A 43756-nucleotide genomic window follows, 5' to 3' on the forward strand; every position below is an offset into this window, starting at 1 on the left:
TCTATAAATAATTATACAATTGAAATGAATTCTTACATTGTGCCTAAACAAAAAGTAAATAATTATAATTTAAAAACTAAATCTATGAGTCTCCTTAGAATCCTATTTGCGATCATTTTGCCTCCACTAGGTGTATTTTTAACCGTTGGCATTCGCGGAGCATTTTGGCTCAATATTTTATTGACACTTTTAGGCTTTGTCCCAGGGATAATTCATGCTGTATGGATTATTGCTAAAAACGATAAATAGAAATTATGGTCACCACCATTATTATTTACCCCATCCTGATGTGTTTGTTCACATTTATAACCCTCATCAAGATTGAGCATTGGGTGGTTAGATTATTTTACTTTCCTAAAATTTAGGTTTAGCTTTGAGCCTTTTAAGGTAGTTCTTCGTGCACTTCTACTTCAGTTGTGATTCTATAGTGCAATGAATGGTATGGTAACACTGGCTATTGTCTTTCATTGTATAAATCTAATTCCATACACTGTATTTTTCAAAAAAGAGGGCATCAGAACCGTTGCCACTGACTCCTCCATTTGTTTTAGCTTTATGACAAATAATCCAGACTACGAAAAACTGCTGAACAAAATAGAGACGTATCGACCTGATGTATTAATTCCTTTGGAAAATGATACAATAGCAAGATAATTTATAGGGAGTACATCGCTATTCCAGACTAGAATAGAAAGATGTGCAAATCCATCATTTCGCAAAAGAGGATATTCCTTCAATTGAGGCTTATCTCCGCATAGATAAACAGCATCGGATCAAAATTTTTACATTACTTCCCAAACCCCTTCAGTCCCAATGAATCCAAAACATCGACCAACTGAGCTGCAAAATAACTTTTAGCTACAAATCGTGTAAAAAAAATAAAAATTCTGCTATTGTTTTTGAGGATTTGAACGATTTAGCGTGATGTAAGAATGCATTATTATTTAGAAAAATAAGTAGTTTATTAAAATTAAGAAGAGGCTGGGGTCCCCGCAGTACTTTTTGTAGTCCATATAAATTTTTAAGATTGCAATTGGATCACTTTTTCATAGCGAAGAGTTTAGCCTCGCCAAAATGCAAGTGTTAACTGAAATGGAGTTCGATTATTTTCCTATTTACGCCAAACTGTACCTAAATACAAAAGCTAAAACCCAGCAAGAAGGGTATGAATATAAGACTGTGAAAGAAAAAATGGCTGATGATAAAATTGAATAGGCTATTAAGACTACTGAAGTTTATATTCCAAATTAAATTCATACTAGCTTTGCCGTATAAATTTCAGAAAACTATATTTGTATCATGGAACATTTTATTGTCTCTGCTAGAAAATACAGACCCGAAACTTTTGAAGATGTTGTAGGTCAGAAAGCAATCACCAACACACTTCTTAACGCAATCAATAACGATCATTTGGCTCAAGCCCTATTGTTTACTGGCCCAAGGGGTGTGGGAAAGACCTCTTGTGCTCGTATTTTGGCCAAAAAAATTAATCAAGAAGCCACAGACAACGAAACTACGGACTTCGCTTTCAATATTTTTGAATTGGATGCCGCTTCCAATAATTCTGTAGACGACATCAGAAATCTAACCGACCAAGTTAGAATTCCACCTCAAACTGGAAAATATAAAGTTTATATTATAGATGAGGTACACATGCTTTCTCAATCAGCCTTCAATGCTTTTTTAAAAACGTTGGAAGAGCCTCCAAAACATGCTATTTTTATTTTAGCAACAACAGAGAAGCATAAAATTATACCTACTATATTATCGCGTTGTCAAATTTTTGACTTTAAACGCATCACCGTTGGGGACATCAAAGAACATTTAGCTAAAATTGCTGAAAAAGAAGGCGTTATAGCCGATGAAGACGCGCTTCATATCATCGCTCAAAAAGCAGATGGAGCCATGCGTGATGCTCTTTCTACTTACGACAGAGTTGTGAGTTTTAGCGGTAAAAACCTTACTACGGATGCTGTTACCGAAAACTTAAATGTTTTAGATTATGACACGTTCTTTAAAACAACAGATTTACTTTTAGAAAATAATATCCCTGAAGTACTGGTCTATTTTAACCATATCCTTTCCAAGGGATTTGATGGACAACATTATATTGCGGGATTGGCCTCTCACTTTAGAGATTTAATGGTGTCTAAGTACTCAAAAACTATAGAGCTTCTCGAGGTTGGAGAGCGTTCAAAAACAAAATACTTTGAGCAGTCGCAAGCAACTTCGTATTCTTTCCTACAGGAAGGTATCGACTTAGCCAATACCTGTGACTTTAATTACAAGTTGAGTCAAAACCAACGTTTGCACGTTGAATTGTGCTTGATGAAACTGGCTTCATTAACCGACCCAGACTCATCTCAAAAAAAAAAGACTGAACACCAGATCTTAAGCCCTCAACAGGTTCAAGAGCAAGACGGACACTATTCCAAGACTTCTGAAATTGAAATAAATGATAAGCCCAGTGTCCAAGATGCTTCAGAAGATCGTCATCTTAAATCTGCAGATTTACATTCAGAGAAGCCTAAAACCCAAGACGCATCAACTAAGCCCTTGGAATCTAAAGTTTCTGCTGTCGAGGACAACACATCAACGGGAGCGAATTCAGAAGGAAAAAAAGAAGATGTACCTGTTGAAATTGAGAAAAAGGCAGAAAAACTGACTCCCAAACTTGAGGATAGGCCAAAAAAAGTGAATAGCCTTTCCATAAAGAGCATTCAGGAAAAGAAAAAATTAAAGGAACAGCTTAAGAAGAATAAGCCTGAAAATACTGAACTCACCGGGCATTTTACAGAGGTCGACTTGAAGAAAGCATGGAAAGATTATATTGAAATTCTAAACCAAAGAGGAAGTAAAATCGTGTCATCGGTGATGTCTACAGATGAGCCTATATTGGAGGGGAAACAGATAAAAGTACAGTTGCCCAATGAGTCTATGAAATTGAATTTGCTCCAAGACCAAGGCGATTTAATGAATTTTTTGAAAGACAGACTAAAGAATACTCAAATCAGTCTCGATATTACTGTAAATCATAAGTCTGAAAAGAAGTATGTGTATACACCGCGAGAGAAATTTGAAAAATTGAATGAGAAAAATCCAAATTTAGAATTACTAAGAAAAACTTTTGATTTAGATATCTAATAATTATGCTAGGACTAAAATTACCAACAGATCCACGATGGGCAAATATCGCTGAAAAGAATATTGATGACATCTTGATAGACCATGCCTATTGCGAGCAAAAAGCAGCATCTACAGCTATTTCATTAATTGTTTCCTTCCCTGAGTATACCGAGTTAATTACAGCGATGACTGGATTGGTCCAGGAGGAAATGAGTCACTTTAAAATGGTCCACGATCTTTTAAAAGAACGAAATGTAACTTTAGGACGAGATCGTAAAGATGCTTATGTAGCTAAAGTTATCACTTTTTTCCCTAAAGGAGGAAGCCGACAAACGCAATTGGCACATCGTTTACTTTATGCTGCACTTATTGAAGCTAGAAGCTGTGAACGTTTCCGCCTCTTGTCTGAAGAGTTAAGCGATGAAAAGCTAAGGCGCTTTTATAGAAAATTAATGATAAGTGAAGCGGGGCACTATACTATGTTTTTGAAGTTTGCAAGGCAATACCATGATGAAGCCGAAGTGAATCAAAAGTGGTCGGACTTACTTGATTTTGAGGCAAAAATACTAGAGTCATTTCAATCTGGAACTTCAGTACACGGTTGGTAATCAACTTAATTTAGCTTAAGCTGAAAAATAATAATCCCTGAAGATACATTTGCATTTTCAGGGATTTGCTTTTATACCAATTTAGTTTTTAAATGCTGTATTAAAAATTTGAAATATTTTTTACTTAGTTGAAGAAAAAATAGAAGCATAGCAATAGTTACGGTTCTATTTTATGACGATTACTAAGTGAAAAAGAAACAGATTTTATACGACATTTAGATTCTAGGTTGGAATTATACCAATTTAAATTTACAATGTCGCATGAATAAATTGAATTATTTTTTGATTGATTGAAGTTAAAAATAAAAAGCATAGCCTTAGTTACGGTAATTATTTTTGGTAAAAAGCAAGCGAAAAAGAAACGATTTATTGCGACATTATAGGTTTAAATTGGTATTATATGTTACTCGTCGTAAATATTGAAATACTTTCCATCTGAAGTTTCGAAAAATTTCCCGTTGACGTATCGATACTGATTATCAATAGATTTTAGACCCTTCATGTCATCTTCATCTAAATTAAGCTTTTGACTATCTAAGTTTTCTTGAATTCTTTCTTTATTGGTGGATTTAGGAATAGTAGCTACATTTCTTTCAAGGTGAAACTTGATAAGTATTTGTGCAGGAGAAGCATCATGCTTTTTGGAGATGGCAGTGACCACTTCATTTTCCAAAAGAGAAGGTTCATTGTCTGCTTTCATGGCTTCGATTCTATCTTGGCTGCCCAAAGGTGAAAATGCCGTAACGTTAATACCCTGTTTATGGCAAAAATCTACGAGATCGTCTTGATGAAGATAAGGATGTAATTCAATTTGATTCATTTCTGGAGTCACCTCTGAATTGGACATTAACTCTTCTAATTTCTTTTTGCTGAAATTGGATACACCAATATGTTTTATAAGACTTTGATTTTTTAGTTGAACCATAGCTTCCCAAGTTTCTTTTATAGGAACTTCATCTAGGGATAGAAAATCATCATCTGAAGAAGGAAAGCCTTCTAATCCAGGTCTAAAAGCTACTGGCCAATGAATTAAATACAAATCGATATAATCTAGTTGAAGATCTTTCAATGTGTGTTCCAAAGCTGGTTTTACATCTTCTTCTTTGTGGTTGGTATTCCATAATTTTGAAGTGATCCAAACCTCAGGTCTGGAAATAGTCCCTTCATCGAAAACCTCTTTTAGAGCTTCGCCCACTTCCTTTTCGTTTCCATAAACTGCTGCACAATCGATATGCCTATAACCGATTTTTAAAGCGTGTTTGACAGCTTTTTTGACAGCACCAGGTTCAGATTTCCAGGTTCCTAAACCAATGGCATCCATCTCATCGTTATTGGTATATTGCAGAGTTTTCATAAGTATTATTTTATATAAATAGAGTTTTGGAGATACTGAAAACAAAAATAAGGTTTGAGTTTAAACTAGTTTTAACTACAAATCTTTATCTTTATTAGTATTGGCGCTATAGCGACGCTTCTCGTTTAGCGACTCGTGGGCTTCAATTTCACTTTCTGGAATCACCTTAAGGAACGAAGGATGTTGCTCTATACCATATTCAATTTTTTCTATAATGCTATTCACCCCTTCAGTATCATAATCTATATCTAGTGGCTCTTTAATGACCATAGATTGAAGAATATTTCTCTTTTTGATACGGATTCCTTTTTTATCGAAAGAACGTCTAAAGCCATCTATAACTATAGGTATGACAATAGGTTTGTATTTTTTTATGATGAAGGCTGTTCCTTTTCTTATTGGTTTCCAAGGTTTCGTCGTGCCTTGGGGAAAGGTGATGACCCAACCATCATCTAAAGCTTTTCCTATATCAGAAATATCGCTCATTTTTACTTGGCGATTTACATTTTGCCCATCAGCTCTCCAGGTTCTATCTATGCTTATGGATCCTGCATAGGCTAGAACTTTTGGCAAGAAACCTTTTTTCATTGTTTCAGCAGCTGCGACATAATAAATATTCAACTTAGGATCCCATAAATAGCCTACGTTTTTAATACTATCATCTCTTCCGCTTAAGGAAGCATTGAACACATGATACATAGCAACCACATCTGCAAAGTAAGTTTGATGGTTGGATACAAACAAAACATTTCTATCGGGCAAATTTTTTAAAATGGAAGATCCTTCTATTTGGAGATCATTGAAACCTCGATAACGTTGATGGGTCATCCCACCCATAATCCTTATTATCCACTTTTTTAAAAACAGATAATGTCCAAAAGGATTTTTCTTAAATAAGCCCATATCTCAAAAAAATTAATTTTCAAATATACGGTTTTATAGGCTTATGCTATCCTAGAAAAGAGTTCTCGTATTTCACTTAAAATCATAGCAGTAGCTCCCCAAACCACATTGCCGTTAAAATTGAAAGCGGGTACTTCTACATTTTTAGCGTAAGAAGCTTGAATGATTTCTGTATTCAAATTGTTTTTATCTAAACAAATGGACAGAGGAATTTCTATTATATTTTCCACTTCACTTTCCTGTAAAACGAAACTTGGTTCAAAATCAACATAGCACAGAAATGGATAAACCAAAAAATTGGAAGGTGGTATATAAAGCTGTGTAAGTGGCTTTATCAATTTAATCTTGTTTGCTTCTACTCCAATTTCTTCTTCCGTTTCTCTTAAGGCCGTTCGTTCAAGATTTAAATCAACCTCTTCATAGCGTCCACCAGGGAATCCAATCTGATTTGAATGCACACCTTTGTAAGTTTTCCTCAAGATAAAGGCCATATGTATTTCACCATTTTTAGGATATAATAAGGAAACTACTCCAGCATAATTTGCGTTTTTTCGTTGCTCACTTAAAGTTTCCAATTCTTTTTGACGAAATAAAGGCGCGAGTTGATGATGAAAAGAGTCACCTGGAAGGTCTATTTTCTCTAATTTTGTAATAAAATATTTTAATGATGAAAATTCCATTTTTAATTCTAAGTATAATATTTGTTTTTACATCTTGTAAAGAAAACAAAGATAATTCAACTATACAAAGCAGCCTTGAGAAAAAAATGACTGAAAAGAAAGTTGAAGTCAATATTCCCTCTAACGGACAAAGTGATCGAGATTTATCAAAAATAAAAACAATAACACAAGAAGAATTAATACCATTTCTAAAGGCCTACGCCGAAGACAATCCTGAAACCAGTGTTGAGGTGATCACCGATAAGGGATCCTTTACTGTAGAGCTTTATGCTGAGCCTATTTTACACAGAGCGAATTTTATAAGACTGGCTAAAATTGGATATTTTGACACGACTGTTTTTCATAGAGTCGCTAATAATTTTGTGATACAAGGTGGAAATAGCGATAGAATTGGCACGTACGACTTTAGAAATGCTGTAGGAAATTTTTTAATACCCAATGAATTTATAAGTCGGTATAAACACGATTATGGTACTTTATCCGCTGCAAAATATGCAAAGCAAAATATAAGTAATGCTTCTTCTCCTTTTGAATTTTTTATTGTCACAAAACCTGATGGCGCTTATCATCTAGACCAAGATCATACGGTCTTTGGGAGAGTAATAAAAGGCATGGAAGTGGTAGAAAAAATAGACGATATGGAAACTGATGGAGGCGAATGGCCACTTACCAACGTAGGCCTAGACATGAAAGTGATTCGATAAACTTACCAGTAGTCCCTAATATCCTCATCTTTTTTGTAAACAGAAGGCAGAGATATTTTGAAAATCACCGCGGAAAGTCTAACAATAATGACGACCAATCCCGATAAGAAAAAAATCAAACTCTCTGGGAAGTTGAGTCTTAGAAAAACAAAATAGCTCAATCCACCTAAAATACAGGCAGTTGCATAAATTTCCCTTCTGAAAATCTGGGGAATATCATTACATAAAATATCCCGAATAACTCCACCAAAACAAGCACTCATAGTGCCTAAGGCTACACAAATGATCGCAGGTAGCTCCTGAGAAATGCCTTTTTCGACCCCTACAACGGTGTATAAACCTATCCCCAAAGTATCAAAAAGAAAAAGTGATTTTCTTAAATAAGATAATTTTTTTCTAAAAATCACAGCCAAAACTGATGTCACTATAATCACATACACGTAAGTCATATCTTGCATCCACATGACTGGAAGGCCTAGTAAAACATCCCTTAAAGTTCCCCCTCCTACCGAAGTCACAAAAGCAATAATCAAAATACCAAAGGCATCCATTCGCTTTCTTAACGAGGACAATACACCCGATATAGAAAAAGCGATAACTCCTAAGATGTCTAAAATTAAAATATAATCCATTAGCGAGTACTATAATAGTGATAATCCTTTAACAGGGTTTGTATAAATGTTTGTGGAGATTGGTCTAGTTGAATGTTCAATTGAGAGGCTACTTTGTCACTGAGTTTTATAATGATAAAGTGATCGGATTTTCTATGAGCTTTATCAAAAACAGCTTTAATTTTCCTCACATCTTTATCTGTCATCGAGGCTACTTGTGGATATCGGGGAGAGTAAGACTCTTCCATTTCGAAATTCAACATCTTATCAAAGCCTGTTTTCCGTCGTTCAGAAATCACTGCTGTTTTCGCAGCAAGATCGCCAAGCCGTTGTCCTTTACCATTTAGCAAAATAACCAAAATCGCAACAGCACCACTCACCAAACTTATGTCTATAATCCTAAATAACCAACGAATTAAATATCCAGAAAATTGAGGCTTTGAGCCATCTAGGTTGACTACTCGCAAATGCATGGATGCTTTACCTACACTTTGTCCATTTAGAAAAATTTCCATCAGTAAATGATATAGAAACGGAGGTAAACCGATGACAAGAGAGGTAGCAAAACCCTCAAAAGGAGAGACATTTAGCCCACTCATCACAGCGATAGTAGCAAATACATAAGCTAGGATAATAGTAAAATCTATGATGTAAGCTAGAATCCTATCCCAGACTGTCGCTACATTTTGTTGAATCTTCACATTTTGTGCAGTTTCTATTTGAAAATGACTCATGAATTGCGTTTCTTTGAATAAATTTAATAAAGATGCGTGAGGCCGCTTTTGTTAAGCAAAATAAAGACAAATGGTTAAAATTCGAAAGAGTTCTAGTAAATAATATTCACATTTTACCAGATGAGCTGTCTCAACTCTATGTGGAACTGAACGAAGATCTAAATTATGCTCAAACTTTTTACGCTAACAGTCAAACTTTAGCTTATCTCAACGAGCTTTCTGTAGGAGCTCATCAGAAAATTTATAAAACCAAAAAGGAATCCAAGAACAAAATATTTCAATTTTACTTTAAAGAATTTCCTCTCTTTTTTTACAAACACCGCTCGATGCTTTTGCTCGCTTTTATTCTTTTTGCAAGTTTTACCGCTATAGGAGCTTATTCTGCATCCTCCGACGATGCCTTTGTAAGATTAATTCTGGGAGATGCCTATGTCAACTCCACTATCGATAATATCCAAAACGGGGACCCTATGGCAGTCTACAAAAAATCCAACGAAACGGATATGTTTCTTGGCATTACTATAAATAATATAAAAGTAGCTCTTTATGCTTTTATTGCAGGGATTTTTGCCGGCTTAGGTACCGTCTACATTATCTTACAGAATGCAATTATGCTTGGATCTTTTCAGTATTTTTTTTACGACCAAGGCTTGCTATGGGAATCTGCAAGAACCATCTGGATTCATGGCACTATAGAAATTTCTGTTATTATCGTTGCCGCCTGCGCAGGCCTAGTTATGGGAAAGAGTCTCCTATTTCCAAAAACTTACACAAGACTCCAATCTTTTATTCAGGGGGTAAAAGCTGGGCTCAAAATTGTTATAAGCACGATACCCTTTTTTATCATAGCTGGATTTTTAGAAGGTTTTGTTACCCGTTTAACTGGCATGCCAGACTGGCTGGCCATATTAATTATTGTATCGTCTTTAGCTCTCATTGTCTATTATTACGTTTTTTTACCACAAATAATCTATAAAAAAAATGCAAAACAATTACATCCTCTTTAAAAAACAACGAGATCTTGGCACTATTATCTCAGATACCTTTAAGTTCATAAGGCAAGAGTATAAAACTATTTTTAGATTATACTTAAAACACGTGGGTTGGCTATTACTCCTTGTAGTTGCTGCTGGCACCTATTATCAATATACTTCATTGAACTCTGCCAATTCGCTTTTAGAAAATGGAGCCGAAGCCTTTTTACTCAATACATTTCAGAACACCGGACTTTCCGTACTTCTCGTTTTTTTAACTTCCATAGCTTACTCAGCAATGAGCTTAACTGCGATCAATAGTATTATCAAGAGTTATGTTGATAATAGGGGAGAGATCAAGGATGAGGAGGTGAGTTTATATATTGGACGTTTCTTTGGCCAAACCCTTCTTAGCTTATTCGTCGTTGGTATCCTTTGCTTTATTGGTTTTTTACTATGCTTCCTTCCAGGCGTTTATTTAGCGGTGCCTTTATCCTTAATTTTTTCTGTGATCGTCTTTCAAGAGAAATCCTTTTCTGATGGATTCTCTGAATGTTTTCAACTCATAAAACAAAACTGGTGGATTACTTTTGCAACCGTTTTAGTCATAAGTATATTAGTATCACTTGTAGGTGGAATTTTTCAACTTCCAGTAATTATATTAACTGCTGTAGAGACTTTTACCTCACTTGAAGAAGGTGCAGGAACAAGTGGGGCTTTAGGTTTGGGAAATAATTGGCTATACCTTAGCTTGTATATATTCGCTTCCATTGCTCAATATATTTTAGGATTAATCACCCTTATTTCACTAGCTTTAATTTATTTTAATCTGAATGAAATCCACAACAAAACTGGTACTCTAGAAGATATAGACGGCATTGGAAATTAAAACAAAAGCCATTAGACTATTCGTGTTTTTACTCCTCTTTTTAAAGTTAGGAGGCTTATCGCCTGCACTATACTCTACACCTATTTTACAGAAAGAAAGCCTTCAACTCGACACTACACCTATCGAATTTGATAAAAGCATTATAGAGTCCTATAAGGCTGATGATAATTATAATTACTTCAAAACGATCGTTGAACCTTCAGCATGGGATAGATTTAAAAATTGGCTAAACTTACAGTGGAATAAATTTATGAATTGGTTGCTGTCTGGTATAGAAGAAGGAAACCTTTGGAATTACGTGGCTTTAATTTTAAAAATTCTTGTTATTGTAGGTATTGGTGTGCTCATTATTTGGTTGTTCAGCAAATACTATAGTTCTAGACAAAAACCTAGTGCTCAACATCAAAACCTGGTCAACTTATCTGAAGAGGAACAGCTTTTAAGACAAAAAGACCTTTTGAGTTTGGTGGATGAAGCCGAGCAGAATGAAAATTACAGGTTAGCTTCTCGTTATTTATTTCTAAATACCTTGAAAAATTTAAGAGAGAAAAAAATAATTGACTATCAATTTCAAAAAACCAATTCTGATTATAAATCTGAAATCACTCAAGATATAATCAAAACAGACTTTAACTATCTGTCTCGATTGTATGAATTTGTCTGGTATGGAGACTTTGAATTGAATGTATCTGATTTCAAAAAAATCAAATCCCGATCTGAAAATTTAATCATCAACATTAAAAATCTAAAAGCTGATGGATAAACGCAACAAAGGCTTAATCATCGGATTAATTGGAGTTATCATTTTAATCATTATCCTTGATGCTACCACCGAAAAACCTGTAGATTGGTTTCCCAGTTATGTGCATACAGACAATAGAGCTTTAGGAACGGAGGTGTTTTACAAAAGCTTATCTTCGTTAGACACCGATATTCAACATGTCGAAAAATCCCCCTTTGAGAGCTTTCAAGATAGCCTTCAACCAAAGGGTACTTATTTTTTCTTGAACGAATATATCAATTTAACCAAAGAAGAAATCGATCAACTTTTGGAATGGGTAGATCATGGAAATACAGCTTTTATAGCCTCTCAGGGAATTCCTAAATCCCTTTTGGATACTTTAGGTGTTGACATAAGTTTTTACTTGAGCAATTCTCAAATAGAATATCAGCCAAGCTTCAATTTAGTGGAAGAACACCTTCAATTAGAATCGGCCAAAACGTCCAGAAAGGCATTTGAATATCTTTACTTTTCTGAAATAGATTCAGCAAAAACTCAATCTCTAGGATTAGCTCAATCCACATTAAAAGAAAGTGAAGATGAGAATGCTCGTCATATCAATTTTATTAAGGTGAGCTGGGGTGATGGCTATTTTTTATGTCATCTTGCTCCCCAAACCTTTACCAACTATTTTATGGTAGATGGATCCAATAGTGATTATACAGCAAGAACCTTAAATTATATTGATTTTGACGAACCTGTTCTTTGGGATAATTACTATAAGGCAGGCAAGGAAAAAATAACAAATCCTTTATATTATTTACTCTCCAATATCTATTTGAAAACAGCCTACTATTTAATTATCATATCCTCGATTTTATTTATTTTATTTGGCGGTAAAAGGAAACAAAGACCTATTCCAATTATAGCCCCAATTGAAAATAAATCTCGGGAATTTGCACAAACTATTGCTGGTATGTATTTAGATAAAAAAGACCATAAAGCAATCGCCCAAAAACAAATTCAGTCGTTTCTAGATAAAATCAGAAATCGTTATGGACTATCAACTCAAAAAGTGGATGCTAGATTTCTAAAAGATCTGTCGCAAAAAACAAATCAGAATTATGAAGACTTAGAGGAATTATTTAAATATATTGAATTTATAAATACCTCAGAAACCATTAGTGAAAAAGAACTTATAAATTTGGATCAGAAAATATCCCATTTTAACTATTAAATTATGCAAGAAGAAAACCCACTTGAATTCAACAATAGAATACCTTTAGATGAGTTAAAAAGTTCAGTTGAAGCCATAAGAGGTGAACTGGCTAAAGTCATTATAGGTCAAGAAGATTTTATAAAATTCCTCATTGTAGGCTTACTAACCGATGGCCATGTTCTCATTGAAGGTGTGCCGGGGATTGCCAAAACTATGACGTCCAAATTGTTTGCTAAATCCATTCATACCGGTTTTAGCAGAATTCAATTTACGCCAGATTTAATGCCAAGTGATGTTTTAGGTACTTCTGTATTAAAAACTGATAACTCTGATTTTGAGTTTAAAAAAGGCCCTATTTTTTCTAATATTGTCTTAATTGATGAAATTAACCGATCTCCTGCTAAGACGCAAGCCGCTTTGTTTGAAGTGATGGAAGAAAAACAAATTACTATGGATGGCGTTGAGTACAAAATGCCCCCACCATTTATGGTAATAGCTACTCAAAACCCTATAGATCAAGAAGGTACCTACGCTTTGCCTGAAGCTCAGTTGGATCGCTTTTTATTCAAATTAAAAATCGACTATCCAAACTTAGAAGAGGAGGTGAAAATTCTCAAATCTCATCATTTACGCAAGTCAAAGTCACCCATGGATGAGCTCAAAGCCGTCATGGATGTTGAAACACTCTTAAAATTCAGAGATCAGATACACGATATTATTGTAGAGGATAAAATATTCGATTATGTGGCAGAAATTGTCTTACAAACTAGATCTCATCCCCATCTCATCTTAGGAGGTTCTCCTAGAGCTTCATTATCTATATTGAAAGCTGCTAAGGCATTTGCCGCTATTCAAGGTAGAGATTTTGTAACCCCTGAAGATGTAAAGTCCAGCCTTAAACCAGTATTAAACCATAGAATTATTCTGTCTCCAGAAAAAGAGATGGAAGGGACTACACCAGAGCAAGTCATTGATTTAATCCAAAATACTATAGAAATCCCTAGATAGTGCGTCAATTTTTTTCATCTCTTTATTTTGGTCAAACTTTCTTCAAAATCCTTTATGGTTTTTCAGGGCTGTATTTGCTTTCGTTTTGGTTTCATAGCCTCTTCGCCATTAACACTGTACTTATAGTAGTATTTAGCATTGTCTTCGCTATAGATCTTTACAGACTTTACCGAAGAAATGGTTTTTTTGCTTCTCGGGAAGTCGCTCATAAATTTTCGAATAGCGATGCCAATCCTGTCCGTATTCGACTTACCAATCTTTATCCATTTACAATCCACACGGATATTATAGATGAAATTCCGGAACAATTTCAAAAGAGAGATTTTTTAAAATCTTGGACTGTACAGGCAGACTCAAAAGATAAATTCTCTTATACCTTAACCCCAGTTCAAAGGGGTGAATATAGGTTTGGTTTTCTCAACTGCTATGTGAGTACAAAGTTAAGGTTAGTCAAAAGGCGCTTTAGGTTTGAAAATGAATCTTTGGTAAAAGTATACCCTTCCTTTATGCAGATGAGAGCATTAGATTTTATGGCTATCGATCAGAAAATGGGCCAATATGGGATGAAAAAGATCAGGAAGATTGGGCATACCATGGAGTTTGAGCAAATTAAAAACTATGTGACAGGCGACGATATTCGCACGATCAATTGGAAGGCCACGGCCAAGCATAGACGTTTGATGGTAAACCAATATCAAGATGAAAAATCACAGCCCATATATAACATCATTGATGTTGGCCGTGTGATGAAAATGCCCTTTGAAGGTTTATCCTTATTGGATTATGCGATAAATTCTTCACTTGCCTTCAGCAATATCGCCCTAAAGAAAAACGACAAAGTAGGAATGCTTACTTTTGCAGAAACAGTACGTAACTATGTTCCTGCCAAATCCAAAAAAACACATTTAAATACACTTTTGGAAACCTTGTATGGAATAAATACCGGTTTTTCAGTTTCTGACTTTAATCGACTCTATGCCAATTGTAAACGAACGATTGCGCAGCGTAGTTTATTGATGTTATACACAAACTTTGAGCATATTACAAGTCTAAAACGACAAATGCCCTACCTTAAAGCTATTGCTAAGTCTCACCTTTTGGTGGTTATTTTCTTTGAAAATACTGAATTGGAGGATATGGCTTTACTTAAAACAAGAAAAGTGAGTGAGATTTACGATAAAGCAATTGCTCAAGAATTCGTTTACAACAAAAAGCTCATGGTAAAGGAATTGGAAAAAAATGGCATACAAGCCATCTTGACAAAACCTAAAGATCTATCTGTAAACACTATCAACAAATATTTAGAAATCAAAGCAAAAGGACTTTTATAAATGACACTTATTTTCGCTACACATAATCCAAACAAGGTAAAAGAAATTCAAGCCTTGTTACCTGAGCACATTCAGCTTAAATCACTTATCGATATAGGGTATATGGAGGAAATTGAAGAGTATGGAAGTACCATAGAAGCTAATGCAAAGATTAAAGTTGAGGCAATTGTGGAAAAATACAATTGTCCCTGTTTTGCAGATGATACAGGATTGGAAGTGAAAGCCTTAAGCGGTAAACCTGGGGTGAAATCCGCTCGCTATGCCGGAGAAGATAAAAACGATGATGCCAACAAAAGAAAACTCCTTGAGGATCTAGTCCAATTTAAAGACAGATCGGCAAGGTTTAAAACAGTTATTTACTATAAAAACCAAGGAATAGAACATCAATTTACAGGGATTTGTGAAGGAGAAATCACAAAAAAAGAGTCTGGAGACCGTGGATTTGGGTATGATCCTATTTTTAAACCTAAAGGGTATAAACAAACTTTTGCTGAAATGCAATCGGCTCAAAAAAATAAAATAAGTCATAGAAGTTTAGCCTTTCAACAGCTTATAGAATTCTTGAAAGTATAAAATAAATACAAATAATTGGCATTACCAATATAGGAATACATACCTTTGCATTTATTTTTAAAATATATATGACTACATTTGAATCATTAGGCTTAAGCCCCGAAATCTTGAGAGCAATCGAAGATTTAGGATTTGAGTCCCCGAGTGAAGTACAGGAACAAACAATTCCTGTTTTACTCGAAGAGTCAACCGATATGGTTGCACTTGCCCAGACAGGTACAGGAAAAACAGCCGCATTCGGTTTTCCTCTCATTCAGAACATTGACCTCAATTCCAAAAAAACACAAGGTTTAATTTTATCTCCAACTCGTGAATTGTGTATGCAAATCACCAACGAGCTAAAACAGTATTCAAAATACTACCAAAACCTAAGTACTGTTGCAGTATATGGAGGCGCGAGCATCACTGATCAAGCCAGACAAATTAAAAAAGGGGCACAAATTATTGTAGCGACTCCTGGACGTATGAAAGATATGATCCAGAGAAACATTATTGATATTTCAAATATCAGTATATGTATCTTGGATGAGGCGGATGAAATGTTGAACATGGGTTTCTTTGAAGATATAAAAGAAATTCTGTCTCATTCTTCCGATCAAAAAAACACATGGTTATTTAGTGCAACGATGCCAAAAGAGGTATCGATTATCGCTAAAAAATTCATGAAAAATCCAAAGGAGATCACTGTTGGCCAGAAAAATATCTCTACAAAATCTGTAAGTCACGAGTATTTTATCGTGGGTGGTAGAGATCGTTATAGCGCGGTAAAACGTGTGGTTGATGCCAACCCAGATATTTATGCTGTTGTTTTTTGTAGAACCAAAAGAGACGCCCAAAAAGTGGCTGAAAAACTCATAGAAGATGGATACAGCGCTTCTGCTTTACATGGAGATTTGAGCCAGGCTCAAAGGGATATGGTAATGAACAGTTTTAGAAGAAAGCAAATCCAAATGTTAGTAGCAACAGATGTTGCTGCTCGTGGAATTGATGTAGACGATATTACACACGTTATCAATTACCAACTCCCTGACGAAATTGAAATTTACACTCACCGAAGTGGAAGAACTGGTCGTGCTGGTAAAGAAGGTAAATCTTTGGTCATTGTCACGAAAAGTGAAGTGAGAAAGATTAAGCAGGTCGAAAGAATGATCGGACAGAAATTCACTCAAGAGGAGTTACCTTCTGGAGATGAAATCTGTAAACGTCAATTGTTTCATTTGGCAGACGAAATTAAAAAGACTGAGATCAATCATGCAATAGATCCTTTTATTCCAAATCTAGAAGCTGAATTTGAAGAACTAAGCAAGGAAGATATTATTAAAAAATTCTTTTCTGTTGAATTCTCAAGATTTCATAACTATTATAAGAATGCTCCAAAAGTCGTTCAACACTCAGCTGATGAGTCTTATTCTTCAGGAAAAGATTACGGAGATGAAACTCGATTTTTCATAAATATTGGTGAAAAAGATGGTTTCGACTGGATGTCGATGAAGGACTTCCTAAAGGATCAGTTGGAACTAGATCGTGATGGAGTTGCTAAAGTTGATGTTAAAAACACCTTTTCATTCTTCAATGTTGCGACAGATGATGTTGAAAAAGTGGAGGCTGTTTTTGAAAGCTTTATGTTAAAAGGTAGACATGTAAATGTTGAGATCACCAAAGATCAAAAGAGCGGCGGTGGTGGCGGTAATAAAGGTGGCGATAAGTCACGAGATCGCAAACCTAGAAAACGATTTGACAAGAATAAATCTTCTGATTTTAAAGGTAAAAAACCAGGAGGATCTAACGTAAAGAGTTCTTTTGAAAGAAGACGAAAAAAGAACTAAATTTAAGGTCTAAAAAAGTCATTTTGAAGCCATCTAATCGCTTCGAAATGACTATTTTTATGAGTATGAGATTCAAAACAATTTTAAGTTTATTGGTGATTATCACTTTCACCACTTTAGTTTATAGCCAAGAAAAAGAGCTTCAAACCATAACAGGTATTGTGATGAATGCTGCCAATGATAAACCTTTGGAAAACGTAAATATTGTAAATATCAATACGGTAAGAGGATCTATTACTAATAAAGACGGTCAATTTAATGTGAAAGCTCATATCAGTGATACGATTTATCTTTCTTATTTAGGTTTCAGATCTATTCAAGTAAAAATTACTGAAGATTGGGTTAAGTTTGGTGATGTAAAAATCAAGATGACAGAATCTGCAATCGCACTTCAGGAAGTAAAACTTCAAGAAATCCAATTGACTGGTTATTTGGAGATCGATGCCAGAAATATCCCTATCTACGATAACTATAGATACAGTATTTCGGGTTTAGATTATGCATACGAAGGCGGCAACTACCAAAAGAGTGCTATCTCTAAAGTACTTCAATCTATTTCCAATCCTGCAGATTTACTCTACAAAACATTTAGCAGTAAAGAAAAGCAAATGCGACGTTTACGAAAAATGAAAATGAACGAAAGTATAAAGGATATCCTTCAAGATAAATTTGACCGTGAAACCCTTTCCGCAGTTTTACAAATCAGTAGAGACGACATAGATCAAGTTTTGGAAAAATGCAATTATTCTCGAGACTTTATTACCACTGCAAACGATTTACAAGTGCTTGATGCTGTAAGTAATTGTTTCGAAGAATACAGAGCCATCAACAGATAACAATTTGAAACACATCAGCATACTTACTGGAGCAGGTATAAGTGCAGAAAGTGGTGTGAAGACTTTTAGAGACCACGACGGACTCTGGGAAGGTCATGACGTTATGCAAGTTGCTACACCACAAGCCTTTGAAAAAAACCCTGGTTTAGTCTTAGACTTCTACAATAAAAGGAGACAGCAATTACTATCTGTTCAACCCAATTTAGCACATCAGCGTTTAGTAGATCTTGAAACGCAATTTAACGTAGATATCATTACTCAAAATGTAGATGATCTCCATGAACGTGCTGGAAGTTCCCAAGTAACTCATCTTCATGGTGAGCTTATGAAAGTGAGAAGCACCTTTAACCATCATCTTATTTATAATTGGAAGAAGGATTTAAATCTTGGAGATTTTTGTGAACACCATCACCAATTAAGACCACATGTGGTTTGGTTTGGAGAAGCCGTACCAATGATAGAAAAAGCAATTGACATTTTAAAACAAACCGATGTCCTTATCATTATTGGAACCTCCATGCAGGTTTATCCAGCCGCTGGACTTATCGATTTCGCTCCCTCCTCTACCCCCATTTATTTTATTGATCCCAACCCCTCTATATCAGAATCAACTGATGTACATATATATGCTGAAAAAGCAACCACAGGAGTAGATAAATTGGTTCGAAAGCTTTTAGCTTAGATAGCATACAATCGAATTCTATAACTTGAAAAGCCATAAAAAGTAAGCCTATATTCCATAAAAATATGATTACGAAAGCTTATATTTGCTAGCGAAATAAAATAATATTACATGAATTCGCTTGATGCAATTTCCCCAATAGATGGCCGGTATGCCAACAAAACTGAATCTCTCCGAAAGTACTTTAGCGAACATGCTTTAATAAAATATAGAGTAAGGGTAGAAATAGAGTATTTTATAGCGCTATGTGAACTACCACTTCCACAGCTAAAAAGCTTTGATTCTTCTCTATATCCAAAATTAAGAGCAATTTATTTTGACTTCAGTATAGAAGATGCTCAAAAAATTAAGTCCATTGAAAGCATTACCAACCATGACGTAAAAGCTGTAGAATATTTTATCAAAGATCGAATGGATAATTTAGATCTAAAAGCCTCTAAAGAATTTATTCACTTTGGATTAACCTCTCAGGACATCAACAATACAGCTGTCCCCTTAACCTTGTTAGAAGCTGTTCAGGACGTATATATTCCACAATTGGAAGACATTTTAGAAAAAATTAAAACAAAAGCCAAAGAGTGGAAAGATATCCCGATGCTGGCAAGAACTCATGGTCAACCCGCTTCCCCTACTCGACTCGGAAAAGAGTTTGAAGTATTTGTAGTGAGACTCCAAGAACAGTTAAATCAACTGAAAACTATTCCGTCGTCTGCCAAATTTGGCGGAGCTACAGGTAATTTTAATGCGCATAAAGTAGCTTATCCAAATATTGATTGGAGAGCTTTTGGAAAAGATTTCGTAGAAAGACGTCTTAAGTTGAAACATTCGTTTCCAACAACTCAAATAGAACATTACGATAACATGGCTTCCTCTTTTGACGCTATGAAACGAATTAATACTATTTTACTAGACCTGAATAAGGATATTTGGAGCTATGTTTCAATGGATTACTTCAAACAAAAGATAAAAAAAGGTGAGATTGGATCTTCAGCAATGCCTCACAAAGTGAACCCAATTGATTTTGAAAATTCTGAAGGTAATTTAGGTATTGCCAATGCTTTACTAGAGCATTTCTCTGCAAAACTACCTATAAGTAGACTTCAAAGAGACCTGACAGACAGTACAGTTTTAAGAAATCTAGGGGTGCCTCTAGGTCATATGCTTATTGCACTTCAATCTACAGGAAAAGGACTCGATAAATTAGTTTTAAATCCAGATAAAATTCAAGCAGATTTGAATGCCAACTGGGCGGTTGTAGCGGAAGCTATACAAACGATTTTAAGACGTGAAGGTTTCGAAAATCCCTATGAAGCTCTAAAAGGATTGACTAGAACTCATTCTAAAATTGACGAAAAAAGCATTTTATCTTTCATTGATACACTTGACGTATCTGGAACTATTAAGGCTGAACTTAAAGCCATTACGCCTTCCAATTATACAGGAATTTAAACATGAGTAAAACAGCAGCTTGGATTTCAGCAGCTAGATTACGGACCTTACCACTATCCATATCTGGAATTTTGGTAGGGACTTGTCTTGCTTTGCCGTCCAATCAATTTAATCCAACTATTTTCTGGTTAGCCATTGCCACAACTTTGGGATTACAAATTTTATCGAATTTCGCAAATGATTATGGCGATGGAATTAAAGGAACCGATAACGATGAACGTATTGGCCCTATGAGAGCTTTACAAAGCGGAGCCATCTCTGCTAAGGAGATGAAGAAGGGTATCATTTTAACAGCAATTATAACAGCTATAATTGCATTGAGCTTGATTTATACTAGTTTCGGAAAAGAAAACTTTTTACTGAGTTTGCTATTTGTTGGCTTAGGAGTTTCTGCAATTATTGCCGCTATTAAGTACACGGTTGGCGATTCTGCTTATGGGTATAAAGGTTTAGGAGATATATTTGTCTTTCTTTTTTTTGGAATTGTAAGTGTTTTAGGTTCTAATTTTCTGATGACAAAGCAATTGGACGTTTGGCTATTTTTACCAGCAATCAGCATAGGTTTATTGAGTAGTGCAGTTTTGAATTTGAACAATATGCGAGATGAATTAAGTGACCGCAATTCAAAAAAAATGACTCTGGTAGTTAAAGGAGGGAAAAAATTTGCAAAAATTTATCATTTCTCATTGATTCTTGTGGCTTTCGTATCTATGGTTATTTTTCTTAATCTAGACTCCTATTCTAGTTACTATTTAATATTACTACCCTTGCTAGCCTTCGCTCCTTTAGCAATTCATCTTAGGAAAATATACCACTATACAGATCCTAAAACCTTAGATCCTGAATTAAAAAAAGTAGCTTTAAGTACCTTTGCACTTGGTTTTATTTTATTTTGGATAGTATTCTTAGAATTTTAACCGAAAGCAGTATTGGAAAACCTGTATTTGATGATTTAATTCGTAAATTGATAAAAAATATTTGATGGATTTTAAAAAGAAAATGTTGCGAGATGATGCCTTAGAAGGCAAAACAATCATAGTAACTGGAGGTGGAAGTGGACTGGGTATGTCTATGACCCGTTATTTTCTAGAACTTGGAGCTAATGTTGTCATCACCAGCAGAAACTTGGAAAAACTTAAAACTAGCGCAAAAACTCTAGAAGAAGAAACCGGCGGAAAGTGTTTACCTGTTCAATGTGATGTGAGGCACTATGATGAAGTTGAGAATATGATAGAACAAGCGCATACCACTTTTGGTGAAGTTGATATTCTTTTAAATAATGCTGCGGGAAATTTCATTTCTCCAACAGAACGATTGTCTACAAATGCCTTTGATACTATCATCGATATTGTCTTGAAGGGCAGTAAAAATTGTACACTTGCCTTAGGTAAATATTGGATAGATAAAAAGCAAACTAATAAAACAGTCCTTAATATTGTGACCACTTACGCCTGGACAGGGTCTGGTTATGTTGTCCCAAGCGCCACTGCAAAAGCAGGGGTATTGGCCATGACGAGATCATTGGCTGTGGAATGGGCTAAATATGGTATTCGATTTAACGCGATTGCTCCAGGACCATTCCCTACTAAAGGGGCGTGGGATAGATTATTACCAGGAGATCTTAAAGAAAAATTTGATCTTGCTAAAAAAGTACCGCTTAAACGCGTTGGTGATCATCAGGAATTAGCTAATCTTGCTGCTTATTTAGTTTCAGATTTTGCACATTACCTTAATGGAGAAGTGATCACCATTGATGGTGGTGAATGGCTAAAAGGCGCTGGTCAATTTAATCTTTTGGAAATGGTGACACCAGAGATGTGGGACCAATTAGAAGAAATGATTCGCTCTCAAAAAAAGAAATAACTGCTAACTTTCTATCGTTATAATAATTAATTAGAGCAAGTTGACATGCTACAATTAATTGTAATTTTACATCAGAAAATTCGAAAAACTTTATGGGAAAGATAATTTCAATTGCAAACCAAAAAGGCGGTGTAGGTAAGACTACAACGGCTGTAAATCTAGCTGCTGCATTAGGTGTTTTGGAAAAAAAAGTACTGTTGATCGATGCAGATCCACAAGCCAACGCTACCTCTGGACTCGGCATTGATATTGAAACAGTAGAAATAGGAACTTACCAAATTTTGGAACATACCAAAAAAGCAGAAGAAGCCATTATGGACACTGATTCACCAAACTTGGAGTTGATTCCTTCTCACATTGATTTGGTTGCCATTGAACTTGAGCTTGTAGATGTTGAGCGAAGAGAATACATGCTTAAAGAAGCTTTGCTACCTATAAAGTCTAAATTTGATTACATTCTTATCGATTGTGCTCCTTCTTTAGGCTTATTAACATTAAATGCATTGACTGCTTCAGATTCGGTATTAATTCCTATTCAATGTGAATATTTTGCTTTAGAAGGTTTAGGTAAATTGCTTAACACTATTAAAAGCGTGCAAAAAATTCATAACGATCAGTTAAGCATTGAAGGCTTGCTACTGACCATGTATGATTCTAGACTGCGTTTATCCAACCAAGTGGTGGAAGAAGTGAAAAAACACTTTAATGATATGGTCTTTGAAACAATCATCCAAAGGAATGTGCGTTTAAGCGAAGCTCCTAGTTATGGTGAAAGCATTATTAAATATGATGCAGCTAGCAAAGGAGCCAATAATTATTTAAGCTTAGCTGAAGAAATTATTAAGAAGTCAAATTAGAAGTCAATGGCGAAAACGACAAAGAAAAAAGCTCTCGGTAGAGGTTTATCGGCTTTATTAAACGACCCAAATAATGATATTAAATCTACAGATGATAACAATGCAGATAAGGTTGTAGGTAGTATAGTAGAATTAAGCCTTGGGGCTATTGACGTAAACCCATTTCAACCTAGAACGAGTTTTAATGAAGATGCTTTAAAAGAATTGGCCTCTTCCATTAGAGAACTTGGTGTGATCCAGCCCATAACAGTTAGAAAACTTGAATTTAACAAGTACCAGCTAGTTTCTGGAGAACGCCGTTACCGAGCTTCCAAAATGCTTGGCTTAGAGACTATTCCATCCTACATAAGGATTGCGAATGACAGAGAGTCTTTAGAAATGGCCTTGGTAGAAAATATACAACGCCAAGACCTCGATCCAATAGAAATCGCTTTGTCTTACCAAAGATTGATGGATGACATTGATTTAACTCAGGAAGAATTGAGCGATAGAGTTGGTAAAAATAGATCTACTATTGCAAATTACCTCCGCCTTTTAAAGTTAGACCCTATCATTCAAACAGGAATGAGGGACGGTTTTTTGAGTATGGGCCATGGTAGAGCACTTATAAACATTACCAATACCGATATTCAGCTTCAGGTGTACGAACGTATTCTTAAAAATAAGCTTTCTGTAAGAGATACAGAAAACTTGGTGAGACACATGCAACAAAACAAAGACACTTCTAAACCTTCCTCTGAAGAGGTGAGCGTTGATGAAAAGAAGTCAAAAGCCTTAAAACAAATCTCTTCCTACTTTGGCGCTAAAGTCGAACTTAAAGTCAACAAAAAAGGAAATGGAAAACTTATTGTTCCCTTCTCTTCAGATGAGGATTTTCAAAGAATCAAAAAATTAATACAAGGTGATTCGTAAATTTTTTTTCACTTCCATATTTATCTTAGGTTGGTGTTCGTGTTCCTATAGTCAAGAACAAGATAGTTTGACAGTTGAAACCACAATGACTTCTACCAAAAACGCTTTCAAATTGGATCTATACGATCCTCTAGCACCTGCTAGATCAGCTTTTTATTCAGCTATTTTACCGGGATTGGGACAAGCTTATAATGGCAGTTATTGGAAAATTCCTTTGGTCTATGCTGGCATAGGAACAAGTCTATATTTAGTGCTTCAAAATGACACGGAATACCAACGCTACAGAGACGCATATAAACGAAGATTAGCTGGTTTTCAAGATGATGAATTTCAAAATATTCTTGAGAATGATGGTTTGATTAACGCGCAAAAGCAATTTAGACAGAACAAAGAATTTGCTATTTTGGCAACGGTAGCTTTTTATTTATTCAATATTGTAGATGCAAACGTAGATGCGCACTTAAAGCAGTTTGATGTTTCTAAAGATCTTACGCTTAAACCAAATTTTGAGCCTAATTTCATGAGTGGAAATATCGACTATGGTCTAACTTTGAATTTTAAATTGAATTAAATGAAACTCGCTATACTTGGCTATGGTAAAATGGGTAAAACCGTAGAGAGTATCGCGACCTCCAGAGGTCACGATATTGTTTATAAGACCTCAGATGATATAGACATAGACCGCTTAAAAAAAGCAGAAATTGCTATAGATTTTAGTACACCTGAAGCCGCTTATTTTAATATAACCACTTGTTTGGAATACAACATAGCCATAGTGTCTGGAACTACAGGATGGCTAAATCGATTTGAGGATGCGGTTAAAGTTTGTAAGTTACAGGCTGGTAAGTTTTTGTATGCCTCCAATTTTAGTATAGGAGTGAATATTTTTTTTGAATTAAATTCTCAACTTGCTAAAATGATGTCTGGATTGAAAGGGTATGATGTTAAGCTAAAGGAAGTTCACCATTTGGAAAAGAAAGACGCCCCCAGCGGCACCGCCATTAGTCTTGCTGATCATATTATAAAACAAACCGAGTATACAAATTGGTCATATCCACCAGAATATTCAAAAAATTCAATCCCAATCGAGGCTGAAAGAAAAGCGGGAGTTTTTGGTTTTCATGATGTGACTTATAATTCTGATATTGATACCATAACCATTTCTCATAACGCAAAATCTAGAGAAGGCTTTGCTCATGGGGCAGTAGTCGCTGCAGAATGGATATTTAAACAACACGACGGAGTATATTCTATGAAGGATGTCCTTCAACTTAACTCTTCAACCTAACGCTATTCATTATGTCATTTTTTGATTTATTACTTTTTATTTTATTTATACAAGTCCTACACTTTTTAGGCACCTGGAAATTATACCAAAGTGCTGGTAGACATTGGTGGGAAGCTGCTATCCCCGTTTACAATGCAATTGTGCTTTTCAAAATCATAAATAGACCATGGTGGTGGGTTTTTCTTTTATTCGTTCCAATCGTTAACCTAATTATGTTTCCGGTTATTTGGATAGAAACTGCTAGAAGCTTTGGTAAGAACAAGACCACAGACACCATTCTTCAGATCTTCACTCTGGGACTTTATACCTACTATATAAATTATTTTACCTCACATACTTACATTGAAGATAGAAGTTTAAAAGCGAAGTCGAAATCGGGAGATTTTGTAAGTGCAATCCTCTTTGCTGTTGTGGCTGCAACCATAGTTCATACTTATATCATGCAACCCTTTACCATACCAACCTCCTCATTAGAAAAAACTTTGCTAGTTGGTGATTTTCTGTTTGTAAGTAAATTTCATTATGGTGCAAGAGTTCCACAGACAGCGATTTCGTTTCCTATGGTTCATGATACCATTCCTTTGGCTGGCGTAAAGTCATATACCAGAGACCCCCAATTACCTTATATGAGATTGCCAGGTTTTCAAAATGTTCAACGTAACGATATTGTAGTCTTCAACTGGCCTGTAGATACCGTGAGAATGTTTAGAGACAATTCTGGTAAGCATTACGACAAGCCTATAGATAAGAAGTCTAACTATGTAAAGAGAGCGGTAGCAGTCGCTGGGGATTCGCTAGAAATTATAGATGGTAAAATTTTGGTTAATAATACCCCTTTACAACTTTCAGAAAGAGCTAAACCACAATATTCATATTTAGTACAAGGTAAAGGTCAAGGCTTCAACATGAGAAGTCTGGTCGAAATATATGGTATAACAGATGGACTGCAATGGATTGACAGAGAGAGAGACCTGTATCAGGTTAAAGCGATTACTGAAAATAATTTAGCAAAATTTAAAAATCATCCCAATGTAAAATCGGTTCAACGCATTATTTCCCCAAAAGGAAAAGCTGATTATGGTATTTTTCCAAACAACGGAAAAGTAGATTGGAATAAAGACAACTTTGGCCCTATTTATATTCCTGAATCTGGTCGAACAGTACAACTGGATTTGGAGAGCTTTTCATTGTACAGAAGAATCATTGAAGTTTATGAAGGAGAAGAAATGGGAATCGAACAGAAATTGGAGGTAAAAGGCACTCAAATTTATCTTAATGGAAAACCTGAAGAGGAATACACCTTTAGACAAGATTACTATTGGATGATGGGAGATAATCGCCACAACAGTGAAGACAGTAGGTATTGGGGATATGTACCTCAAAATCACGTTGTTGGCAAGCCAGTTTTTATTTGGATGAGTCTAGACGGTAATGCAAGTAATTTAGTAGACAAAATAAGATGGGAACGTCTATTTACAACTGTAGGTGGCGAAGGAAAACCCACTTCCTATCTTGTATACTTCCTTATTGGTATTGTTTTAATAATAGGGTATAATTACTTTATTAAAAAGAAAAAATAAAAATTGAAACCTATACTACTACATCCTTGCTACTTTGGTCCTATCGATATGTATGCATCGCTAGTGCAAGCAGATTCTTTCGTTTTCGAAAAGGAGGATAATTATCAGAAACAGACTTATAGAACTCGACAGTACATCTATGGGGCCAATGGAGAACTCTTGTTGAATATCCCCATAAAACACAGAGAAAACAAAACAGATCTGCATCAAAAGTACAAAGACATCAGGATAGAAAATACCTTCAAATGGCAGCCCCTTCACTGGAAATCTTTGGAAGCAGCTTATAAAACTTCTCCTTTCTTTGAATTTTATGAAGATGAATTTGCACCTTTATTTGAAAAAAAAGCTAATTTCCTAATGGATTTCAATTTGATGGCAACACAAATAGTTTTTGAATGCTTACAGCTAGATTTTAGTTTTAAAATTACTGAAGAATTTAAACTAAAACCCGACGAATATGATGACCAAAGACATTTAGTCAGTTCAAAGCGAAAATCAGCAGCAAATCTTGAAGAGTACATTCAAGTTTTTCAAGCTAAATATGGCTATATCCCTAATTTAAGCATATTGGACTTATTGTTCAATACAGGTCCTTCAGCATTGGGATATCTAGACTCACAAACCCTTATTCAGAAAGATTAAAACTAGCCATTATTGGGTAATGGTCTGAAAGTTTAAGGCTATAATTTTTGAAGTTAGTATTTTGCAGACTCTTCTCATTAAAAATAACATCTATACGAAAGGGTAAAAAATCGAAATCGAATGTTTTTCCTAGCCCATATCCAGACTCCACAAAAGCATCTTTTAAATTGTGTTTCAATAACTGACTAGCCACGTAAGAAAACGCTGTGTTATTCATATCCATGCAAACAATTTTCGGTAGGCTCGTAGAAGAAAAGCTTTTCGACAGCAAACTTGCTTGTTCCTGTTGCTTTACAAAAGACTTTCCTACTCTATTTATCAATTGTTGGCGATCTTCTTTTCGCAATTCTTGGACATCAGAAATAATCTTTAAAGACTCTAAATGGACAGCATAAACCCGAAGCGTATCCTTTTTCACAACAATGTCTGCGTAAATGGCATTATTATGAGTATTTGGAAAATCTACAGAACCTCTATGGATAATTTTATATTTGCTAAAAATAGCAATCCCAACATTAGAGGATTTAGATTTATACTTTTCAAACACATAAGGATAAGAACTCATATCTAAATCATTTGCTTTATAATAATCTTGAAAAGCAATAATATCTGGAGTTTCAACTTTTATAAAATCTGAAATTTTTTTACCAACCTCAATTTTTTCAATCCAGTTATATAAGTTAAAAAGTCTGACATTATAACTCATAACTTTTAGAGAATTCTTAATCTCTGCTGAAGAGTTGTCATTAAAAACAATAATTTTGCTAAAATACGAGTAACCTCCCACTACTAGTAAGGCCGATACAAAAAAGTGCAATTTAAGTTTTAATAGCCAATAAAATGCAAAGCCAATATTGATAAGTATAAATATGGGCAAGCCCAAATTCAAAATAGATAAAAAGGCTGAGAATTTTGGTGGTACAAAAGGGAGAATATAAGCTATAAGCAAACAGATTGCAAAAAATACATTAAAAGCAAAACCTACCTTTTGAAAAAAACTGAGTGGTGACTTCATGACAGTTACATGTCTTTGCCAGCTTTAAATAGAAAATCTTTCTCTACTTTAGAGAGACTATCATAGCCGCTTTTACTTATTTTATCAAGAATTATATCAATTTTTACTTGCTTTTCTGAACGGTTCGAAGAATTTTTATCCGATTTCTTTGCAGATGTTTTATGAACCGTTTTCATGTTGCTCTTTCTCGCTTTGGGCACAAACAATTCTGCTAACCAGTTTGTAGTACTTTGTAACCAAGCCCCAATATCGTTACCCTTTTTAAGTTGAACAATATAAAGGTATCCAATAAAAGCTCCACCTAAATGAGCCAAATGTCCTCCCGGGTTTGATAAAGGGATCTGAACTACATCTAAAACTACTAAAAAAGCGGCTATCCACCATAATTTTAAATTGCCCAGAAAAAAAAGTCGCACTTGTAAGTTGGGAGCCTGAGTTGCTGTCGCTACAAGCGTAGCCATAACAGATGCAGAAGCACCGATAAGATAGGAACGCCCAGTACCGCTAAAAGCAGGTAAGAGGTTATAACTTAAAGCGTAGACTAGAGCTCCACAAATAGCTCCTAATAAATAGAGGTTCAGCATTCGCCTACCTGAAAAATAAGTAAGAAAAAATTTACCAGAAAAATACAGAATCAACATATTAGATAAAACATGGAATATCCCCGAATGCATGAAGGCATAAGTGATTATCGTCCAAGGTTTATAAGCATACTCTAGCAAGTCTTTAGGAAATACTAGCCATTCTATAAAAAAATCAGTGGGGATTTTAAATAAAAACCCAAGAGTTCTAAACACAAATGTGAGTATAAACAGAAGGACGTTCAATCCTATCAGTTTTTCTAAAGTATCAGCTGTAGTGTACTTATATTTTAATTTTTGCTTCCAATCCATATTAGTTCCATCTATTAGTATCAAATGAATTCTTTTTCCAGTACCACATAGTAATAAACCCGATAACCGCACCTCCAATATGAGCCCAATAAGCAGTATTAGATGGGCCTAACAAAGTAACACCTGTAACAGCAGAAAACAAATTCATCAAAAAATATCCACCTATTAAATATTTTGCCTTAATAGGAATAGGGATAAAAATTATAAATAAAGGTAAGTTAGGGTAAACAACAGCAAAGGCTGCTAAAATTCCAAAAATAGCTCCTGAAGCACCAACCATAGGAGTCAAATAATTACTGAAAAGCTGGTTGCTAAGTTCTTTTGGTATAGACGGATATACTCTATATTCTCCTGTGGATCTCACACTTTCAAATATTTTAGAAATCTCATCTGGACTTACATTTGCTTCAATATAGGCTTGATAAGCTTCATTAAAACCAATATAACTAAATAATATCTGAAGACCTGCCGCTCCAAGTCCAGCCGAGAAATAGATAAATATGAATTTACTCTGACCTAAGTATTCCTCCAATAAACTTCCAAACATATACAAAGCAAACATATTAAAAAGAATATGAGAAAAGCTGCCATGCATAAACATGTGCGTAATGATTTGCCAAATTTCAAAATTTGGGTTTTCGGGAAACCAAAGTGCGAAAATTTTATAGGCATAGTCACCTAAATAATTGGCTCCAAAGAAGAATAAAATATTGGCTATTAATAAAACTTTTACAGTGTCGGTAATCCTTCCCATTTACATAAATTTTTTATCGAAGTCTGATGCTGATTGTTTTACGAAAACTAAGCGATTTAAAGGAGTTAGCATTGGTTCTTTGCAAGAAAATAACAGATTTACAAGTTCTGTTTGCTCTTCTTTATGCAAAACAGCTCCGTTTTTAATAGCCATGCTTTGAGCTAGGGATTTAGCCAACCTATCTGTTTGGTCAAATCCGGAATCTGGAATATCACTCTCGAAATCTGACAGAAGTTGATCTAGTAAAATCGAAGTTTCGCTTTCGGGTAAACGATTAGGAATTCCATTTATTTTTACAAAGTCTTCTCCGAGTTCCGAAATTGAAAAGCCGGCATTGGTTAAAGACTCTTTTAAGGTTTTAAAAACACTTATCTCATTGGTGTCTAGCTGAAGTTTTAATGGAAATAACAACTGCTGACTTAAGGCTGGCTTGGCTGTAATGTTCCTTAGAAGCTCTTCGTACAAAATTCTGAAGTGCGCTCTGTGTTGATCTATAATAAGCATTTCAGATTTAGTTGAAGTAATGATATATTTTCTTTGAAATTGAAACGTCCCAGATGATTTATGATGAGTGTGTTCTCCTTGAAACAATGAGCCAGAGACTTGTTCACTATCTACCTCGATATTCAATAAATCATCATCCTGCCCTTCAAGATTTGTATAAAGCGCTTCCCAACTGGGATTGGAAGTGTTGCGTTTTGAAGATGGCAACTTAAATGTTGAGCTAAATTTATATTCAGCTTCAAAAGGATTAAAGTTCCGATCGACTACAACAGAAGGAATTTTAGCACCAAACTTATGTTGATCGTAGCCTGTTTCCATACTTGCATCCTTATTGAAGTCCAAGACTGGCGATACATTAAATTGACCAAGACTATGCTTCACACTACTTCTCAAAATTGAATAAATAGCGTGCTCATTATCGAATTTAACTTCTGTTTTTGTAGGATGAATATTTATATCTATAGACTCTGGATTTACCTGTAAATAGAGGAAGTAGGATGGATAAGCCCTCTCTTTTAATAAACCTTCAAAAGCACTAGAGACGGCATGGTGTAAATAAGGATGCTTTATAAATCTATCGTTAACAAAGAAAAACTGTTCTCCACGCGATTTCTTTGCAAACTCAGGCTTACCTACAAAACCATAAAGTTGAATTAAATCGGTTTCTTCTTTTACGGGAACTAATTTTTCATTCATTTTAGACCCCATCACTCCAACAATACGATGTCTGAAATTTGCTGCTGGTAAATTAAACAATTCACTATCGTTATGAATAAATTTAAAAGCAACAGACGGATGAACTAGGGCTACCCTTTGGAATTCATCGATGACGTGTTTATGTTCTACACTTGCCGATTTTAAAAAGTTACGTCGCGCAGGAATATTAAAAAAAAGATTTTTGACAGAAATAGAAGTACCTATTGGGGTAACACAAGGTTCCTGTTGAGTAATATGGCTACCTTCAACCATAAGATGAGTTCCAACCTCTTCGACTTCTGTTTTGGTTTTCATATCAACATGAGAAACTGCAGCTATTGAAGCTAATGCTTCTCCCCTAAAGCCTTTAGTGTGCAGATGGAATAAATCTTCAGCCGCTTTAATTTTTGAGGTGGCGTGACGTTCAAACGATAAACGAGCATCAGTATCGCTCATTCCCAAACCATTATCTACAACTTGGATAAGTGTCTTCCCTCCTTCTTTAATAATTAAAGACACTATAGTAGCATTAGCATCTACAGCGTTTTCCATAAGTTCTTTAACAACCGATGCTGGACGTTGTACTACTTCTCCTGCTGCGATTTGATTCGCAACATGGTCTGGTAATAACTGAATAATATTGCTCATGGATTACTGGAAAGAAAAAATTGAAAGATCAAAATCTATGATCCACAAAAATATGAATGTAAGGATTAAGACTATCAAGATCACGGTTCGATTTACCCCTCTGTTCCCTCTATTCCTTGAATCCTCACGAGCTTCAGCCCAATGAGAACCAAAGTCTATAGAATTATGGGTCTCTTTGTATTTGGAAAACTTAGAGTCAAACTTATAAGGATTACCAGTATCTTTTCCCTTGTAATAACGCGGGGTATAATTGTACCTTGAATTCTTTCTTAATTTAAGAGAGTTAAGTTTAAACATGTTATTTATCTAGAATCACAAAATTAGAGAAAATCAATGAATTCTTTAGACTTAAAAACTTAATTTAAGTCTAAAGAAAAAACAGCTAAGCTTTATAAAATTTTGCATCTTTTCTCAGTTGAGCCATTTTGATAGCAGCAATTGCGGCTTCCGTGCCTTTATTGCCATGAACTCCTCCAGATCGAGCTTCAGATTGAGCTCTCGTATTATCTGTCAATACACAAAAAATGACGGGGATGTCACCTTTCAAATTGAGATCCATGATCCCTTGAGTCAATCCTTGGCACACAAAATCAAAGTGCTTAGTTTCACCCTGAATCACGTTCCCAACAGCAACAATGGCATCGAGCATATCGAAACTTTCTTGCATTTTTTTACAGCCATAAGGAAGTTCAAAACTACCAGGAACATTCCACCTTACGATGTTGTCTTTAAGAACTCCAACATCTATGAGAGCATCAAATCCACCTTGAAATAGATTTTGAGTGATATCTTCATTCCATTCAGACACTACAAAGCCAATTTTCATGTCCTTGCAGTTCGGTAAAGATTCCTTATCGTAAACAGAAAGATTTTTTTCTGAAGTTGCCATATTACAAAGCTTCTGCTTGTCCTAAATAAATATCAGCATTTTTAGCTTCAACAGAGTTAGGATATTCATCCTTGATACGATTGAGGTATTTTTCTGCTTTTTCACCATCTTTTAGGCTAATTGCAGTAACCGCAGCTTTCATCAAAAACTTAGGAGTTGTGAAGTCATTAGTGCGAAGGTTTGCAGCAGCAATGAAATAATCTAGAGCTTCTTCTGGTTGGTCTAGTTGCAAGAAAGCATCGCCAATAGATCCCTTAGCAAGAGGCGTCAAGATTTCATCTCCAGCCTTAAATTTATCCAAATATTCAATTGCTTCTTGATAGTTTCCAATGTTAAGATGAGAGATTCCCGCATAATAATTGGATAGCTCACCAGATTTAGTACCGCTATAATTAGAAGAAATGTCTTCAAATCCAAATTTACCGTTACCCCCTTTTAAAGATCTCGTAAATAGAGAGTCTTGTTCTGCTCCTGAAGCTTCAATTGCGGAGTCGAAAAATTGCTGAGCTTGATTCATCTCATTTGCAGCTTCAACTTCATTAGGATCCTGAATAAATTTCTGATACCCGATAATGGCGAATATCACTATAGCTACAGCTATAATTACCCCAAAGATTGGTTTTTGGTATTTGGATAAAAACTCTTCAGTACTACTAGCGCCCTCATCTAAAGTATTAAATACTTCAGCAGTTGTCGATTCACTTTCGATCTGATTTTCGCGTTCAGCCTTGTTCTTTGGTTTGTAACCTCTTTTTCTATATGTTGCCATAATTGTGTTTAGTTCAGGTGGCAAAAATATAATTTTTATCCATATAGAATACACTATTTATTTGATATTTTTACATCTGAACATTTAGTGAATTCAAAAGAAAAATTACAACGAATTAAAGCTGCTAGAACTTGACTTGATCTTATGATTATCAAAAAACTATCTCTTATCAACTATAAAAATTTTGAACAATTGACGTTAGAATTTGATTCTAAAATTAATTGCTTTGTCGGTAAAAATGGCATTGGTAAAACAAATGTTTTAGATGCTATTTATCATTTAGCCTTTGGAAAAAGTTACTTCAACCCAGTAACAAGCCAAAATATTAAGCATGAAGAAGAGTTTTTTATGCTTGAAGGAGAATTTTTAAATGGAGAAAAGGAAGAGAGAATTATCACTTCTTTTAAAAGAGGCCATGGGAAATTAATAAAGCGCAACGGAAAGGAATATGAAAAAATAAGTGATCACATAGGTACCATCCCTTTGGTGATTATATCCCCAACAGATCGCGACCTTATTGTTGAGGGAAGCGAAACCCGAAGAAAATTTATGGATGGTGTCATTGCTCAAGGTGACAAATTATATCTAAACACCCTACTGAAGTACAACAAAATTGTATCTCAAAGAAATGCACTGCTTAAGTATTTTGCTGTCAATAGAACGTTTGATGAAACCAGTTTGGAAGTTTACGATGACCAAATCATTGAATTTGGCGAAATCATTTTCGAAAAACGTCAACAATTCATCAAGGAGTTCAAGCCTATCCTGAAGAAAAGGTATCAGGAAATTAGCAACTCTAGAGAAGACATCAGTTTAACCTACAAGAGCCAGTTTAATAATGGTGAGTCCTTTAAGGATGTACTAAATTCCGGGTTAAAAACAGATTTGCAACGTCAATTTTCAAATTTTGGAACCCATAAAGATGATTTGATTTTTAAAATTAAATCACATTCTGTTAAGAAATTTGGGTCTCAAGGCCAGCAAAAATCTTACCTTGTTGCTTTAAAGTTTGCTCAGTATGATTTTTTAAAATCTCATTATGGTGTAAAACCGATTTTGCTTTTAGATGATATATTCGATAAATTAGATGAAGATCGTGTTTCTAAAATAGTAAAAATGGTCACCGATACAGAGCTTGGACAAATGTGTATCAGTGACACCCACCCTGAAAGAACTGAGAGCGTTGTAAAAAAGAATACCAATCACTACAAAATGATAAATCTTGAATATGAAGTCTAGTCTATTAGTAGTATGCTTTTGTTGTATGATATCTTGCAACACAAAACCCTCCTTAGAAGACGTTCATTATCTCAATGGCTTTTGGGAAATTGAAAAGGCCGAAACCCCGTATGAAACAAAATCGTATAAGATAAATCTAATGGTGGATTATATCCAAGTAGAAAACAGTGAAGGATTTAGAAAAAAAATGCAACCGAGTTTACTGGGCAATTATAAATCCTCTCAAAATCGTGAAAACTTTACAATTCACAACACAGGTGATAGTCTAGTCTTGATTTACGAAAATCAATACAACACTTGGACTGAGACACTATTGAGCATTGAAAAAGATAAGTTTATAGTGAAAAATGATGAGGATTTTACATACACTTACAAGCGACATAAAAATTCGGAAATTAACCTTGATGATGAAGAATAAAAGAGCTAGTGAAGAACAGTCTATGAAAGATTTAATGGACATTTTTAAACAAAAACACAAATTGAACCCTGGATTGGACAAGGTCGATGTCGAAAAAGCATGGATGAATGAACTAGGTCCAGCTATGAAAAATTATACAGACACTATTCGTTTTAAGAACAACATCCTTACGGTTCACTTATCGTCTTCTACTCTAAGAGAGGAATTAAGTTACGGAAAAGCTAAAATTATTAAACGATTGAATGAAAGTTTAGGGAGAGAACTTATTCAAAAAATAATTCTAAGATAAAGTATATGAAGTCTCAAAAAGTTACTTTTAAAAATGATAAAGGAGAAGAGCTCAAAGGTCAATTGGTTTTACCAAAAACTCAGGATCCCAAGGTTTACGCCATTTTTGCGCATTGTTTTACCTGTGGAAAAAATCTGAAGGTCATAAAACAAATCTCATCAGCTCTTACTAATCTAGGGATTGGTGTTTTAAGCTTCGACTTTACTGGCTTAGGACAGAGTGAAGGAGACTTTGCCAATACCAATTTTTCTCATGACGTAGAAGACTTGATTCATGCTTCTCAATTTTTGGAAGAAAATTATACTGCCCCTTCGCTATTGATAGGTCACTCTTTAGGGGGTACTGCTGCTCTATTTGCAGCTAAAAAACTCAAAAACATTAAAGCTATTGTAACTATAGCAAGTCCATCACAACCCTCTCACGTTGAAAATTTAATTAAAAGCAGTGTTGAGGAAATTGAAAAAAACAATGAAGCATTAGTAAATATAGGTGGTAGAGATTTTACGATTAAAAAGCAATTTTTAGAAGATATTAAGGCTAACGATACCAAAGATTTCTTAGGCGATTTGAAAAAGCCGCTGTTAGTGATGCATTCTCCGTTAGATAAAATTGTTAACATTAAAAATGCAGAAGAACTTTACCAATGGGCACATCATCCTAAAAGTTTTATAAGTCTCGATCAAGCAGATCATCTTTTAAACGAGAATATCGATGCTCGTTATCTAGGTAATTTAATAGGAAATTGGGCGGCAGCCTATTTAAATCTTCAGGAAGAAGACAACCCCGCTTTAAAATCTAAAAGTCAATCGTCTGCCGTCTTAAAGTTGAAAGATAAGTTTAGCACGCATTTAAAAATTGGTGACTACGGCTTTATTGGAGATGAACCTATTGACCATGGTGGTAATAATTATGGTCCCACCCCTTACGATTTCTTAACCGCTGCACTTGCAGAATGCACTGCTATGACACTTCATGTTTTTGCTAAACATAAAAAGTGGGATTTGCAGGAAGTTAAAGTTCACGTCGACTATGAGAAAAAGAAAGTTAAGCAGAAAGAGGGGAATACAATCCAACAAGATGTTATAACCAAGAAAATTGAAATTTTAGGAAATTTAGATGAATCCCAAGTGAAGCGATTGGTTGAGATTGGAGATAGATGCCCAATTCATAAGACGTTACACTCTGACGTCCAAATATCTTCTGAACTCATCTCGTAAAACTTGTGTTAAGGTAATCCCTGATTTTGAGTGGCTTTGCTTAAAGCTGTACATTTACGATAAATTTAAATAAAATAATTATGAAAAAGATAAGTTTGTTAACATTAACCTTAAGCTTACTTGTGCTTGTTGGTTGTAACGAAACTAAGAATAAAGACGATAAAAAAGAAGAGGTGGAAGCTGTTGGTGTTACAGACTCAATTGTAACTCTAACTCCTTTGGAGGGGTCTCCAGAGTACACTGAAGCTACGCTAACTCACCCAGGAGGTGATGTTATGGAGGTACCTGCAGGATCTGTAGATTTTAATTTTGCAGTAGAAAATTACGAGCTAGGTACACAAACTGCTAATGCAGGAAAAAATGGATTAGCAAATTCTGGTAAGGGTCAACATATTCATTTTATACTTGACAATGGACCCTATTCTGCCCATTACGAAAGTGATTTTAGTAAAGATATAGAAGTAGGTGATCACGTGTTATTAGCTTTTTTGTCAAGATCTTACCACGAGGCTGTGAAAAATCCAACCTCTTTTATTGTTAAGAAAATAAGAGTGGGTGATCCTTCTGAAGATCAACAAATGGATGTTGATTTTTCTGCTGAACATATGTTTTACAGCAGACCAAAGGGAACTTACTCTGGAAAGGATACTGAAAAAGTACTTTTAGACTTCTTTTTAGTTGGGACTAAAATAAGTCCTGATAGCAACAAAGTAAAAGCTGTTATTAATGATGGAGAAGAATTTTTGTTGACAGAATGGAAACCACAAGTTATTGAAGGATTACCAATGGGAAAGAATAAAATACAATTGACATTAGTCGATAAAGATCTTAAACCTATTCCTGGTCCGTTTAATACCGTTACACGAACTATTACTTTAGAGAAGTAAAAAACCTTTCGATTATACCATATTAAAAGAGCCATGCTGAATAGCATGGCTCTTTTTGTTTGTACTTTTTCTTAAATTTCTGACTCAACAATATATTATACCAGTTAAGCATTCAAATTACCCGTAAAATCAGTTTCTTTTTCACTTATTAATCGTCATAAAATAGAACCGTAACTATTGCTATGCCTATATTTTCTTCCTCAACTAAGCAAAAAACCTATACTGAGCTACGTCGTAGTATAATTCAAATTTTTAATATAACATTTAAAAACTAAATTGGTATAAATACTCAGCTCATCCTTAGTAGGTAAATTTCCATCAGATGTCAATATCGATTTAGGTTGAAAAGCTGAAGTTGTACTCAGAGAGCTCTTCCTTGTTGATGAGAACATTCCGCCAGACATGTAGAGTTTTCATAAGTTATGAGTCTCTCATTCTGTTTCAATCAAAACCACATACACTTCCCTTAGAGGATTTAAGCGATCCGGAGAGATTGAGTTTTCAACTTTAAGATCGACTTTGAAGTTTTCATTAGCATCCCCATTTTACTTGAGCATTAACGTCTGCAGCAGGTGCAACTTTTGAAATTTAAAAAATTACTTTTGTAGTGCGAGACAAAACAACAAGTTTGAGAACAGCTGCTAGAAAAAGTAATAGTTTACTTAGCGTAAAAGTCAGTTTAAAATTCGATACAAATTCAAGATTAAGCTAGAGCTTAGTTTATATTTTATGATTTCTTAAGAAGAGTATTGCTTCTTGAATTTCGGTAGACATAATTTTATCTTCTCTAACGATGGGTACTTTGCTTCTAAAATGAGATAACAACTCCATTACTAAAGGAGAACTAGGTAAAGGAGCCCTAAAATACATAGCTTGTGAAGCATTGAATAATTCTATAGCCAAAATACGTTCGACGTTATCTACCACTTTTGAAAGTTTGGTTACAGCATTTGCTCCCATACTTACGTGATCTTCTTGGCCATTTGATGAAACAATAGAATCTACGCTTGCAGGTGTGCACAACTGCTTGTTCTGGCTAGCTATACTTGCCGCTGTATATTGTGGAATCATAAAACCACTATTGAGACCAGGAGAGTTTATAAGGAAAGTCGGCAAGCCTCTTTGGCCAGAAACCAATTGATAAATACGTCTTTCTGAAATATTACCAATTTCACTCATGGCTATAGCCATAAAATCGGCGGATATTGCCATGGGTTGACCGTGAAAATTACCTCCAGAAATGATTTTATCGTCCTCTACAAAAACGTTAGGATTGTCCGTTACACTATTAATTTCGGTTAAAAGAGTTTGTTCAACATAGCGAAGGGCATCTCGGCTAGCGCCGTGGACTTGTGGTACACAACGAAATGAATACGGATCCTGCACATTTTGCTTATAATTTTTAGCGATTTCACTATCCTTTAAAATCCTGCGAATGTTACTCGCTGTTTCTATCTGTCCTTTATGAGGCCTTAACTGATGAACTAAATCGTCATATGGTGACATATTACAGTCGAAAGCATCTATAGAAATAGAAGCAATAGTGTCTGCCCACTTCAGTAATTTATTCGTTTTCAAAACATTATACAAAAGGTGAGCACTCATAAATTGAGTCCCGTTAAGCAAAGCTAAACCCTCTTTAGAGTGAAGAACTAAAGGTTTCCAGCCGAAATGGTGTTCTAATTTAGAGGAAGCCGAGACTTCACCATTTATAGAGACTTCACCTTTTCCTATTAATGGTAATGAAATATGAGCCAATGGAGCTAAGTCTCCAGATGCTCCAAGGGATCCTTGCTCATAGATAAGGGGATAAACTCCTTCATTAAAAAAATCTATAAGCCTTTGAACAAGGTCAACAGTTACACCAGAATATCCGTAACTCAAAGATTGTATCTTAAGAAGTAGCATCAATTGCACTATTTCATCCTTTACCCTATCACCCGTACCACAGGCGTGGGACATGACCAGATTTTCTTGTAAAGACGTTAACTTATCATCATCTATTTTGATGTTACAAAGCGATCCAAAGCCAGTGTTTACGCCATAAATTGGAGCCGTATTTTCTTTCTGTTTAGCATTGAGATAGTGACGAGCTTTATTGATTTTGAAGACAGCTTCTTCACTTAAGGCTAATTTGTAGTTATTATCAATAATAGTTTCAATTTGAAATAAACTTAAAACACAAGTATCGATATAGTGGGTATTCTGCATGTTATTATCTTTAATTTCAAAGATAACATTTATTAAATTTTAAGTCTTGTTTAGTTTTTAAGATTTAGGAAGGAGTGACCAAGTTGGTCTATCAAGTCTGAAGCGATTAAACTTTCCTCAGACATCAACTTCAATGCTAGATCTCCTGCAAGACCATGAAGGAACATTCCTAAAATTGCAGATTCCATACTGGAATACTTTTGAGCTAATAGTCCTGTGATCAATCCTGTGAGAACATCTCCACTTCCTGCTGTCGCCATCCCAGAATTACCCGTAGAATTTACATGAATTTGATCTTTATAAACACAAAGACTAAAAGCCTCTTTGGCTAATACAATTACGTTTAATTTCTTAGAAAAAGACTTGATTTTTTTAAGCTTATCAAAGTCATCTTTCCATTCGCCTATTAGTCGTTTCAACTCTCCAGGATGTGGCGTGAGGATAGATTTCTTCGGAATGAAATCCAACAAACTTTTATGATTGGCTATTAAATTTAAGGCATCTGCATCTATAACCAGTGGTGATTTTGAATTTACCAACCAACTTTTTAAAGCTTCAAAAGCTTTGGTTGATGTTCCTATTCCAACTCCAATACCAACAGAATCAGGTTCAAACTCTAAAGATTGATAAGAAATAAAATTTGATGAAGGGTTTTCAATCAACATAACTTCTGGTTGCTGTTGAATCATCGTTAGATGAGCCTTATTAGGCATCATAACACTTGTTTTTCCTACACCAGATCGCATACATGATTTTGCTGCCAAAATAATACTTCCCAACATAAGATGGCTACCCCCTACCAAAACGGCATGGCCATATGTTCCTTTATGTGAAAACCTGGACCTTAAGCGATAGAGTTTTTTAGCCGCTTTTGAATCTACATAAGTCAAGTTGGAGGATAAGGAATTTAAAAACTCTTTGTCAAGACCAATATCGATTATGTCTAGATGCCCTACTGAATTTGAATAATCAGGTAAGAAAAGAGATAATTTTGGAGTTTGAAAGGTATACGTAAAGTCAGATTGAAAGACCTGCTCGTTTGCTGTGGGAATTCTATCCAAAAACATCCCACTGGGAACATCTATAGAGATAGACAACGGCGACACTGAATTGATATACTGAATTAAATCTTGAACAAAATCGGGCATTGACCGATTTAGACCGACACCAAAAATCGCATCTATAACAACATCTTCGGAAGTGATTTTAGATAATTTGCTAGCTGTATTGAAGTCTGTGATCTTAACCTTAGCGTCTTTTAATCGATGTAAATTACGCTGATTATCTTCTGATCTTTTTTCTGTAAAGTTGACTAAAACAACTTCAACATCGACTCCCTCTAAAATCAGAAAATTGGCAATAGCTAGACCATCACCACCATTGTTACCAGGACCGGCTAGAATATAAACTTTGCAAGGAGGTTTAGGTAAAATTGATTTTAAACGCATAAAAGCCAATCTTGAAGCACGTTCCATCAAATCCCATGAGCTTATGTTTTGCCGATCAATACTAAATTGGTCAAGTTCTGCCAATTGGGAAGCACCTAAAATCTTCATAGCCTAAATTATATCATTGCAATACTCTTTATTTTTCAGTCAGACTCTTTTCCCAAGCCCAAGCATCTTTTAAGGCTTGTTCAAGTGATCGTTTAGCTTTCCATCCCATTATTTTGTTTGCTTTTTCTGTATCGGCATAAGCTGCAACAACATCTCCTGCGCGTCTATCTACTATGGAATAGTTCAACTTTTCTCCGGAAGCGTTTTCAAAAGCATTGACGACTTCAAGCACAGAAGAGCCTATGCCCGTTCCAAGATTAAAAATCTCAAAATTAGTGTCGGTTTTTGAAGACATCAATCGTTCTAAAGCAACCACATGAGCTTCAGCAAGGTCCATCACATGAATATAATCTCTTATACAAGTTCCATCATTTGTGGGATAGTCGTCGCCAAAAACAGATAAATGATCTCGCATGCCTATAGCTGTCTGAGTGATGTAAGGAACAAGATTTTGAGGGGTTCCTAGAGGTAATTCCCCTATTTCTGCTGAAGGATGAGCTCCTATAGGATTAAAATACCTCAAGGAAATCGCTTTGAGTTTACCAAAGGCTTTACACGTATCTAAAATAATTTCCTCCCCGATTTGTTTGGTATTACCATAGGGAGAAATAGCTGACTTAATGGAAGCATCTTCAGAAATTGGCAGTTGGTCTGCTTCACCATAAACAGTACAAGAAGAACTGAAAATAATATTTTGATGGGGAAGTTTTACAATGTTCTGCAACAAATACGTAAGTGCTGCTAAATTATTTTCATAATATAAAAGAGGATTTTTAACACTCTCCCCTACTGCTTTAGAAGCAGCAAAATGAATAACTCCACTGATATCTTGATGGGATTTAAAAAACTCATTGACATCTAATTTATCCCTTAGATCCAGTTTATGAAAATCTGGTGTTATTGAAGTGATATTTGTAATCCCCTCAATAACTTTCAGAGAAGAGTTGGATAGATTATCTATTACGACAACTTCATATCCTTTATTTTGGAGGGCTACAACGGTATGTGAACCTATAAAACCCAATCCACCAGTCACTAGAATTTTCATTAGTTAATTTTATTAAAATTGAAGTGCAAATTACAAAAAATTCGAGCTTAAGGATTTTGAAACTATTATTTTTACAAAAAAAATAGGTATGACCACAGATAATCTCAGCATTCAACTTTTTAGATGGATAAGCACCTTAGAAGCCATTTCCTTTTTAGTACTCTTATTCATAGCTATGCCCCTAAAATATATCTGGGAAATACCTGAATACGTAAGGATTATCGGCATGGCTCATGGTATACTATTCATCCTTTATTTGCTTGGTGGGTTCTGGATGTTCAAAAAACTCAACTGGTCTGTAAAGACGCTTTTTATTGTATTCCTAAGCTCAGTTTTACCCTTTGGACCATTCGTTGTTGAACGAAGATATCTTCCAAAATCCTAAATCAGCTATCTCCTAATCTGTCTTTTACAAATTCAACTTTGGTTTTTCCATGGGGCTTCGTATTCCCCTCTTTATCAAGACTTACCATTACTATTTTATCGATTTTTATAATGGTTTGCCTAGTCATTTTATTCCTAACCTCACATTTGAGAGCAAGGGAAGCGTTTCCAAATTTCACCACTTCAATACCAATTTCAATAATATCACCTTGAGTCGCAGAGCTTTTAAAATCAATTTCACTCATGTATTTGGTTACCGTGTTTTGATTTTCCAATTGTATGATAGAATATAAAGCAGCCTCCTCATCTATCCAAGCTAAAAGTTTTCCGCCAAATAAAGTTCCATTAGGGTTAAGGTCTTCAGGTTTTATCCACTTTCTGGTATGAAATCGCATAGACTTAAATTTTGTGTTTTGATTTTTTAATATTATCAAAAAGATCGAATGCTAAATTAGATATTTTTTTTGAGACATATCCATTCAGATTTTTGGCAACGTCATTACCTTCTTCTCTCGAAGGTCTTTCTAAAATTACACCAAATTTAAAAAAAATTCTACTGCTAGAATCTCTTTTAGGATTATCAAAATAATCGATAGATTAAAAGGTCTATTCGTCTTGATAAACCCGTTTCTTTTTTCAATTTACATTGACGTGCTCTTTTCACTATTCCGTTATCCTTTACAAATCCAATAGACGGTAAATAATAATTTTGAAATAGAAGATTTTTCACCCAGTAATTTAAGGACGAAAGCACAGTAATTGCTGTTATTCAAAAAAATCAAGAAATGAACATGTTTTTTCTAATATAAGCAATATAGAATTGACATTGGTATATGTAAAACAGGTCCGTTTGTTAACAAACAAGTTCTGAACGCCACATAATTCTGATGTCAATTACAATTTATAAGTTCATTAGAAACCTTGCAGATGTATTAAGTTTTCACTTTGAATAAACACAACATACATCCA

General features: G+C 35.0%; 45 protein-coding genes. 29 read left to right on the top strand and 16 right to left on the bottom strand.

Annotated features, from left to right (window positions below; genetic code table 11):
* The 3 genes from CXF67_RS13380 to CXF67_RS13395 all read left to right on the top strand — a co-directional run.
* Positions 1 to 249: YqaE/Pmp3 family membrane protein (locus CXF67_RS13380; RefSeq protein ID WP_441344396.1), on the top strand; the 249-nt coding region annotated here is incomplete at its 5' end.
* Between the two features lie 1050 nt (positions 250 to 1299).
* The gene (locus CXF67_RS13390; protein WP_102089204.1) at positions 1300 to 3144 is read left to right on the top strand and encodes a DNA polymerase III subunit gamma/tau; all 1845 of its coding nucleotides are present in this window, start codon (positions 1300 to 1302) and stop codon (positions 3142 to 3144) included.
* A gap of 5 nt (positions 3145 to 3149) precedes the next feature.
* Positions 3150 to 3734, top strand: a complete 585-nt coding sequence (locus CXF67_RS13395) for a MiaE family protein (protein WP_015025645.1) — start codon at positions 3150 to 3152, stop codon at positions 3732 to 3734.
* A 403-nt stretch (positions 3735 to 4137) separates the two neighbouring features.
* Here CXF67_RS13395 and CXF67_RS13400 read toward each other — a convergent pair whose 3' ends face one another.
* The 3 genes from CXF67_RS13400 to CXF67_RS13410 form a co-directional block, all read right to left on the bottom strand.
* Positions 4138 to 5088, bottom strand: coding sequence for an aldo/keto reductase (locus tag CXF67_RS13400; protein ID WP_102089205.1), 951 nt, complete (start codon positions 5086 to 5088; stop codon positions 4138 to 4140).
* 75 nt (positions 5089 to 5163) lie between these two features.
* Positions 5164 to 5991 carry a lysophospholipid acyltransferase family protein gene (locus CXF67_RS13405; RefSeq protein ID WP_102089206.1) on the bottom strand — a complete coding sequence of 276 codons (828 nt, stop codon included), beginning with the start codon at positions 5989 to 5991 and terminating at the stop codon, positions 5164 to 5166.
* Between the two features lie 41 nt (positions 5992 to 6032).
* Entirely contained in the window at positions 6033 to 6671 is a 639-nt protein-coding gene (locus tag CXF67_RS13410) for an NUDIX hydrolase (RefSeq protein ID WP_102089207.1), read from the bottom strand.
* Here CXF67_RS13410 and CXF67_RS13415 point away from each other — a divergent pair.
* Entirely contained in the window at positions 6659 to 7375 is a 717-nt protein-coding gene (locus tag CXF67_RS13415; protein ID WP_102089208.1) for a peptidylprolyl isomerase, read from the top strand. The genes CXF67_RS13410 and CXF67_RS13415 overlap by 13 nt on opposite strands.
* A gap of 2 nt (positions 7376 to 7377) precedes the next feature.
* Here CXF67_RS13415 and CXF67_RS13420 read toward each other — a convergent pair whose 3' ends face one another.
* Positions 7378 to 8007, bottom strand: coding sequence for a trimeric intracellular cation channel family protein (locus CXF67_RS13420; RefSeq protein ID WP_102089209.1), 630 nt, complete (start codon positions 8005 to 8007; stop codon positions 7378 to 7380).
* Positions 8007 to 8720, bottom strand: a complete 714-nt coding sequence (locus tag CXF67_RS13425) for an RDD family protein (RefSeq protein ID WP_102089210.1) — start codon at positions 8718 to 8720, stop codon at positions 8007 to 8009. Before CXF67_RS13425 ends, CXF67_RS13420 begins: the two co-directional genes overlap by 1 nt.
* A gap of 32 nt (positions 8721 to 8752) precedes the next feature.
* Between CXF67_RS13425 and CXF67_RS13430 the strand changes: the two genes are divergently transcribed.
* From CXF67_RS13430 to CXF67_RS13520, 19 genes are all read left to right on the top strand, one after another.
* Positions 8753 to 9727, top strand: a complete 975-nt coding sequence (locus tag CXF67_RS13430) for a stage II sporulation protein M (RefSeq protein WP_102089211.1) — start codon at positions 8753 to 8755, stop codon at positions 9725 to 9727.
* Complete coding sequence (locus CXF67_RS13435) at positions 9702 to 10583, top strand: hypothetical protein (RefSeq protein ID WP_102089212.1); 882 nt, start codon at positions 9702 to 9704, stop codon at positions 10581 to 10583. The genes CXF67_RS13430 and CXF67_RS13435 overlap by 26 nt, the downstream gene beginning before the upstream one ends.
* Positions 10573 to 11346: a hypothetical protein gene (locus CXF67_RS13440; protein WP_102089213.1), complete on the top strand. Its 774-nt coding sequence runs from the start codon at positions 10573 to 10575 to the stop codon at positions 11344 to 11346. The genes CXF67_RS13435 and CXF67_RS13440 overlap by 11 nt, the downstream gene beginning before the upstream one ends.
* Complete coding sequence (locus CXF67_RS13445; RefSeq protein WP_102089214.1) at positions 11339 to 12541, top strand: DUF4350 domain-containing protein; 1203 nt, start codon at positions 11339 to 11341, stop codon at positions 12539 to 12541. The genes CXF67_RS13440 and CXF67_RS13445 overlap by 8 nt, the downstream gene beginning before the upstream one ends.
* Before the next feature lie 3 nt (positions 12542 to 12544).
* On the top strand, positions 12545 to 13531 hold the full coding sequence (locus CXF67_RS13450; RefSeq protein WP_102089215.1) for an AAA family ATPase: 987 nt from the start codon (positions 12545 to 12547) through the stop codon (positions 13529 to 13531).
* Positions 13531 to 14862 (top strand): DUF58 domain-containing protein, encoded by a 1332-nt coding sequence (locus CXF67_RS13455; protein WP_102089216.1) that lies wholly within the window; start codon positions 13531 to 13533, stop codon positions 14860 to 14862. Before CXF67_RS13450 ends, CXF67_RS13455 begins: the two co-directional genes overlap by 1 nt.
* Positions 14863 to 15435, top strand: coding sequence for an RdgB/HAM1 family non-canonical purine NTP pyrophosphatase (gene rdgB, locus CXF67_RS13460; RefSeq protein ID WP_102089217.1), 573 nt, complete (start codon positions 14863 to 14865; stop codon positions 15433 to 15435).
* 68 nt (positions 15436 to 15503) lie between these two features.
* Positions 15504 to 17261, top strand: coding sequence for a DEAD/DEAH box helicase (locus tag CXF67_RS13465; RefSeq protein ID WP_102089218.1), 1758 nt, complete (start codon positions 15504 to 15506; stop codon positions 17259 to 17261).
* Positions 17262 to 17320: 59 nt separating this feature from the next.
* A complete protein-coding gene (locus CXF67_RS13470; protein WP_102089246.1) occupies positions 17321 to 18097 on the top strand; it encodes a carboxypeptidase-like regulatory domain-containing protein in 777 nt (258 codons plus the stop codon).
* Between the two features lie 4 nt (positions 18098 to 18101).
* On the top strand, positions 18102 to 18779 hold the full coding sequence (locus CXF67_RS13475; protein ID WP_102089219.1) for an SIR2 family NAD-dependent protein deacylase: 678 nt from the start codon (positions 18102 to 18104) through the stop codon (positions 18777 to 18779).
* A gap of 111 nt (positions 18780 to 18890) precedes the next feature.
* A complete protein-coding gene (gene purB, locus CXF67_RS13480) occupies positions 18891 to 20228 on the top strand; it encodes an adenylosuccinate lyase (RefSeq protein WP_102089220.1) in 1338 nt (445 codons plus the stop codon).
* 2 nt (positions 20229 to 20230) lie between these two features.
* Positions 20231 to 21145 carry a 1,4-dihydroxy-2-naphthoate octaprenyltransferase gene (gene menA, locus CXF67_RS13485; protein ID WP_102089221.1) on the top strand — a complete coding sequence of 305 codons (915 nt, stop codon included), beginning with the start codon at positions 20231 to 20233 and terminating at the stop codon, positions 21143 to 21145.
* Between the two features lie 64 nt (positions 21146 to 21209).
* Positions 21210 to 22091 (top strand): SDR family oxidoreductase, encoded by an 882-nt coding sequence (locus tag CXF67_RS13490; RefSeq protein ID WP_102089222.1) that lies wholly within the window; start codon positions 21210 to 21212, stop codon positions 22089 to 22091.
* A 92-nt stretch (positions 22092 to 22183) separates the two neighbouring features.
* Positions 22184 to 22948 carry a ParA family protein gene (locus tag CXF67_RS13495; protein WP_102089223.1) on the top strand — a complete coding sequence of 255 codons (765 nt, stop codon included), beginning with the start codon at positions 22184 to 22186 and terminating at the stop codon, positions 22946 to 22948.
* Positions 22949 to 22954: 6 nt separating this feature from the next.
* The gene (locus CXF67_RS13500) at positions 22955 to 23860 is read left to right on the top strand and encodes a ParB/RepB/Spo0J family partition protein (protein WP_102089224.1); all 906 of its coding nucleotides are present in this window, start codon (positions 22955 to 22957) and stop codon (positions 23858 to 23860) included.
* Complete coding sequence (locus CXF67_RS13505) at positions 23850 to 24431, top strand: DUF5683 domain-containing protein (protein ID WP_102089225.1); 582 nt, start codon at positions 23850 to 23852, stop codon at positions 24429 to 24431. The genes CXF67_RS13500 and CXF67_RS13505 overlap by 11 nt, the downstream gene beginning before the upstream one ends.
* Positions 24432 to 25148: a 4-hydroxy-tetrahydrodipicolinate reductase gene (dapB, locus tag CXF67_RS13510; protein WP_102089226.1), complete on the top strand. Its 717-nt coding sequence runs from the start codon at positions 24432 to 24434 to the stop codon at positions 25146 to 25148. It begins immediately after the preceding gene.
* An 11-nt stretch (positions 25149 to 25159) separates the two neighbouring features.
* Positions 25160 to 26728: a signal peptidase I gene (gene lepB, locus CXF67_RS13515; RefSeq protein ID WP_102089227.1), complete on the top strand. Its 1569-nt coding sequence runs from the start codon at positions 25160 to 25162 to the stop codon at positions 26726 to 26728.
* Between the two features lie 3 nt (positions 26729 to 26731).
* On the top strand, positions 26732 to 27370 hold the full coding sequence (locus CXF67_RS13520; protein WP_102089228.1) for a WbqC family protein: 639 nt from the start codon (positions 26732 to 26734) through the stop codon (positions 27368 to 27370).
* Here the strand turns inward: CXF67_RS13520 and CXF67_RS13525 are convergent.
* The 7 genes from CXF67_RS13525 to CXF67_RS13555 all read right to left on the bottom strand — a co-directional run bounded on the left by CXF67_RS13525 (position 27354) and on the right by CXF67_RS13555 (position 33538).
* Positions 27354 to 28385, bottom strand: a complete 1032-nt coding sequence (locus CXF67_RS13525; protein WP_102089229.1) for an endonuclease/exonuclease/phosphatase family protein — start codon at positions 28383 to 28385, stop codon at positions 27354 to 27356. The two genes, CXF67_RS13520 and CXF67_RS13525, sit on opposite strands and share 17 nt — an antisense overlap.
* A gap of 5 nt (positions 28386 to 28390) precedes the next feature.
* Entirely contained in the window at positions 28391 to 29278 is an 888-nt protein-coding gene (locus CXF67_RS13530) for a rhomboid family intramembrane serine protease (RefSeq protein WP_102089230.1), read from the bottom strand.
* A gap of 1 nt (position 29279) precedes the next feature.
* Positions 29280 to 30032 carry a rhomboid family intramembrane serine protease gene (locus tag CXF67_RS13535; protein ID WP_102089231.1) on the bottom strand — a complete coding sequence of 251 codons (753 nt, stop codon included), beginning with the start codon at positions 30030 to 30032 and terminating at the stop codon, positions 29280 to 29282.
* Positions 30033 to 31880, bottom strand: a complete 1848-nt coding sequence (mutL, locus tag CXF67_RS13540) for a DNA mismatch repair endonuclease MutL (RefSeq protein WP_102089232.1) — start codon at positions 31878 to 31880, stop codon at positions 30033 to 30035.
* A 3-nt stretch (positions 31881 to 31883) separates the two neighbouring features.
* Positions 31884 to 32177 carry a hypothetical protein gene (locus CXF67_RS13545; protein WP_102089233.1) on the bottom strand — a complete coding sequence of 98 codons (294 nt, stop codon included), beginning with the start codon at positions 32175 to 32177 and terminating at the stop codon, positions 31884 to 31886.
* A gap of 85 nt (positions 32178 to 32262) precedes the next feature.
* Positions 32263 to 32769, bottom strand: a complete 507-nt coding sequence (gene ribH / locus CXF67_RS13550) for a 6,7-dimethyl-8-ribityllumazine synthase (RefSeq protein WP_015025614.1) — start codon at positions 32767 to 32769, stop codon at positions 32263 to 32265.
* 1 nt (position 32770) lies between these two features.
* Positions 32771 to 33538, bottom strand: a complete 768-nt coding sequence (locus CXF67_RS13555; RefSeq protein WP_102089234.1) for a tetratricopeptide repeat protein — start codon at positions 33536 to 33538, stop codon at positions 32771 to 32773.
* 144 nt (positions 33539 to 33682) lie between these two features.
* Between CXF67_RS13555 and recF the strand changes: the two genes are divergently transcribed.
* The 5 genes from recF to CXF67_RS13580 all read left to right on the top strand — a co-directional run bounded on the left by recF (position 33683) and on the right by CXF67_RS13580 (position 37588).
* Positions 33683 to 34777, top strand: coding sequence for a DNA replication/repair protein RecF (recF, locus tag CXF67_RS13560; protein ID WP_102089235.1), 1095 nt, complete (start codon positions 33683 to 33685; stop codon positions 34775 to 34777).
* Positions 34767 to 35195, top strand: a complete 429-nt coding sequence (locus tag CXF67_RS13565) for a hypothetical protein (RefSeq protein ID WP_102089236.1) — start codon at positions 34767 to 34769, stop codon at positions 35193 to 35195. The genes recF and CXF67_RS13565 overlap by 11 nt, the downstream gene beginning before the upstream one ends.
* Positions 35185 to 35484 (top strand): DciA family protein, encoded by a 300-nt coding sequence (locus CXF67_RS13570; RefSeq protein ID WP_180957965.1) that lies wholly within the window; start codon positions 35185 to 35187, stop codon positions 35482 to 35484. The genes CXF67_RS13565 and CXF67_RS13570 overlap by 11 nt, the downstream gene beginning before the upstream one ends.
* A gap of 5 nt (positions 35485 to 35489) precedes the next feature.
* Positions 35490 to 36701 (top strand): bifunctional alpha/beta hydrolase/OsmC family protein, encoded by a 1212-nt coding sequence (locus CXF67_RS13575; RefSeq protein ID WP_102089238.1) that lies wholly within the window; start codon positions 35490 to 35492, stop codon positions 36699 to 36701.
* 80 nt (positions 36702 to 36781) lie between these two features.
* Positions 36782 to 37588: a hypothetical protein gene (locus tag CXF67_RS13580; RefSeq protein WP_102089239.1), complete on the top strand. Its 807-nt coding sequence runs from the start codon at positions 36782 to 36784 to the stop codon at positions 37586 to 37588.
* Positions 37589 to 38308: 720 nt separating this feature from the next.
* Here CXF67_RS13580 and hutH read toward each other — a convergent pair.
* The 3 genes from hutH to galE are packed head-to-tail and all read right to left on the bottom strand — an operon-like array spanning position 38309 to position 42403.
* Positions 38309 to 39799 carry a histidine ammonia-lyase gene (gene hutH / locus CXF67_RS13585; protein ID WP_102089240.1) on the bottom strand — a complete coding sequence of 497 codons (1491 nt, stop codon included), beginning with the start codon at positions 39797 to 39799 and terminating at the stop codon, positions 38309 to 38311.
* A gap of 50 nt (positions 39800 to 39849) precedes the next feature.
* Positions 39850 to 41355: an NAD(P)H-hydrate dehydratase gene (locus tag CXF67_RS13590; protein ID WP_102089241.1), complete on the bottom strand. Its 1506-nt coding sequence runs from the start codon at positions 41353 to 41355 to the stop codon at positions 39850 to 39852.
* Positions 41356 to 41383: 28 nt separating this feature from the next.
* On the bottom strand, positions 41384 to 42403 hold the full coding sequence (gene galE, locus CXF67_RS13595) for a UDP-glucose 4-epimerase GalE (RefSeq protein ID WP_102089242.1): 1020 nt from the start codon (positions 42401 to 42403) through the stop codon (positions 41384 to 41386).
* Between the two features lie 88 nt (positions 42404 to 42491).
* Between galE and CXF67_RS13600 the strand changes: the two genes are divergently transcribed.
* Entirely contained in the window at positions 42492 to 42788 is a 297-nt protein-coding gene (locus tag CXF67_RS13600) for a DUF3817 domain-containing protein (protein WP_102089243.1), read from the top strand.
* Position 42789: 1 nt separating this feature from the next.
* Here CXF67_RS13600 and CXF67_RS13605 read toward each other — a convergent pair whose 3' ends face one another.
* The gene (locus CXF67_RS13605) at positions 42790 to 43182 is read right to left on the bottom strand and encodes an acyl-CoA thioesterase (RefSeq protein WP_102089244.1); all 393 of its coding nucleotides are present in this window, start codon (positions 43180 to 43182) and stop codon (positions 42790 to 42792) included.
* Positions 43183 to 43756: the final 574 nt, after the last annotated feature.

The organism is Psychroflexus sp. MES1-P1E (genome assembly GCF_002836055.1).
Classification (GTDB): Bacteria; Bacteroidota; Bacteroidia; order Flavobacteriales; family Flavobacteriaceae; genus Psychroflexus.

Coding starts and splice junctions, on each gene's coding strand:
- CXF67_RS13425 (WP_102089210.1), bottom strand. CDS start 8,720: ATGAGTCATTTTCAAATAGAAACTGCACAAAATGTGAAGATTCAACAA.
- CXF67_RS13435 (WP_102089212.1), top strand. CDS start 9,702: ATGCAAAACAATTACATCCTCTTTAAAAAACAACGAGATCTTGGCACT.
- CXF67_RS13470 (WP_102089246.1), top strand. CDS start 17,321: ATGAGTATGAGATTCAAAACAATTTTAAGTTTATTGGTGATTATCACT.
- CXF67_RS13465 (WP_102089218.1), top strand. CDS start 15,504: ATGACTACATTTGAATCATTAGGCTTAAGCCCCGAAATCTTGAGAGCA.
- CXF67_RS13445 (WP_102089214.1), top strand. CDS start 11,339: ATGGATAAACGCAACAAAGGCTTAATCATCGGATTAATTGGAGTTATC.
- CXF67_RS13535 (WP_102089231.1), bottom strand. CDS start 30,032: ATGGGAAGGATTACCGACACTGTAAAAGTTTTATTAATAGCCAATATT.
- CXF67_RS13600 (WP_102089243.1), top strand. CDS start 42,492: ATGACCACAGATAATCTCAGCATTCAACTTTTTAGATGGATAAGCACC.
- CXF67_RS13530 (WP_102089230.1), bottom strand. CDS start 29,278: ATGGATTGGAAGCAAAAATTAAAATATAAGTACACTACAGCTGATACT.
- rdgB (WP_102089217.1), top strand. CDS start 14,863: ATGACACTTATTTTCGCTACACATAATCCAAACAAGGTAAAAGAAATT.
- CXF67_RS13580 (WP_102089239.1), top strand. CDS start 36,782: ATGAAAAAGATAAGTTTGTTAACATTAACCTTAAGCTTACTTGTGCTT.
- lepB (WP_102089227.1), top strand. CDS start 25,160: ATGTCATTTTTTGATTTATTACTTTTTATTTTATTTATACAAGTCCTA.
- CXF67_RS13405 (WP_102089206.1), bottom strand. CDS start 5,991: ATGGGCTTATTTAAGAAAAATCCTTTTGGACATTATCTGTTTTTAAAA.
- CXF67_RS13500 (WP_102089224.1), top strand. CDS start 22,955: ATGGCGAAAACGACAAAGAAAAAAGCTCTCGGTAGAGGTTTATCGGCT.
- CXF67_RS13495 (WP_102089223.1), top strand. CDS start 22,184: ATGGGAAAGATAATTTCAATTGCAAACCAAAAAGGCGGTGTAGGTAAG.
- CXF67_RS13545 (WP_102089233.1), bottom strand. CDS start 32,177: ATGTTTAAACTTAACTCTCTTAAATTAAGAAAGAATTCAAGGTACAAT.
- CXF67_RS13525 (WP_102089229.1), bottom strand. CDS start 28,385: ATGAAGTCACCACTCAGTTTTTTTCAAAAGGTAGGTTTTGCTTTTAAT.
- CXF67_RS13605 (WP_102089244.1), bottom strand. CDS start 43,182: ATGCGATTTCATACCAGAAAGTGGATAAAACCTGAAGACCTTAACCCT.
- CXF67_RS13565 (WP_102089236.1), top strand. CDS start 34,767: ATGAAGTCTAGTCTATTAGTAGTATGCTTTTGTTGTATGATATCTTGC.
- CXF67_RS13420 (WP_102089209.1), bottom strand. CDS start 8,007: ATGGATTATATTTTAATTTTAGACATCTTAGGAGTTATCGCTTTTTCT.
- CXF67_RS13390 (WP_102089204.1), top strand. CDS start 1,300: ATGGAACATTTTATTGTCTCTGCTAGAAAATACAGACCCGAAACTTTT.
- CXF67_RS13430 (WP_102089211.1), top strand. CDS start 8,753: ATGCGTGAGGCCGCTTTTGTTAAGCAAAATAAAGACAAATGGTTAAAA.
- CXF67_RS13410 (WP_102089207.1), bottom strand. CDS start 6,671: ATGGAATTTTCATCATTAAAATATTTTATTACAAAATTAGAGAAAATA.
- CXF67_RS13400 (WP_102089205.1), bottom strand. CDS start 5,088: ATGAAAACTCTGCAATATACCAATAACGATGAGATGGATGCCATTGGT.
- dapB (WP_102089226.1), top strand. CDS start 24,432: ATGAAACTCGCTATACTTGGCTATGGTAAAATGGGTAAAACCGTAGAG.
- recF (WP_102089235.1), top strand. CDS start 33,683: ATGATTATCAAAAAACTATCTCTTATCAACTATAAAAATTTTGAACAA.
- galE (WP_102089242.1), bottom strand. CDS start 42,403: ATGAAAATTCTAGTGACTGGTGGATTGGGTTTTATAGGTTCACATACC.
- mutL (WP_102089232.1), bottom strand. CDS start 31,880: ATGAGCAATATTATTCAGTTATTACCAGACCATGTTGCGAATCAAATC.
- CXF67_RS13450 (WP_102089215.1), top strand. CDS start 12,545: ATGCAAGAAGAAAACCCACTTGAATTCAACAATAGAATACCTTTAGAT.
- hutH (WP_102089240.1), bottom strand. CDS start 39,799: ATGCAGAATACCCACTATATCGATACTTGTGTTTTAAGTTTATTTCAA.
- CXF67_RS13590 (WP_102089241.1), bottom strand. CDS start 41,355: ATGAAGATTTTAGGTGCTTCCCAATTGGCAGAACTTGACCAATTTAGT.
- menA (WP_102089221.1), top strand. CDS start 20,231: ATGAGTAAAACAGCAGCTTGGATTTCAGCAGCTAGATTACGGACCTTA.
- CXF67_RS13555 (WP_102089234.1), bottom strand. CDS start 33,538: ATGGCAACATATAGAAAAAGAGGTTACAAACCAAAGAACAAGGCTGAA.
- CXF67_RS13490 (WP_102089222.1), top strand. CDS start 21,210: ATGGATTTTAAAAAGAAAATGTTGCGAGATGATGCCTTAGAAGGCAAA.
- CXF67_RS13575 (WP_102089238.1), top strand. CDS start 35,490: ATGAAGTCTCAAAAAGTTACTTTTAAAAATGATAAAGGAGAAGAGCTC.
- ribH (WP_015025614.1), bottom strand. CDS start 32,769: ATGGCAACTTCAGAAAAAAATCTTTCTGTTTACGATAAGGAATCTTTA.
- purB (WP_102089220.1), top strand. CDS start 18,891: ATGAATTCGCTTGATGCAATTTCCCCAATAGATGGCCGGTATGCCAAC.
- CXF67_RS13395 (WP_015025645.1), top strand. CDS start 3,150: ATGCTAGGACTAAAATTACCAACAGATCCACGATGGGCAAATATCGCT.
- CXF67_RS13570 (WP_180957965.1), top strand. CDS start 35,185: ATGAAGAATAAAAGAGCTAGTGAAGAACAGTCTATGAAAGATTTAATG.
- CXF67_RS13415 (WP_102089208.1), top strand. CDS start 6,659: ATGAAAATTCCATTTTTAATTCTAAGTATAATATTTGTTTTTACATCT.